Source organism: Pseudoalteromonas sp. NFXS39 (assembly GCF_040148775.1).
Lineage (GTDB): Bacteria > Pseudomonadota > Gammaproteobacteria > Enterobacterales > Alteromonadaceae > Pseudoalteromonas > Pseudoalteromonas apostichopi.
In genome coordinates, this window is sequence record NZ_JAGDEC010000003.1 from 171,441 (window position 1) to 229,111 (window position 57,671).

The window sequence follows — 57,671 nt, forward strand, 5'->3', positions numbered from 1 at the left end:
TATTCGCGTAACCTTTAAAGTTGATGCTGATGGCTTATTAAGTGTATCGGCAATGGAAAAATCAACTGGTGTACAAGCTGAAATTCAGGTGAAACCATCATTTGGTTTATCGGACGACCAAGTTGCAAACATGCTTAAAGAATCAATGACTAACGCTAAAGACGATATGCAAGCGCGGATGCTTAAAGAGCAACAAGTTGAAGCGTTACGTGTTGTTGAAGCGCTTGAAGCATCACTCGCAACCGACAGTGCATTACTTGATGAACAAGAATTAGGTGCGTTAAAAGCAGAAATTGCTAAACTTGTTGCCGTACGCGAAAGCGCAACAACACCTACAGAAATTAAAGCAGCGATTGAAGCTGTAGACAATGCAAGTAGCGAATTTGCTGCTCGCAGAATGGATGCATCAATCAAAAAAGCGCTGCAAGGGCAGTCAGTAGACGAAGTTTAACGAGGTAAGGTATGCCACAAATTATTTTTCTTCCACACGAAGAGTTATGCCCAGAAGGCGCTGCAATTGAAGCTCCTGCAGGTGAAACAGTATTAGATGTTGCGCTAAAAAATGGTATTAGCATTCCACATGCGTGTGAAAAATCATGCGCGTGTACAACATGCCACTTAATCATCCGTGAAGGTTTTGACTCTCTAGATGAAAGTGATGAGTTAGAAGACGACATGCTTGATAAAGCATGGGGTCTTGAGCCAGAGTCACGCCTTGGTTGCCAAGCAGTGATTAAAGATGAAGATTTAGTGGTTGAAATTCCAAAGTATAATCTCAATATCGTTAATGAAGAGCATTAATTTTTAACGGCTTTGATTTCGTAAAAACCGCTGTAGTTGCTTGGTCTCTACAGCGGTTTTTTGTTTTTAGAGCTGATAGCTGACAGCTTTTACTTGGAGGTTCTATGTCTGATTTGGTTTTTTCTGATTCATTTATCGACGGTGACTTTTACTCTACAAGCCAGCGTTTTAGTGTAGATAACCCTGCAACTGGACAAGCAATTACGCAGGTCTCTAATATTGATGAGGCTGGCGTTGAGCAAGCAATAAAAAGTGCTGACGAGGCATTTAGCAAGCTAAAGAAAACAACTGCCACAGAACGCAGTGAAACGTTACGCCGTTGGTATGAGTTAGTCATTGAGCACAAGCAACAGCTCGCTGAACTAATGACCAAAGAGCAGGGCAAACCATTAAAAGAGTCGTTAGGTGAAGTTGAATACGGTGCAGGCTTTATTAAATGGTTTAGTGAAGAAGCTAAGCGTAGTTACGGCGATAATATCCCTGCCACCGACAGCCAACATCGTTTATCAACCATAAAACAACCAATCGGTGTGGTTGCTGGGATCACACCTTGGAATTTTCCGATCGCGATGATCACACGTAAAGTGGCACCAGCATATGCGGCAGGTTGTAGTTTTGTGATTAAACCTTCTGAGCATACACCATTGTGCGCCATTGCCTTGGCATATCTTGCTGATAAGGCTGGATTTGTGAAAGGGGCGTTGAATGTTGTGGTCTCTGAAAATGCAAAAATGGTTGGCGAAATCATGACAGAATCTGAGCGAGTGCGTAAGTTTACCTTCACGGGGTCAACTGGTGTAGGTAAGCAGTTACTTTCGCAATGTGCCACAACTATTAAGCAAACTTCGATGGAGCTTGGTGGTAATGCGCCGTTTATTATTTTCGAAAATGCTGACTTAGATGAAGCTGTTGCTGGCCTCATGGCTGCAAAATTTAGAAACGCCGGCCAAACCTGTGTGGCTGCTAACCGAATTTTTGTGCAACGTTCAGTACTTGAAACGGTGCTTGAAAAACTTGCAGACAAAGTGGCTGAGTTAAAAGTTGGCAATGGCCTTGATGAAGGGGTGGATATTGGCCCACTAATTTATCCTAAGGCTAAAGAGAAAGTACAAACTCTCTTAGATGATGCAGTTAATAAAGGCGCGTCATTGATCGGCGATAACAGCGAACTTGAAGGCAGCTTTCAAGCACCGCTGATTTTAACGGATGTGACACCAGAGATGGATATCTATCATGATGAAGTATTTGGTCCAGTGGTAAGCATTATCGCTTTTGATGATGAAGAAGAAGTGTTGAAGTTAGCAAATGATGTGCCTTATGGTTTAGCTGCATATTTTTATAGTGAAAATATCAAACAAGTTTATCGCGTAAGTGAAGCACTCGAATACGGCATGATTGGTATTAACGAAGGTTTAATCTCAAATCCAGTAGCGCCATTTGGCGGTGTTAAACAGTCTGGCTTAGGCCGAGAGGGTGGCCATCAAGGGTTAGATGAGTACCTAGAAGAGAAGTATCTTTGTGTTAAGGTTTGAACCGTCAGCCGTCAGCCGTCAGCCGTCAGCCGTCAGCCGTCAGCCGTCAGACTGATAGCTGATAGCTGATAGCTGATAGCTGATAGCTGATAGCTGATAGCTGATAGCTGATAGCTGATAGCTGATAGCTGATAGCTGATAGCTGATAGCTGATAGCTGATAGCTGATAGCTGATAGCTAACTCCTCACCTATATTTTTCATAAAATGATAGCGCTGTCATTTTAGTTTTTATATGATAGGAACGAATTATTAACAAAAATGACAAATAGTACGCAGAAATACCGTACACTCAGGGCTTAAACGAGGAGAATGTAATGGGCTTTAAAAGGTCAGTATTCGCGGTAATGCTAGCAACTGCGCCTGTGATGGCAAATGCAGCGTTGACCCAATCGCAAGTTAATCACTTTGCTAAAAATACCGAGTTATTATTTTCGGTTGAAGATAACTTTCGTAATAAAGATGCGGGCTTTTTAGGGAAAATTACCCTCAATAATCGTTCTGATGTGCCATTACCTGCGGGTGAAAGCGACTGGCAACTTTATATTCACTCAGTGCGTAAAATTTCGACAGAGCATGTTGCTGGCCTTAATATCGAGCACGTTAATGGCGATTTACATCGCATTGTACCAACCAGTTCATTTAAAGGTTTAGCGGCTGGCGAGAGCTTAGAGCTGCCGTTTGATGCACAAGTGTGGATTGTCGCTTACAGTGACTTTATGCCACGCGCGTTTTTTGTTTCAGGTAAGAACAAACCCGCGGTATTCGCAAATACCGACACTGAAGACTTTAAACAGTTTGTAGCACCATTTACTCGCGAAAATCAGTTACGTCGTTACAATGAACCAAAAGATTTATCGGTTTTAGCAACAGCTAAGATTCGCTATGAACGTAATAGTGCTGATAAGTTTTCGGTCAGTAAAGACGATGCTTTAAAGCGCATTATTCCTAAACCACGTAAAGTCGATTTTAACCGTGGCAGCGCGACACTAAATAGTAATTGGCAAATTAGTTATCAAGGGCAACTTAAACACGAAGTCATGGTGTTTATGCAAGACTTGCAAGATGACTACGGCATTAGCCTTAAAGCACAACCTGACCATATTAATGTAGGCAAAGACAAAGTTATTCGCCTGAAAGTTGACCCTAAGCTCAATAATGCAAAAGCAGAAAGCTATACCCTTGAGATTGATGATGAAGTAATCACAATCGTGGGTAGTGATAACGCAGGTGTATTTTATGCGATGCAAAGTTTATTGAACCTGATCCCTGCAAACAGCCAAGGTAGTGCGAGTTTACCGCAGTTAGAGTTAGAAGATTCACCGCGCTATGGCTGGCGTGGCATGCATTATGATAACGGTCGTAACTATCATGGCAAAGAAGCCATGTTCAAGCTTGTTGAGCAAATGGCACGCTACAAAATGAATAAGCTGCATTGGCACTTTTCAGAAGATGAAGGTTGGCGACTTGAGATCCCTGGTTTACCTGAGCTCACTGACGTTGGCGGTTATCGCTGTTTTGATTTAGAAGAGCGCGAGTGCTTATTAACTCAGCTTGGTACTGGGCCATTTAAATCTGGCTCAGGTAATGGCTATCTGAAACGTGAAGAGTTTGTCGAGTTACTAAAGTTTGCCAAAGATCGCCATATTCAAATTATTCCTGAAGTTGAAGGCCCAGGCCATGCGCGTGCCTCAATCAAAGCGATGGAAGCACGCTATCACAACATGCTAGAGCAAGCTGAAAAAGCCGCTAAAAATAATATTAAAACTCGTTCAGCGAACAAAGAAGTTCAGCACATCGATATGGGACCAGCAACGCAATACTTGCTAACCGATCCTAAAGATACCTCTGTGTACATGACGGTACAAAACTACAAAGATAACTCAATGAATGTGTGTATGGACTCGACCTACGCATTTTTAGATAAAGTGACCTATGAGCTTCAGCAGATGTATCGCGAAGCAGGTGTTCAGTTAAAGAACCTGCACATTGGTGGTGACGAAGTAGGTGCTGGTTCGTGGATTGGCTCACCAATCTGTCAGGCGCTATTTGCAGATCCTAACAATGGTGTGTCTGGCCCCGCTGATTTAAAGCCTTACTTTACCCAGCGTGTTGCAACCTTACTTGAAAAGCGCGGTATTTCTCCGGGTATTTGGGAAGACGGCATCATGTATGATCGCGAAAATTCGTTTAAACGTGATGAGTTCCCTAATAAAACTTTTACCGTTAATACCTGGGATAATATTTGGGAGTGGGGTGTTGCAGATAGAGCATACCGCCTAGCCAATGCAGGTTACCAAGTGGTTCTATCACATGGTACGCACTTGTATTTTGACCACCCATATGAAGCAAGCCCAGAAGAACGAGGTTATTACTGGGCAACCCGTTACACAGATACTAAAAAAGCGTTTAATTATATGCCTGATGACGTGTATGCAAATGCTGATTACACGCGCACCCGTGAGCCAATCGTTAATTTAGAAGCTTTGGTTGGTCGTCCATTACCTAAACTTGAAAAGCCTGAGAACATTTTAGGTATGCAAGGTCAGGTATGGTCAGAAACGATTCGCACTGAAGATCAAGTATTGGCAATGATCTTTCCGCGTATTCTGTCAGTAGCAGAGCGCGCATGGCATAAAGCCGATTGGGAAGGTGAAAGTGTAGATACTAAAAAACAAGCAAAAGATTGGGCTGAATTCTCAAGTGCAGTAGGCTTAAAAGAGCTTGATAAATTAGCTAAAGACGGCATCAACCTGCATTTACCAGTACCGGGTGGTGTGATTGAAAATGGTAAGTTATATGCCAACAGTGCATTTGCTTATTTGAGCATTGAATACAGCTTAGATAACGGCCAAAGCTGGCAAACTTACGCTGAACCAGTCAAAGTTGATAGCAATGCAAAAGTTACGTTACGCACTCGCTTAAACGCACAGCAAGTCAGCCGCGTGACCGTTGTGGGTGAGTAATGCCTTCGTTTTGCGATAAATAAACATGACGCCTGCAGTAAACCGCAGGCGTCATTTTTTGTTTTAAACCACTTATATTCACAAAGAGGATAAGAGACGCTACGCTTAAGAGAAAGTAATGTTTGGTTTCCTCATTCTTTTCTCATTCATTACTCTTTGTGCAAAAAATTATTGAACCACAGAGTACATAGAGGCGCTGCGCGCTACGCAGAGAAACCAAGTGATCATAAAAAGCATTATTACTACTTCCTCATTTTTCTTCTCATTCACTTCTCTTTGTGAATAAATCTTCGCGCGAAATAAATTTCACGCCTACGGTATCTAAAAAATATGTCAGCGCTGTCATTTTTGTTGCAGTAGTGTTATAAATATTTAATATACCTTTTATATAATCATCTAAATGAGCAGCGCTATAGAATTGAACTGTGCTGTTACGGGAAATGTTATGTCTGAAATGAATAAACAAAGCAGTGTTGTGCCTATGGCAATTGTTGCCACGCTGTTTTTTATATTGGGTTTTGCTACGTGGTTAAATGGCTCATTGATGCCGTTTCTACAGCAAGTTTTACAGCTGTCACCTTTTCAGGCATCGCTGATTATTTTCTCATTTTATATTGCAGTGACCTTTACTGCCCTACCTTCAGCAATGATCATCAGAAAGGTCGGCTATAAAAATGGTATGGCACTGGGTATGGCAACTATGATGGTGGCAGGCTTGCTATTTATTCCTGCTGCAAAAACGCAGGTGTTTGCGCTATTTTTATTTGCGCAACTTGTTATGGGAGCTGGGCAGACATTGCTACAAACAGCAGTTAACCCGTATGTTGTAAGAATCGGCCCAGAAGAGTCAGCTGCAGCCAGAGTAAGTATTATGGGTATATTAAATAAAGGTGCTGGTGTTGTTGCGCCGATTGTATTTACCGCATTAATACTGAGTGATTTTAATGGTTTTGTCGGTAAAGAACTTAGCCAAACTGATATTGATGCCATGGCTAATGGCTTAATATACCCCTATTTAGGAATGGCACTTTTTATTGGTATACTTGGTTTTGCAGTAACGAAAATGCCACTGCCAGAACTTATTGATGATGCTGATGAACAAAAACCAGGGCAAGTAAAAGAAGCACTAGCGCATCCAAGCCTTGCTTTAGGTATTGTAGCATTATTCGTATATGTTGCTGTTGAAGTGATAGCAGGTGACACAATAGGCAGTTTTGCGTTGTCGTTAGGTGTTGAAAAATATAGCGTGATGACCTCGTACACCATGGGTTGTATGGTGTTAGGTTACTTTTTAGGGATTTTACTTATCCCACGAGTACTGTCGCAGCAAACAGCGCTGACTATCTCAGCAATATTGGGTTGTGTGTTAACGTTAGCGATAGTCACAGGTAGTAATGAATCTGTATTTATATCAACATTATTTGGCCTAAAATCGGTACTGCCTGATACCTTATTGCTCATTGCTGTGCTAGGCTTTGCTAATGCGATTGTTTGGCCAGCCGTTTGGCCGTTAGCACTATCTGGTTTAGGCAAACTTACAAGCGTAGGTTCTGGTCTGCTTGTTATGGGTATAGCCGGTGGCGCATTTGGCCCATTATTTTGGGGCCTTGCAAGTGGTGGTGTAAAAAGCGCTGAAGCGCAACAAATGGCTTACATTGTTATGTTGCCTTGTTATTTATTCATACTTTTCTATGCTGTGAAAGGCCACAAGATGAAAAGTTGGAAGTAATTATGAGCTTGAGGCTAGATGTAAAACCTAATGGCCTTGAGCTTTGAAAAGCATTTCTAGTAAATAGAAATAATCCCGTGTGTAATGCCACCGAAAGGTGGCATTTTTTTGTTTGGGATTTGAGAGATTAGGTTCTAGGCTTTCGCGCGAAATAAATTTCACGCCTACAATATCTCGCACCTCGTATTTCGCATTTCGTATATCGTAGGAACGGCTTTAGCCGTGAATAGGTCAAATCTGTTCGGCGTTAAAACGCCTCCTACCATGTAGGCACCAAGCTTGCTTGGCGCGTCTTCCATTCAATACCCAGGCGGCAAAACAATACGGTTCCAACAAACAAAACAATCTAGCTTACAGCCAACCGCTTAAAGCTATTACCCACAGACAATACAGTTCGGCTCAAAACTGACAGCTGAAAGCTGACGGCTTTTTGAATTGAAAGCAGGTGTTAAAGATAAATCTTGGAACTTAAAATAGAAAAATATATGGATTTACTAAGGGAGAGAAGTGGGGCGACTGATGGGGCTTGAACCCACGACAACCGGAATCACAATCCGGGGCTCTACCAACTGAGCTACAGCCGCCACTGAGATACACCTCGTTTGGTGTGGCGCGCATATTACATAATTAAGTTTAGCTTGTGAACCCCTAAAATGAAAAAAGTCGAAAAAACTTACTTGTCTCAGAAAATTCAGAAATAACCCTTTGGTCAGCTGGCATTCAGTTTCGCAGATTAGACTTGCGTTTTTTGTAATTGAGCAAATACTCATTTCTTAGTTTTGCGTGTAATTTAATGATTTTTTAACCAAAGATCATATATAATTTGCACAGCGTCATGCTACAAATGAACTTCAGGAGAGAACATGGATACAATAATGAACTGGATCAACGAGAATTCAGGTTTAATCATACATTACGCCGTTCAGGCGGTTCTAGCGCTAATCATTTTCTTCATCGGTGGTCGCATCGCTAAATTCTGCGAAGGCTTAACCGAAAAAGCATTTGATAAAAAGAAAGTCGATAAAGCTGTAGGTTCATTTGTTGCTAGCATTGTCTATGCAATTGTATTTGCTGCAACAATCTTAATGGCATTATCTCAACTTGGTATTGAGACAACATCGTTCATTGCTATTTTAGGTGCGGCAGGTCTAGCTGTAGGCTTAGCACTTCAAGGTTCACTTTCTAACTTTGCATCAGGCGTTTTAATCATCTTACTTCGTCCTTTCAAATCAGGTGACTATGTAGAAGCTGGTGGTAAAGCGGGTACAGTTAAGAAAATCGAAATTTTCTCTACAGAATTACGTACACCAGATAACAAAGTAATTATCATGCCTAACTCATCAATTATGGGCAGCCCAATTACTAACTTCTCTCGTGAATCAACTCGTCGTATCGATTTAGTTATCGGTGTTGGTTACGATGCAGATCTTAAAGAAGCGAAAGCAGTACTTAAATCAGTTTTAGATAAGGAAGAGCGCTTATTAAAAGACCCAGCATACACAGTAGCTGTATCTGAGCTTGCAGATTCAAGCGTAAACTTTGTCGTTCGCCCTTGGGTTAACTCAGCTGACTACTGGCCAACGTATTTCGACTTAATGGAAAACATTAAGATCGCATTAGATGATGCCAACATCACAATCCCATTCCCGCAAATGGATGTTCATTTGCACAAAGAAGACTAATAAGTCTAACGTACAAGTAGTAAAGGTTATTTTTTAATGAAATTAAAAGCTTTATCAGTTCTCGTTGCAGCAAGCGCTGCAACTAGCGCATTCGCAGCAGATGAAACCAAAACTTGGGATGTAACCAGTGAATTAGGTGCTATCGTAACAAGCGGTAACACTGAAACAACCACACTTAAAGGTGGTATCAAGGTTCTACATAACCTAGAAAACTGGAATAACGAGTACAAGTTAGACGGTCTTTATAAAGAAGATGAGATCGAAAACGACCAAGGCGTTAAAGAAACACAGCGCACTAACGAAAAGTACTCAATCTCTGCACAAGGTAACTACAAGTTAAACGAAAAGCATTCACACCTATTCATTTACGGTTCGCACGTATCTGATTACTTTGGTGCATACCGCAACGAATCTGTTATCTCAGCGGGTTACGGTTTACGCTTAATCGACCGCTCTGATATGTGGTTAAACGCTGAAATTGGTCCGGGTTATAAATACTTCCAATACCCTGATAACAGCACAGAAGTTGATGACAACGGTGAATCACTTGCTGGTGAGCGTGAAGGCGAAGTAATCGCTTTAGGTAAAGTTGACTACAACTGGCAGATTTCAGACAGCGCACGTTTTACTCAGTTAGTATCAGTTGAATATGGTGATACCAACACTAAAACACGTTCAGAGTCTGCAATCCTTGCTAAGATCAACGGCTCACTACAAATGAAAGTAGCATACAACATTACTCACAACTCAGATGTTGCGGATGATAAAGAAAACACAGATACAGAAACGTCACTAACGCTAGTGTATAGTTTCTAATGTTTTTCAGTTGAGAATGAATGGGTAAACTTGTTTACCCATTTTTTTTGTTTATAAAATGATGTAGTATGCCGCGGTTATCTTTATTTTCTTAGAAGGGAAACTTTGTGAAGTTTTTTAGACTTGTAATTGCGCTTTTTATCTCGCTTTTATTTATTACTGAAGCTCATTCAGTCACTCCAACTAAGCAACAAATCGAACAATTTAAAAAACTCCCCAAATCTCAACAAGAAGCACTTGCTAAGAAGTACGGCTTAGACCTCAGTATGTTAGTCTCGGCAGACCAAAACGAAAATCAATCTACGAATGAAGTCTCAGATACTGTAATGCCTAGAGGCATGTTTGACGATAACGAAGATAACAAAAAAATTACAGCAGAAGAGAAGTTCAAACCAGAAGAAGATGAGTTAAAACCATTTGGGTATGAGCTTTTTTCTGGCGAACCAACCACTTTTGCTCCGTCAGAAAGTGCACTTGTACCTGATAGTTACATTGTTGGGCCTGGTGATACTTTTACTATCAACTTGTTTGGTAAAGAAACGTCCGCAGAAGAGGTTATTATAGATCGCGAAGGTCGCTTAACTATTAGTAATCTTAAGCCGGTTACAGTTAGTGGCATGCAGTACAGTGATGTCGTGAGCTTAATAAAAGCGAAAGTTAAACAGGAAATCATTGGTACAGAGGCTTATGTATCAATGGGAAAAACGCGCTCAATCCGCATAATGGTTTTAGGTGAAGCTTATAAGCCTGGTGCATATACAGTTCCTTCTCTAGCTTCAATTACACATGCATTATTTGTGAGTGGTGGCGTGTCTGATATTGGCTCACTTAGAAATATACAATTAAAGCGTGCAGGAAAAACAGTAACAACTCTCGACTTATATAACCTATTGATAAAAGGTGATAGTAGTAACGATGTCATTTTAAAGCCGGGTGATGTTGTATTTATTCCACCAGTTGGTATGCGAGTGAGTGTTGAAGGTGAAGTACGTAGACCAGCCATTTTTGAGCTTAAAAAAAATGAATCTAGTCAAGATTTAATAGCTATGGCAGGTGGCTTTAATGCAGCTGCATATCCGCAGAAAACAGTTGTAGAACGCTACACAGGTAATAGTTCGAGAACCGTCCTGCAACTTAACTTATCTAAAAGAGATGCATATAAACCAAATGATGGAGATGTAATTCGCGTTCCATCTTCTAGTAAAGAATTAGACAATGCAGTGACTCTGCTTGGTGCTGTTGCTCATCCAGGTAACTACGCGTGGCATGAAGGAAAAACTGTCAGTCAGCTATTTGGTTCTCTAAAAGCAGATTTACTGCCAATTGCAGACTATGATTATTCATTAATTGTTCGCGAGACTAACTTACGTGGTGATATTGAGTTACATCAGTTTTCCCTCATAAATGCAGTAAGTGGTGAAGAAGACCTAGAGCTAAAGCCTCGCGATATTGTTGTTGTATTTAGTCGTTTCCAATCTTTAGAAAGTGAAGAAAATGCCCTCGCAGGCATGGCTTTGACTAAAGAGCAGTTAAAACAACAAGAAAAAATCAAGCTTTGGGATGAGTACGAAGAGCGAAAGTTTTATGAATTTATCGATCTTGGTTCAGCTTTGGATAAGGAACTAGCTGAGACACTCTCTAAAGAAAAAGAGCAAGAAGTTCTTTCTATCACAGAATTGCTCACAAGTAAGGAAGAATTAGAAGAGCATGAGTATGCTGTTTTTAGTAGAAAAAGGTTGCTTAAACCTATTTTGGCTAAACTGAACCAGCAAGCAAATTCTGATGACGGATTACAAATTATAGGTATTCGTGGTGAGGTATTTTACGAAGGTGTATATCCAAAACCTGTGAATGCATCAGTGAAAGGAGCGCTGCTAGCTGCTGGTGGCCTAAAAGAATCTGCCTATTTGAAGAGTGCTGAAATTACTCGCTTTGCAGGGAAATCTAATTTGGAACACATTAGTATTGATTTAGCTAGATTAGTTAATGATGAGTCAAGCTCATCATTTGAGTTACAAAGCAAAGATACAATTAATATTTACCCGATTCCAAATTGGCAGCAAGATAGAAAAATTAATATTGTTGGCGAAGTAAAATTCCCTGGTGTTTATAGTATTTCAAAAGGCGAAACGTTAGCCGAAGTAATTGAGCGAGCAGGCGGTTTTACTGAGTTTTCTTATCCTGAGGGGGCTATTTTTACGCGTGAGGAAACTCGAAAACAACAGCAGCAACAACTAAAGAAGTTATCTGAAGACTTACGCCGAGATATTGCTTCTAAAAGTTTTAACAACTCTATCACGGATGCGTCACTATCGTATCAAGATATGAATAATTTAATAAATGACTTAGCGAATGTTAGGGCCGTTGGTCGTTTGGTTATAGATCTACCATCAATTATGAATGGCCAGCGTCATTTAGAGGTAGAAGATCAAGATGTACTTTATATACCTTCAAAACGCTCAAGTGTAAGTGTTGTAGGTGAGGTTAACTTTTCAGGCTCACACCTTTATCAGGAAGAACTTAGCCTTAATGACTATTTAAGCCGCAGTGGTGGTTTAAAGCAACGTGCTGATGAAGACCGTATTTATATCATTAAGGCAAGTGGTTTAATTGAAGTGCCAAATGAAGGGTCTTGGTTTGCGGTTAATAATAATTCTCAGTTATCGCCAGGTGATACTATAGTAGTACCTTTAGATTCTGATTATATTGATAACCTGACTCTTTGGAGCACAGCAACACAAATAGTGTATCAAATGGGCGTAGCTGTAGCGGCTATTAGTTCATTATAACAATGAAGTATGTTTCTTAATTAAGGCTTCATAATGACCTTTGAATTCATAACATTGATGTTTGCATTTGTTTTTTCATACATCATAATTTTGGCGATTACGCCATTAGCTGTAAAATTTGGCTTAGTCGATAAACCATGCCTGCGTAAACAGCATACCGGCACCATCCCTTTAATTGGTGGATTGTCAATCTTTTTGGCTGTGGCAATTTCGATTATGGCATTTCACCCACTAACAGTGAAAATTGTAAGTTACTTAGCTTGTGCTGCGGTTATTGTAGTTTTGGGGGTTATAGATGATTACCGTCAATTAGGTGTAAAAATTAGGTTAGGCGTCCAAGTTCTAGTTGCTCTTGTGATGATCTATAGTAGTGAAATATACATTCATAATCTGGGCAATCTATTTTTAATGGGTGATATTGACCTTGGTTGGTTTGGTATAATATTTACAGTGATTAGTGTCATAGCTTGTATTAATGCCTTTAATATGATCGATGGCATTGACGGTTTAGCTGGCTCACTTAGTATTCTCACCTTATTATCTGTTTTTATTTTAATGCTGTTTAGTGGTAACTATGCTTTGGTTTATTTACCGCTTATTATTGTTGCGACCGTACTACCTTATTTAGCGTTTAATTTAGGTATTAAAGGCCATAGAAATAAGAAAATTTTTATGGGTGATGCGGGTTCTATGTTTATTGGTTTGAGTGTTATTTGGTTTTTAATGGTAGGCACTCAGACAACCGAATCAGCATTTAGACCTGTAACAGCGTTATGGATTATTGGTGTGCCTTTAATGGATATGATGGCAATAATAATTCGCCGTAAACGTAAGGGGCTATCCCCGTTTAGTGCTGACCGCGATCATTTGCACCATATCTTTATGCGGGTAGGATTTAGTCCTCGCAGGGCGTTGAGCTCAATATCGTTTTTTGCCATAATTTTGAGCGGTGTTGGTATTCTAGGGGAAGTTTTAAATGTTCCTGAATGGATAATGCTTGCCCTATTTTTGATTGTATTTGTGTTTTATTCTTTAGCACTACAACACTGTTGGAAAGTAGCAAGATTTCTAAGACGAAAAAAAATAGACGTCAAAAAATAACTAAATTTAAAGAGAGTTTTATGAAAAAAAATAATGGTTTTACGATGATGGAGCTACTTGTTGTTATTGTCATCTTAGGGCTTTTAATGTCACTGGTCGCGCCTAAGTTTTTTTCTAAGTTAAGTTCATCAGAGCGTAAAATAGCAGCAGCACAAATGTCATCATTTGAAACCGCTATTGATACTTATCGACTTGATTTAGGTAAATACCCAACAGAACTTTCTCAGTTACGTAAAAGTGATGATCCACGTTGGGATGGTCCTTATTTACCAAAAGATATCCCGTTAGATCCTTGGGGAAACCCTTATGTCTACAAGACCCCTGGTGAAAATGGCAATCCATATTCACTAAAATCATACGGTAGTGATGGTAAAGAGGGTGGTACCGACAACAACGCGGATATAATACATCAATAATGCAATTACATGATTTATTAATAGAAAAGTTTAGTGTTGACCCTCAAGATCTTACTCGGGCCTTAAATTATCAGGCAAAATATAGCGGAAGGTTAGAACAAGTACTTGTAAACATGGGGAGCTTGCCAGAAGATCAAGTTCCTTTGTTACTAAGTGAATATTTAGGTATCCCACTGTTTACTAGTGAACAATACGCTAACTTTTCTGCACTAGTCATCGATAAGCCTATGCTTGATATGTTTGTTGAGCAAAGCTGGTTACCAATAACTGACAATAAAGAGCACATTTCCTTTGCTTGTAAGGATCCACTTAACCAAGTAATGAATGATTGGTTAAGTAAAAATAATCAATCTTATTCTTTATTCATTGCGAATGAAGTTGATATTCAATTATTAGCAGCAAAGTACGAAGAGCCTTTAACAGATATCGATGATGATAGTCCTTTAGATGAGGAAGAACGCCTAAAAGAATTAGCTACAGAAGCCCCTACAGTAAACTTACTAAATTCACTAATTAGTAGAGCATTACGCCAAGGTGCATCAGACATGCACTTAGAGCCTTACCAAGGCCGCTACAGGGCGCGTTTTAGAATTGATGGTGTGTTGCATGAAGCTGAAACTATTTCGGCTCGTAAACAACTGCCAATAATTACGCGTTTGAAAATCTTGTCGGGAATGGATATCGCTGAAAAGCGCCGCCCGCAAGATGGCAAAATCGAAATGAAAATTGCCAATCAAGAGCTTGATATTCGTGTATCGTCATTACCATTAAATGATGGTGAATCAGTCGTTATGCGTTTTCTAAGAAAAGAGAACGTACGTTACGATATGTCCGTTTTGGGTTTATCAGATGACATTGATGAATTGATCCGCGAAGATATCAAAACAACAGCAGGGGTTGTGTTATTAACCGGCCCTACAGGTTCTGGTAAAACAACAACCTTATATACATTTTTGAACGCACTAAATAATGATGATGTAAAAATTATTACTTTAGAAGACCCGGTAGAATACCAATTACCAGGTATAAATCAGGTGCAAGTTAATAGTGATATAGGTTTTGACTTCTCAGCGGGCCTGCGCTCTATAGTTCGTCAAGATCCTGATGTAATTATGTTGGGTGAAATACGAGATAAAGAAACTGCTCAAATTGCATTACAGTCTGCATTAACTGGCCACTTAGTATTTAGTACTGTTCATACAAATGATGCTGCAAGTGCTTATACTCGATTACTTGACCTTGGTGTAGAAGAGTTCTTGCTCAATGCTGCACTGGTGTCGATAGTTGCACAGCGCTTAGCACGAAAAGTATGTAGCAATTGCAGTGAACCTGATCCAGATGCACAAAAGCTTATAGAAAAATATAACCTGAATCAGTTTGCTGAACGCTTTAGTATCGATACGATTAATTTAGTTCGAGGTAAAGGTTGTGAGCATTGTGCTCATACCGGGTATAAAGGCCGAATGGCCGTAACAGAGTATTTACGCTGTGATAATGAAATTAAAGCAATGCCAAAAGATGCTGATTTCATACCTAAAGCTAAAAATCATAATCACTCGCTTAATCGCCGAACCTTACTCGAGGATGGTTTACACAAAGCGGTACTAGGTCATACAACTATTGATGAAGTAATACGGGTCGCAGGTTAATGGCGCTTTTTAATTACAAAGCCTATGATTCATCTGGCGCAAAATCAGAGGGGCTTATTGAAGCAACCTCTGAGCAAGATGCAATTAACAAATTAAAAGTTCAAAAGTTACTGCCATTTGAAGTTAAAGAAGAGCAAAAAAGAGCAACGACCGGTGTGCTTTTTCAAAGCAAGGTATCCTTAGCCGACCTAGAATTTTTAACAGCAGAGTTAAGTTTGTTACTTGCAACTGGAGTTAGGATTGATCGTGGCCTAGACATTATTAGGCGAACAAAAGCTAAAGCTGCATTAGCACAAATGCTAGCTAACATTAGCAGTAGCATAAAGAAAGGGAGTAGCCTTTCTCAAGCACTCAGAGCTTATCCTGATGTATTCGATAACCTTTATTGTAACTTAATTGAATTAGGTGAAGCTTCAGGAAACTTAAGCGAAATATTTGCTGGTATCGCCAAAGATCTTAAGTTTAAACGTGAACTACAACGAAAAATTGTAGGTTCACTTACTTATCCATGCGTTATTTTATTTGTTTGTATTTTAAGTATTTTTTTCATATTTAATTTCATCATTCCAAAAATGGCTGATATGTTTGGTCAATTAAGCTCGCTTCCTTGGTATACCCAGCTTATGTTATCTATTAGTGAGTGGATGAATGACTATCAAGTGTTCTTGGCATTAGCAGTTATTGCTTCAGTCCCTGCCCTTATTTGGGCAAGTAAACGTAAAGGTTTTCAGCATTGGTGGCATAAAACAGCACTAAAATTACCTGTAATAGCGAATGCGAGCGCCACAGTTGAGCGCATACGTTTTAATAGTGGTTTAAGTTTGATGTTGAAAGCTGGTGTACCTATTGACCAAGCATTAGAACTGGCTGCGGGTAATATCAAAAACCATGTACTACATCACGAAATGACAATTGCGCGAAAAAAAGTAAAACGTGGTAGTCAATTGACCCCAGCATTACAGCAAACTTCTTTATATCCACCATTTTATATTTCACTGCTTGAAGTGGGGGAAGAGTCCGGTAATTTAGATATCGTATTCGATGAAATAGCAAATCGTTCACGACAAGATTTTGAAACCTGGACAGACAATATGACGTCGTTGATTGAACCATTAATGATTTTATTTATGGGTGGTTTCGTCGGTGGTATCGTCGTTATCATGTTGATGAGCATGATCTCTTTAAACGACGTAGGCTTCTAATGACGGGCGCAAATAATAAATTTGCACATGGCTTTACCTTGATCGAGTTAATCATTGTATTAAGTATTGTCTCCTTATTACTTTCAGTTGTAGCTCCAATCTCTGTTAAAGCTGTCGACAAAAGTGCAGCTAGAACAGAGCTACTTGAAACGCGCAACTGGATAAAAAGCATAGCTTTTCAATCATTTATAGAATCGAGGGCGTATCGACTTGAATTGAAAGATAATACGCTTAATTTGTACACTCTTGATGAACAAGAAATAATAAAAACCAAAAAGCTTGAGTCATTACGATTTGAAGCTCAGTGGGTTAACTTTAATAAAAACGGACTCACTTCTCCTAATGAAATTCAAGGTTATGTACGTGGTGAACCATTAATGATTAGTCTGCAACCAACACTAAGATGAAACAAAAAAAACAGATAGGCTTTACATTAATTGAGCTTCTCATAGCTACTATAATTCTTTTCTCTTCGCTTGCCGCGGTTTCACTAATTTACCGAGGGGCATTTATTGCAAGTGAGAAAGCAAGTAATCATGTTAATGTAGTCGCAAACCTCCCTGCATTAATATCGCGCATTCAACTGCAGATCCAAGCTGCATCTTCAGAACAATCACAACTATCAGAGCAAGGTAATGCTTGGGGGGGGGAATATCAATGGCAAGCCTCAGTAGTGCAAAGTAAAGTTATTATTAATGAAACTATGGCTCTAGAGTTTGCAGAAGAAATAGCAGATAAAAAGCAAATCCAGCTCTGGCGCATTTCTCTTATCATTAAACGTAACGGGATTGAGAAAAACTACATTTTAAATGAAGTGAGCTGGCATGATGCGTAAACAGCAAGGCTTTACATTAATTGAGTTATTGATTTCAGTGACATTGCTATCACTCATTATGTTCACTGGTAATTATGTCTATATGCAGCTTGCCTCTCGTTGGGATAAAGAATTAGGTAGCTTTGAGCGCGATATTGAGCAAGCAAAAGCAATTTACATTTTACAGAGCTTATTAGAAGGGGTTGAGCCATACCTAATAAAAAATAGTAAAGGCCAGCCAGAAATGTTTTTTGTTGGCGGTGAAGATAGCCTACTCATGATGACCAAAAATGGATATACAGATACCAAAAATCCAGAGCTTGTGAGATTAACCGCTGTGCAAAATAAGCTGGGCCGTTTTGACCTTGTCTACCAAGCAATTTCAAGTGCTGACATGTTGCTAATTAACTCAGAGCAGAACATAGAATTTACGAGTCAAAAAACGCTACTTAGCGACTTAGATAGAGTTACTTTTAGCTATTTTGGTTGGGAAAGTCTAGAGCAAAAAGCGTTGCAAGAGCCTGGCTCAACACCTACTTGGCAGGCTACATACTCTGGGTTAGAGCAACAACTAACTCCTCAGAAAATAAGGTTGACACTATTAAAAAATCAACAGCCAATGGACTTTTATTTTCAGTTAGATGAAGAGCCAAATCGTTGGTATGGTAATTACATACAAACGGGAGAGCTGTGATGAAACAGCGAGGTATTGCATTAGTACAAGTACTACTAATCGTTGCTGTAGTGTCTATTTTAGCTTTGTATTTTACTCAGTCAGCACGCCAACAAGTTAAAAATGCAACTATGATGATTGATAAAGCACAAGCTTTAGTTGAGCTTAACAATGCTGAGGCGAGCATATTATTTTCATTACTCACTGAAAAACTAACACCTATGGCTACTCCGCCCGTTAATAATCCTCTTATCACATCTTGGAATTTTCATGGGGAGCCTTTTAAAACAACAAATAATGTAGAAGTTCAGTTACAAGATCTTCGAGGCTTGTTAAATATCCACTACCCAGAAGAAACACGATTAAAGCGATTGTTGACCTACAGTGGCTTAAATGATTATGATGCCCAGCTTGCAGTGTTGCAGATCATGGCTTGGCAAAGCTTAGACACACATTCTGATTATATAAAAAATGATGTAATTGCACGAAATGCCGCAATTCATGATATCGAAGAACTAAGTCATTTAGGTTTGCAACCAGCACAATTGAAAGTACTTGCAAATAATACAACACAATATAAAAAAGGTGCGTTCAATCCGATGAATTCACCCGATACCCTGCTATACGCTTTATTGAGCGAAGATGTTGCAGAATATGTTATTATGCAACGCAGGGCTAACAGGTTAACAGTTAATGATTTTGTGCGTGCAACGGGCATATCTGAGAGTGGCGATATTATTTTATATCCATCCAATTTATTCAAAATAACGTTAACAGTTAAGGTTGGAGAAGCGGTAGTAACCAAAACAACTTACTATCATTTACAACCAACAAAAGATCCTGTGGTGAATAAACTAGCTGTAAAGGCTCGGTAGAGAACATAATGATTAATAATAATATTAAGTTATTGCTGAAAAAATGGCTGTGCAAAGTGGTTGCTTTTTATACCGATCAACCTTACCAGCTTGTACTAGATCAACATCAGCAATTTGCTTTAAAGCCAGCATCAATCAATGAAGAAACTAAATGGTTACTTATTGTTGGTCGCCAACATTACAATGAGCAATTATTTACTTATCCAATTGGCAATAAGAAAGAGCTAAAACAATTAATTGCAATAGATCTAAAAAATACAGAGCAACAAGGCATAACCCATACATTAGTAACGCAAATTGAAGCAGAGCAAAGCCAAGTAATGCAGTGGCGTTTTGCTGAGTATCTTCCTAAAGCCTGGATCACATTGCCTGAATCACTTCTTTTGAGCCAAACAGTGACAAATGGTGAAGTCATTTCTAATCAAGTTAAAACGGCTAGCTTCGTTACTAAACATCAAAACAATGTCTGTTCGTTGCTGGTTAGTAAACTAATAAATGACCCAGACCGCTTCACAAGTATGTTTGGTATTCCACTAAAAAAGGTTATCAGTATAGACACGGAGCAAGAGTATACAGCTCGTATAATTAAAGGTTTATATGCACTTCCAAAACAATATCTACAAACATTTTTTAGCTTACCAAACAATGTATTTAATAAACGCATTGCGCTACGTTACAGTGGTCTATTTGCTGGGTTATTTGTTACATACGCACTATTAACGAGCACTTACCTTTTTTACAAAACATATCAATTAGAGAGTCAACTCGAAATCAACAAGTCATCCGTTAATACTGCACTAAATACTTTGAATGCATACTTAACAAGTAGTGAGACACTCCAACAGCGTCAGCAATTATTACAGCAATTTTCAATTACTAGCCCCGTTTTTTTAGTTATAAGCGATTTATTTGAGAATACACAACTTAGCAGTATCAGTTGGCAAGAGGGGCGATTTGTTTTAAGAGGAAAAGCAAATAGAGCAACAGATGTGCTTGCTACCATAATGAAAGATAAGCGGGTCGAAGATGCTAGATTTGATTATCCATCACGCAAGGAGCGCGGTGGTGAAAGCTTTGTTATCAGCTTTATGTTAAACACACATGACGATCAGGTAACTTCATTTGCCTCTAATCAGGAGGGGAAATGAATAAACTTGAACCAAAGCAGCAAGTTGCCTTAGGAATTATAGGCGTATTACTTGTCTTGAAGTTTATCGTTGTGCCTTTAGTTGATTGGCAAGCAGAGCAGGTTAATTTGATTAGTAACTTGCAAAAGCGCGCCGCTAAATCACAAAGTGTGATCAAAAATCAAACAGCAATTGATGCTCAGCAACAGCAAATAACTCAGCAGCTTGAGCAAATTAATCGTTTATTTGTAGCACCTCAAAAAGATACAGAGTTTAAACTGGCCATGCAGCAACAAGTTGAACAGTTAATGGCAAAATATCAATTGCAAATAAATAACAGTAATTGGTTAGTAAGTTTAAAGGTTGCAGATAACACATTAATGCGCCATCAACTAACACTGAATATAAGCGGTAAGTTATTAAACTTTCAAAAGATATTAGTTGAACTTGAAACAAGCACCCCGATTATCCAAGTAAGCGACTTTAATATGCGTATTAAAGGACAAAGTGAGCAGGAGTTAGGGCAGGTTGATGGCACAATCGAATTAAGTTTTTACATGCAACAAGGAGAAGCGTAATGAATAAAACGTTACTAATCTCGGTAGTTGTAATTGCGTTAATTTTAGTAGCAGATTTCAATAGTCGTTTAAGCTTAAAATCAACTGAAAAAGATAGTGATTTTAGTCAGCAAAGTTTAGTTGAAGTTTCGCTTCCTTTACTTTCTGATAGTTCAAAACAAGGGTTAGAGAAAGTATATAAAAAATACACTCAGCCAGAGCAAAGCAGTAAAGTACAAGAAAAGGGCTTGTCAGCCGCTAAACAAGCCGAACAAAATGGCGAATTGGTTACTGTATTTGCAGATAATTATGAGCTTAGGTTAAAGGCCGTTATATTCACAATTAAGCCGTATGTGCTTATAGAGCAAAAAGATATCAATGATGGTAGTAGCCAGCTTGTCAAATATAATGACATGCAAACAGTGCATGGTTATAGCTTAAAAATACTGTCAAATACCGAGGTTGAGCTTAGCAAAGATCAACAAAACATTACTTTGACCATGTATAAACGTGGTTAATAAACAAATAGTTATAGTGTCTGGATAATTTATGAAACACAGTAAGGTTCTTTTTTTAGGCATAGTGACGATGAGTGTGCTAACAGGTTGCGCTAGAAGCAATGGTGGAATTACACCTACACCATCGTATTTAGAAAAAGTACAAACAAAAAAAGTCGCAGCAGGTGAAGTAGAAACCACCACAGGCGCTGAACAAGTAGCCCCTACAAATCAAGGTATTGTGTACGTTGAAGCGCTACAAAACGATAGCAGGCTAAAGTCAGAGCAAACGGACCTTGCGAGTAAGTTTAGTGATGTTGAACAAGTTAAGTTAACAGCAGATAGCCTATTAATTAAAGACTACTTACACTATGTTTTTGGTGAATTACTAAATGTTAATTATATTTTGGGTGAACAGCTAAATAATAGTAAAGCTCAAGTTACCTTAAATCTGCAAGATCCGCTCAGCAAACGTAAATTGTTTTCTCTTAGTGAGCAAATGCTGCAAGAACGTAATATTGTAATTCGCTTTCAAGACGGTATTTATTACATTCATCAGACTGAGGGGGGCATCGCTAATAATCTAGTTTACGGATATGGTGCAAACCCTGAAGATGTTCCAAACACTGCAAATGAAATAATACAACTAGCGCCTTTTAAAGCAGGAATGCAAACTCCGCTTGCTAATACAATTCGTCAGCTCACTAATGTAAATGCGCAACCTATGTTTGAACAACATGCCATTATGTTTAAGGGGAAGCGTAACGATATAGTGAAGGCGCTTGAGTTTATGCAGTTGGTTGATCAACCAGCATTTCGTAATCGATCAATTGGTATGTACAAATCAAGCTTTGTGCCGGTTGACCAATTAAGTAAATTATTACAAGACTTAATGAAACAAGAAGGGATCTCGGTCAGTATTAATGCCACAACCGAACAAGCCATATCTATTGTGCCTCTAGAGCGCATTAACACAATGGTCTTTTTTACAAATAATAAAGAGTTTTTAAAACGAGCAACTTTCTGGGCGAGTAAGCTAGATCAGCCAGCTGATGGTAATCAAGAGCAATACTTTGTTTTTGTGCCTGAATTTGCCAGAGCAGTCGATTTAGGCACGAGCCTACAAAACTTATTAGTAGGGAATTCAGCTGAACCACTAGGAAGTAGTACTTCAGCAAGTAGCCAGAACCAGCAAATTAAAAATAATCAACAATCGAATAAGCGACAAGCCCCAAGTAATATTTCTGTCCAAACTGAAGGTATGAAGATGGTAGTTGATGAGCGTTCAAACTCATTGATCTTCAAAACAACGGGTGATGCATATCGAAATTTATTACCTATGATTAAGCGCCTGGACATTATGCCAAAGCAAATAATGCTTGAAGTAATGATAGCAGAAGTAAGCTTAACTGATGAGTTTAAACAAGGTGTTGAGTTTGCATTGACAAATATGGGAGCGACGTCTGTTGGAGGGTTTAATTTACAATCGAATGGTACTGGACTGACTTATGCTCTAAGTGGAGCGACAGGAAGGTTAGCCGTTAATTTGTTGCAAACAAACAATTATGTCAATGTTCTATCACGACCAACATTGGCAGTAAGAGACGGCGTTGAGGCAACAATTAGCGTGGGTGATCGCATCCCTGTTGTTGGAGAAATAATTACAGATACCACAGTTGGTTCTCGCTCATCTGTCGACTACCTTGAAACAGGTATAGATTTAAAAGTTACCCCAACGGTTAATGCAAAAGGTGTGGTGGTTATGGAAATCGCCCAAGAAATAAGTAACCAAGCAGATGGGACTGGTGCCGAAGGTAACCCTATCGTTTTTGAACGAAGTCTACAAACAGAAGTTATAGCGGCTGATGGTCAAACCATTATGTTAGGTGGTTTGATTAGTGAAAATAGCACTTTGGGCGATAAAACTGTGCCATTCTTCTCAACCATTCCATTATTCGGAAAGCTTTTTGACAGTACTAACAACAATAAAACGAAGACAGAGTTAGTAGTGTTAGTTACTCCACGAATTATTGGTTCAACGGCTGAGTGGGAAAGTGTATATGAGCAATTCAAGCAGGGCTTAAATGAGCTCAAATTGCCTGAAACTACGAAAAATGCTGTACAGTAGTAAAATTTAATTGCTTATTTAAAAAATCAGTCCTTTTATGTGTGTTTTAACCTTTAGGGTGGCGCTTTGGTACGAATTAATTTTATGAGCTATTGTTAAGATAGTTTTGCAAATAAATTGACAGAATATGTATAGGTTAAAATGTATACAAATTGGGTATTGTAAACAATTGTAACGAAAGGCTTTTTTTTTTACTGAAAATTAGAGTGCGAATATAACCTTATGAAAATTAAGGTTTTTAAATAGTGTACATAGAATACATAAAACGGTAATATAATTAAGTTAGTGTAACGACTGTTAATTACTTGACAATAAACTAACATTCATTAGACTGAATCTGAATTCGACTAGTAGTCACTTAGGTGACGGCCTATGGTGCATGGTCATTCATACTAAAAAAAAAGGAACAATGAACGTTCCTGTTTCATGAAACTTTGGAGAATATATAATGTTCAAAAAATCATTACTAGCAGTTGCTCTAGGCGTTGCTGCATTTGGCGCAAACGCTGCGACTACTACAGCTACTCCTTCTGTTGTATCTTTAGAAGGTGCTGTTGGTCAAACAACTGTTGCTGTACCTCAGCTTACAATCAAATTAGCTGCAGAATACGCTGTAGGTGATACATTCACTATCACTTTAACTGGTGCTGAGTTCGATACTACATCTAACCCTGCTATCACTTTCTCTGGTTTTACTAACAACCCAACTGTTGGTCTGTTATCTAAAACTGCTACTACAGCTACTTTCCGTGTAACTGCAGTTCCTTCTCCAGTTGAAGTATTCAGCGGTAAGAGCTTCCTATTAAACGGTGCGCTTCTTAAAACTACTACAGTAACTGACGCTGCTGGCGACATCAAACTAACTTACGCTGCTAAAACTTCAACTGGTCTAGACCTAGACAACGTTGGTACAGCTACTTCAACTGTTGTAACTTCTAAAGCTCAACTTAGCTCTTCAGTTACTAAATCACTTAACGGTGTAATCGACGTTGAAAACGAGCGTAAGCAATTCACTGCTGGTAACGACACAATCACTACTGACGTACTAGAAGTAACTCCAGTAGTTGCTACTGCTGGTACTCATGACGCAGTTTACACTGGTGCTACTCACGTGATCAAAGGTGACTTCTCTTGGATGGACACTGACGGTACTACTGGTGTTAGCGCTACTGAACTAGCTGCTGCATTCAAAGCAACTGGTACTGCAGACACTTACACAAGCACAATCAACACAGCTGGTGATGCAATCACTGTAACTGTTGCTGACGCTGCTGGTAACACTGCAGAAGCTATGACAGCTACTTTCACTGTATTAGGTAAAGCAAACTCTAAAGCGCCTATCCTATCTACACAAAAGTTCACTGTTGATTCAACAATCAAGTACAACACAGCTGCTGGTACTGCTTCAACTAAAGCAATTGCTTCAGCTTCAGCTGGTTCTTGGACTCTAAATGGTTTCGATGAAAACATCGTATTCATGCCATTTGGTACTCAGTACGCACAGTCAATCAATGTTTCTAACACTGGTTCTGTTGCTGGTGCAATCACTGTAGATATCACAGCTGACGGCAAAACTTACACTAAAACACTTACAGCTACAGCTACTCCTAAAGCGACTACTAACATCTCTCAAGAAGTTAAAGCATTCGCTGCAGAAAGCGGTGTAACTGGTAACGCACACATCAAAGTAGTAGTTAACTCTCCAACTGCTGACATCGATGTAACTGGTGTTTACTACTCTAAATCTGACGCTGACCGTGTAAAAACTAAGTAATTAGTTTACATAGCCAGTTATGGTTTTAAAAAAGCGAGCCCTAGGCTCGCTTTTTTTATGTATAAAGTTTGCTAACGATTGCTCAATCAAAAATTCCTTTCTCCGCTAGCCCCTGTAATCGTTGTTTGCTACACTTCGACACTGTTTTTGTTTTGTGAGCATGATGAGTGAAGTATCCAATAGTAAAACCGTTTTTACCTTCAATCGACGCGTACAAAGCGCAAATTGATGGTATATTTGAGCGCTGCTGGTTAACAAATAATGGCCAGTGTTTACAAGAGTTTGAACGTCAATTAGCTAGCTATTTTGGTGTAAAGCATTTATTACTAGTTGCCAATGGTACACTTGCTTTACAAGTCGCTTTTGCTGCGCTAAATATCAAAGGGAAAGCAATAACAACACCATTCACATTTGCAGCAACTGCTAGCGCGTTAAAATTCGCTTGTGTAGAACCAGAATTCGTCGATATAGATCCAGAAACTTATAATTTAGATTTAAATAAAGCAACGGCTGAACAATTATCTGAGGCAAGTGCAATAGTCGGTGTTCATGTCTTTGGCAATCCATGTGATGTAGAGGTGATAGATAGAAAGGCAAAAGAATATGACTTAAAAGTTATATATGATGCTGCTCATGCTTTTGCGAGCAATATCAGCGGGAATACAGTGCTTGAACATGGAGATGTAGCAACGTTAAGCTTACATGCTACAAAGTTATTCCATAGTGTAGAAGGCGGTGCCATCATCTTTAAGCATGAGTCTGATTATTTAAAAGCTAAACAGTTAATAAACTTTGGCTTTAATTCTGACTTTTATCCTGAATTAGTGGGTATCAATGCCAAGATGAGCGAAATGCATGCCGCTATGGGATTATGCTTACTAGAGTATTTGCCTTTTATAACCCGAAAAAGGTGCGAACTAATAGGACATTATCAAAAGTGCTTATCGAGACCTCTCAATCAAGGTTTGTTGAGTTTTCAAACGTGGCACTCCAAAGGTAATAATAATGGTGCATATATGCCTGTAGTCCTTAAAAGTGAACAACAATTGTTACAAGTACAGGCTAAGTTGCTCGAACAAGGTATTCAAACAAGACGTTACTTTTATCCAAGCTTGTCTACAGTTCCTGCGTATGGAATGCAGGGCAGCACGCCACATGGTAATGAGTTAAGTTTACGAATTTTATGTTTACCTATGTTTACTGATTTGACATTAGAAGGCGTTGAACAGATTTGTAGTAGTTTAATTTCAGCACTTGAAAGCAGTTGTTAATATACACCCATTTAATAGGAAGCTAGATGGCAATTTATACGCGAGATGAATTACTCAGCCTGGGTCTTTCAAAACTCGGTGAGAACGTAAAAATATCAAAAAAAGCGTCTATTTACGGTGCTTCAAGAATCTCTATAGGCGACAACGTCCGTATCGATGATTTTTGTGTTCTTTCAGCAGGAGAGGGCGGTATTACACTAGGAAGTCATATTCATCTAGCTGTATACAGCTGCCTTATTGGCACTGGGCATATTCAATTAGACGATTTTTGTAATATTTCTTCAAGGGTTGCTATCTACTCAAGCAGTGATGATTATTCAGGGGCTTTTTTAACTAACCCGACTATTGATCGTGAGTTTACTAACGTTGAACATGCCCCTGTAACACTAGCTAAGCATGTAATTGTTGGAAGTGGCAGTGTTATTTTCCCAGGGGTTACGTTAGAGCAAGGCGTTGCTGTTGGTGCATTAACTATGGTGAATCGTTCTTTAGCTGCTTGGGGGATTTACGCAGGTCAGCCTGCAAAATATATTAAAGCGCGAGAAGATGGCTTACTTGCGCATGAAAAATCTTTCCTAGCAGCCTACCAAACTAAATAATCGATATGACAAAACGTATAATCCATATCTTTGCTGATACGCCGCATCACTATAAACCGATGCAACAATTTTTTGAACAACAATGTAGACCAGACGCTGAACAATTGTTTTGGGTTAAAACACCCGAATCGATTCCAAACTTTGTAAATTATAAGAATAATGCAGAGCTTTTTGCTTTGCTTGAGAGTACAGCTAAAGAAGACCAAATAGTATTTCACGGCTCTTTTGACATGCATGTTTGGAAAAAACTCTTGCTTAGTTCGGTTACAAAACGCTGTAGTTGTGTACTTTGGGGGGCTGAGCTCTATCGTCACACAAGGCCGAAGCGCACCATAAAAGAACGTGTCGTCCATGTTTTACATGCATTAGTGATTAACCGATATAAGCAAGTATTTGCTTTAAATAAAGGTGATGCAAAACTTGCTCAACGCGTATTATTTAAGCGAAATGTTAAAGTGCTGCCATATCCACTCATCGGGATGAAAGTTGAACAAGACCGCGAGCAATTAACTTCTGAAAAACCACTTAAAATACTCGTAGGTAATTCGGCATCAGCGAGTAATAACCATATTGACGCTTTAAACAAGCTTGCTCATTTGGCCAATGAAAATATCGAAATTATCATGCCACTTAATTATGGTGGTGAGCAAAGTTACATTGATGAAGTGGTTAAACATGCAACGACACTATTTGGTGATAAATTTATTGCTATCACTGAAATGCTTAACAAGCAAGACTACGATAAATTACTAAATGATGTGCATTTAACGGTGTTCGCTCAACATCGTCAACAAGGGTTATATGTTGCATATGCCATGTTATTAATGGGTAAACCCATGTTTTTGCTTTCAGACACATCTAGTTATAACTACTTAACTGAGCTTGGCTTTGAAATTTACAAAACTGATGAAGTAGCCAGCATGAGTTATTCAGAGCTAAATAATTTAATTAGCAAAGATAATAACCGTAACCCTGACTTGATGAACCAACATTTTACTGAGCAAGCATTAGCACCTAAATGGCGCAATATGTTAGAGCAGCTCCATGGATAAATTAGTATGAGTGTCGCACGTGATGCTGTATCTGGCGTATCTTGGACTGCCTCTGCCACACTTATTAAAGGTGGCCTTCAGTTAGCGCAGCTAGTTGTACTTGCTAGGTTCTTAACGCCAGCAGAGCTCGGTGTACTGGCAATTATACAGTTGGTGGTAGGGTTTGCCCAAATCTTTGGCGATGCAGGCATTTCAAACGCCTTGATATTCCATAAACAGTTAGAAAAATCACAACTCAACCAGTTATACCTAGTCAATGTAATTTTAGGTATCGTTATTTCTTTGCTAGTGCTTATGATGGCTGTGCCTACTGCGTCTTTCTTTAACATGCCACAACTGTCTTTGTTGTTATGTTATTTGTCTCCGGTATTTTTTATTCGCAGTTTAGGGCAGCAGCAGTTAGCCTTGTTACAGCAAAAAATGCACTTTAATAGTATTGCCAAAATTGAAGTATTCGCCAGTGTGGCAAGTTTTATAGCATTAATTATATTGTTAGCAGTTGATTTGAGATTAGAGTCAGTTGTGTTTTCTCAATTGCTGAATGCTCTGCTTTTAAGTACCTGCTTTTTAGTTGGCTTCCCTCTTTTAAGGCCTGGGTTTAGCAAGTTAAGTTTAAACAGCATTATCGCACCAATTAAGTATGGTCTATATCAAACAGGTGAGAGCTTCGTAAACTTTATAAGTGCCCAGCTTGATCAGTTGCTGATCGGTAAATTACTAGGGCCAGAAGTTCTTGGTATTTATGCTTACGTTAAAGCCCTTGTATTTAGACCTGCATTACAATTGATTAATCCAGTGGTAAATAAAGTGGCCTTCCCGCTTATTGTTAAACATAAAGAAACGCATAGCTTAGCTATTTTATATGGCATGGTGATTAGGCTACTTAGCTTAATCAATATACCTTTGTACTCTTTAGTTGCTCTATTCCCTGAGTTTATTTTAGGAATGGCTTATGGAAATGAGTGGCTGGAACATGCTGAGCTTCTTCGTTGGCTTGGCTTATATATGCTTATCATATCTATGATGAACCCTATCGGTGTGCTGTTGCGTGCTAGTGGTGAAGTAAAACGTGGTTTTTGGTGGAATATTGCTGTAACAATTGTGCGTCCCTTAGTTATCGTACTTTCAATTAATGAAGGTATTACGGTAATGGTGCAAGCGCTGGTTGCGTTACAGGTTTTATTATTTTTACTGCACTGGAAACTTCTTATTAAGCCTATTAGTGGTTTGTCTTTTTTCCAGTTTGCTGCCGCACTCGGGCCAGCATGCATAGCATTTTTTGCGATAGCAGCCTTGTTGTTACTACTTATACAGCCATTATTAATATTAGCTCCAGTATATTTGTTTGTGCTTATTTGTGTAGGTTACTTAATCGCAATTACACCGCAACTACTCAAGTTTTACAGTTTTATTCGAGGTTCTTAGTATGCCCGGTATGATCGGTTTTATTAGCCCAGACCAAGTAGCAGAAGATCATGATTGCTTTGCGAATGTAGCAGGCGATAAACATAGTTATTTTGTTTCGCAGCACTATCAGCACATGCTTAAAAATGTTGAGCATATAGCGTGCTACGAATATAGCGATGATCGTTTGCACGTCACTATTTGGGGCGATATCTTTTCAATCAATGGTAATGACTGTAAAACTGAAGATGCGCTACAGAATCTTTGCGAGCAGTACCTAATTGATAACCTACTTGAGTTTTGTCATGGCTTAAATGGTTACTTTGTTTTTTCGGTATATGATAAACAAACACAAGCACTTCATTTGGCAACAGATCGCTTCGGTATTAAACCACTTTACCTATGGGTTGAAGGTGATCGTATAAAAGGGTTTGCAAGTGAGCCAAAAGCCATACTACTGCACCCAGACTACACACAAGAGATCGATCAGTCGGCTTTAGATACCTATGTTGATGTAGGGCACATGCTTGGTGAGCAAACTTTATTTAAGAATATACGACGTGTGCCAGCGGCAACATTAGTCACTATTAATACCCAAGCAGAACACTATCAGCAGCAACTCTATTGGCAATGGTCAGAGATTAAACCACTAAATCACATCTCGTTTGATGAGGCTGTTGATAAATCTTATCAGCTTTTTGATGCTAGTATGGCTCGATGTATGAGTGTGGTAAAACAGCCTAAATTAGCGATCACGCTAAGCGGAGGCCTTGACTCTAGAGTTTTACTAGCAGGAGCCAAGCAGCATTATAAAGGCGAAATTAAAACATTTACCTTTGGTGAACCAAGCTGTGATGACGCCGTTATAGCCAAACAAGTGGCAGATTTCGCAGGGGTATCTAACCAGTTGGTTGCAATTGATCAAAGCAATTGGTTCTCTGGCAGAGAACGTGGTGTTTGGTTGACTGATGGCTTGAAGAATATTTTACACATGCATGCACTTAGCTCTGTAGAGTTGATTGCGCAAGAGTCTAATTATTTACTCAATGGTTATTTAGGTGATGTGACTTTTGGCGGGAGCTATTTATTCCCTGAGTCGCAAGCAACAATCTCAAAGCAGAAAAGAATTGCAACTCGCTACACTAAGCATGTTCAACATGCAAACATTGATCATGACTACTTTACACATGAAAATGATGATCCAGTGCTTATCTATAATCGCGGAGTACGCTTTATTGGCGCTGGAAGTGATTTATTGAGTCATCAGTTACATAACCTTAAACCGTTTATGGATAACGATTTGGTTGAGTTTCTTTATTCTCTACCGGACAGCTTTAGACGTAATGGTAAGTTATACCACGCAATGTTGTTACGTTATTATCCTGACTATTTTGCAGCGATCCCTTGGCAACAAACAGGAAAACCAATTTCATTGACCGAAAATCAAGTTGAGCCAAAGGTAAATCCAGTTAAGCAACAATTAGTAAAGCTAATAAAAGGTTCTCTGTTTGAAAGAGTGGCACGCAAGCTATATCGCTCAATTGCCCCTAAGCGACACTATGTAGCCTACGACACTTGGCTCAGAGAAACGCAATTTAAGCAGTATCTTACAGATATGTTATGTATGCCAAATAGCCGAGTCGCAACATTAATTGGCAATGACCAAGTTAATAAAATTCTATCCAAGTTCTTTGCAATGGACGACTCAATTCGCCCTGAAAAAATAGGCAGTTTATTAACGTTAGAATTGTATTTAGAACAGTTAGAAAGCGGCAAAAAATCGGCAGGTTATAGCAAATAGGCTGTATATTTGCGATAATTCGCCGCTGTTGAAAAGCTAATTAATTTAGTTAAAAAGGGTGTGGATGAAAACTATTATAGTAACAGGTGGTGCAGGGTTTATTGGAAGTGCCGTGGTACGTTTTTTAATAAACGAAACAGCGCATAAAGTTATAAACCTAGATAAGCTCACATATGCTGGAAATTTACAGTCACTTAAAAGCGTAGAAAATAACGAACGTTATACCTTCATTCAAGGTGACATTTGTGATCGTGCAACTGTCGACTCACTTTTCCAATCATATCAGCCTGATATTATAATGCACCTAGCTGCAGAATCGCATGTTGATCGCTCAATTGATGGGCCTGGCCAATTTATTCAAACAAATATTGTTGGTACATATACCCTACTTGACGCAGCACGAGGTTATTGGGCAAGCTTAGATACCAATAAGCAACAAACCTTTAGATTTCACCATATTTCGACAGATGAAGTTTATGGTGATTTACCTCATCCAGATGATGTAGAAAATAGCTCAAGTTTGCCTTTATTTACAGAGCAAACATCGTATGCGCCTAGTAGCCCTTATTCTGCCAGTAAAGCAAGCTCTGATCATTTAGTGAGAGCGTGGCACCGCACTTATGGTTTACCTGTCGTTGTTACCAACTGCTCGAATAACTATGGCCCGTTTCATTTTCCTGAAAAGCTGATCCCACTAGTCATTTTAAATGCGTTAGAAGGCAAGGCATTACCTATTTACGGTGATGGGTCACAAATTAGAGATTGGCTATTTGTTGAAGATCACGCGCGTGCTTTATACACCGTTGCGAGTGAAGGTAAAGTAGGTGAAACATACAACATTGGTGGACATAACGAAAAAACAAACCTTGAAGTAGTAAAAACTATTTGTAGTTTGTTAGATGAGTTAGCACCAAGTAAAGATTTAGCAGAAGGGTATGCTTCACTAATTACCTATGTTACAGACCGTCCTGGCCATGACCGTCGTTATGCAATCGATGCAGCTAAAATTGCTGACCAACTAAATTGGACACCTCAAGAAACGTTTGAGTCTGGTATTCGAAAAACAGTGCAATGGTATTTAGACAATCTAGATTGGTGCCAAAATGTTCAGGATGGCTCATATCAACGTGAGCGACTAGGTGCAGCCGAAGAATAATTGCTAGCTTTTGCAGCCTAAATTGGACGTTTCGATAAAGAAAGTTGAGTGTAAAGTAAGCATACCTAAGCGCTCAGAACTGACCATTAAATGAAGTATGGAAATGAGTAATTCACAAATGAACAATGACAATTCATCATTACGCAAAACAAAAGGCATCATACTTGCCGGTGGTAGTGGTTCACGCTTACACCCGATAACTCAAGGTGTTTCTAAGCAAATATTACCGATTTACGATAAACCGATGATTTACTATCCATTATCGGTGCTAATGCTTGCTGAAATTAAAGATATACTCATCATTACTACACCTCAAGATCAAGCGCAGTTTAAAACTCTATTAGGTGATGGCAGCCGTTTTGGTATCAATTTGAGCTACGAGGTACAGCCAAAACCTGAAGGCCTAGCACAAGCTTTCATTATTGGTGAAGAATTTATTGGCGACGATAACGTTTGCCTTATTTTGGGTGATAATATTTTTTATGGTTCTAACTTTTCACCAAAGTTAAAAGCCCATGCAAAACTTGACCAAGAAGCATATGTTTTTGCATATCAAGTAAACGACCCTGAAAGGTTTGGGGTTGTTGAAGTAGATGAAAACTTTAATGGTATTTCAATTGAAGAAAAACCGTTAGAGCCCAAATCTAACTATGCAGTAACAGGATTGTATTTTTACGATAACTCAGTTATTGAAAAAGCCAAAAAGGTCACTCCTTCAGCTCGTGGCGAGTTAGAAATTACAGCAATTAACCAAGCATATTTAGACGAAAACCGCCTTAAAGTTGAAGTGCTAGGGCGAGGCTTTGCATGGCTAGACACAGGCACGCACGATAGCCTGATGGAAGCGTCGCTCTTTGTACAAACAGTTGAAAAGCGCCAAGGCTTCAAAATAGCCTGTCTGCAAGAAATTGCTTATAAGCAGGGGTGGATCACAAAAGAGTCTTTAATAGAGCAAGGGCAAGCTTTAAGTAAAACAAGTTATGGTCAGTATTTATTAAAATTGGCAGCAGGGAAAGCGCAATGACAGGCACTGTAAATCAGAACGTAAGTTCACAAAAGCCCTTTGATCTGATTGAGCTTTGGTTAGTACTTTGGAACAAAAAGTGGTTAATCATATTTTTATCAATCGTTTTTAGTGCAGCAATTTTAGCCTACTCGTTAACCTTGCCAAATATGTATAAGTCGACGGTACTGTTAGCGCCGCAAAAGCAGCAAGAAAGTGGCGCCTTAGCATCACTTGGGCAGTTGGGTAGCTTAGCAAGTGTTGCAGGTATCAATTTAGGTGGTGCTGGTGACGACACTGCTGTGTATTTAGAGATCATCAAATCAAAAGACTTTCTATATAAATTTATTGAGCAAAATAACGTAAAAGTGAATTTATTCGCTGTAAAAGAATGGAATAGAGATTCTCAGCAGCTGGTAATCGATCCTGCGCTTTATAGCGACGGAAAATGGAAAGTAGACGAAGAGACAAAAGAAAGTCTAGAACCTTCAATGTTCGAAACATACGAGAGACTACTTAAAAAGCTTTCTGTACAACAAGACAAAGTAAATGGTTTAGTTAAAATTTCATTTGAGCATATCGACCCTCGCATTTCTAAGCAGTATGTAGAAAATATCGTTGCATTGATTAACAAATCGGTTAGAGAGCGTGAAATAGCTGAGAAAAAAGAAAGCATAAAGTACTTAAATGAACAGCTATCAAAAACCAACGTAGCCGAAATGCAAAACGTATTCTACACAATTGTAGAAGAGCAAACCAAAGCAATGTTACTTGCCGAGGTTCGTAAGGATTTTGCGTTCAAGATTATTGAAAGCCCTATCATTGAAGAACGAAAGTCATCTCCTAACAGAGCGGTTATTTGTATTCTTGGAGCAATTTTTTCAGGGTTCTTTGTTTGTGTAAGCATCTTATTGCTACATTTTGTTCGTATTAATAATCGTCAGCACAAAGGTGATTAAGCCAAAGTGATAAGGTTATAACTTGAACGCTGACGACTCTCTCGGCTTTGCTGAACAACAGCAAGTAGTAAATACCAAGCTATTAATCACTGGCTGCCTGTTGCTTGCAGGCTGGTTATTTTTGCCATTTTTAGCTTGGGTTGCAGGCGTATTTATTTACGCCTTTGCAGTACAAAAAACCAAGCTTGATAGTGCAATCGTCTTTTTTGTTGTGTTCTCGTTATCTGTGCTGATCGCTTCGCGTCATATAGGCTATCTTTGGGGGGGAGCAGATGATATGCCCTCTTACTTAATGGCTTATGAGCGTTATAGCAGCTTTTCTAGTATGTTACCCACCTCATTACTGTATGCAAAGCATGCAGATTTCTTGTTTGCTTTATATAGCTGGGTTGTAGCGAGCCTAACTAATAATCACTCATTCCTTTACTACTTTACAACGCTAGCGGTTACCTACCTGTTAATTTGGAAATTTTGTAAGTTAGTTGATAATCCTAGCCCACTGCTGTGCTTTTTAATGATTGTATTTTTTTATAAGTTCTTTCAAAGTCAGTGGCACTTGATCAGAGCGTGTATGGCTGTGCCAATTTTACTCTATGGAATTTGGTACTCACAAACGAATAAGAAACATGGCATAGCCATTTTTTTCTTAGGAAGTTTAATGCACTTTTCAACAAGCTTTTTACTACTCCCTTTGCTTATTTTTAGTAAGCATTTAAATCGACGTTGGAACATTGAACAATTAATCTTGTTGATCTTAGGGTTTGTTTTTGCAGCAATTTTTGGGGTGTTAGCAATTAAAGGGGTAGGTTCTGTTATTAATCATTACATGATTAATAAAATTTTAACGCGTTTAGTTTTTGAACCTAGTTTTTCAAAACTACCTTCTTTGTTGTTTTTTATTTTCGTCACGATTATCGCATTACCTGGCTATATAAAAACAACAAGCCCAACGTATATTCGATTATTTAATATGATGAGCTTTTTGACATTGCTCAGCTTTATTGCGCTGTTTTTTATAGGTGATGAGTTACATCGCATTTTATTGCCGTTGTATCTTTTGTATGCCCCTTTAATGTTGTTAGCATTTCAGTACATAACACCCAAAATAATAACAGGCACCTTTTTATTTTTAGTTATCGCTTTTCATATGGCCGCATTTTCTTATGTGCTCCTGATTAATGAAAGTAACTTTTTTTATCAAGATGAAATACATAGACATCCGATAGAAAACAAAGGGTTAGATTACTTCTTAACCTTTAAGCACTATAGCGAAACAGATATTACTTATTACGATGGTTATCGAAATAAGTAAGCGCGATATATTACCTAGGCTTTTAAAATGAATAAATTAATTACTGTCATCATACCAACGTACAAACGTGCGCATGCATTACCTAAAGCAATCGCAAGTGTACAGGCTCAAAGCTATGAGAACTGGGAAATAGTGATTGTTGATGATAATGATCCTAGTAGCAATGCGCGTGCTCAAACCGAAGCTGTAATGGAACAATATGCTGATGAACAGCGAATTAAATATATTCGCCATAGTGCGAACAAAGGAGCTTGCCAAGCGCGCAATACCGGTGTTGATTTTGCGCAAGGCGAATATGTAGCATTTTTAGATGATGATGATCTGTGGCTACAAACTAAACTTGAACAACAAATTGACGCATTAGAGAAAAGCAATGCAGCTATTTGTTATTCCGATATGTATTTGGAGTATCAAGGTTGGAAAAAGTACTTTGGCTGCCTTGGAGCCAATAACTTATACGAATCGTTACTAAATCAAGGTTATGGTATTTGCACATCAGTCTTATTAATTGCAACGGATGCTATCCGCGATGTTGAAGGCTTTGATAACAGTCTACCAAGCATGCAAGACTATGATTTACTACTACGTTTATCAAAAAAATACCCTGCAATTCACTTAGCCGAAGCACTTATTACGTACCAACTTGCTGATGATGGTATTTCATGTAACCCGGTATCAAAAGCGAATGGTCATCGTGCAATTATAGATAAATACGAGGCAGAGTATCTTCACCTTGGCTTAAATACTGGCTTATCAAGACAGTTCGAAAGTTTGGCAGACTTTGAGTTACGTAGCGGTAACCGAATGATGGCAATAAAAAAATACATCCATGCTTTAAAGTTAAAGTTATTAAACCCACGCGTAATAGTCAAATTACTGGTTGGGGCGGTGTTTGGTAAAAAGCCTCTTGAAGCCTACCTACAACGACGTCAACAACGTACGTCTGTTAATACAAATGCAGCGTCATAAGGATAAATAAAATGCGTGGCATGTATTTAAATTGCGATCCAAAGTCATTACCGGCTTCTTTTGCTGCAATGTCCGACAATAGCAAGCTATATAAATTTCCTGAAAATATAGCCCAAGGTTATTTGATTTACGATACCAATGCTTGGTCGACTGCGCCGATAGAGATATATCAAGAGCAAGTATTTATTGCTTCAGGTTGGTTTATCTATAAACAAAAGTTAAACCCGCTTGATTTACTTGCTAAAGACATTGTTGAACACGGACCAAGCGTATTAAACGATATTTTGGCAGGTGTATTTGTCATTTATTGGAAAAATGGTGAGCAAACTACTTTGCTAACGGATGCACTAGGTTTATCAACTCACTATATCGATAGACTAGCGAGTGAACTTCGTATTGCGCCAAGTGTTAAAGCACTTCTTACTGACAAGCATACATTAAATAATGATATGCAAAGCATTCTTGGTAAAAAGCAGCATTTGTTTGGTAATTTCACGCTTTATAATGAAATTGAGCGCCTACAACCTGGTGCGGCAATTACTTCTGGAACAGAGCAGAGTTACTTTACATTTTATGACGGCAAAGCAATAGAAGACCTTGGAGAGTATGTAAATACATTAACTGAATTCTGGCCTTATGATACTCGCATTTTGCCTTTAAGTAGTGGCCTTGATTCTCGTTATTTATTAGCGAATGGCACTTATAAATATGGTTTTACTTACGGACCCGAAGGTTCGCCAGAGCGCAAAATAGCAGGGCATTACCAGCAAGACTTTGAACACTACCATGCTTTTGATTTTAATGAGCAGCCACTTCATGAACAAGAGCAAGCAATTTTGGACGAAATGGCGTTTGCCACATTAAAGCCTATTAATCGCTTGTATACCAATTATCACTACATTGCAAAGCACTATAACCAAGCCTCTACTTTTTATGACGGTTACTTGGGTGATTTATTTCAGCGCGGCACCTACATTAACTTTAAGGGAAAGCGAGGTGAGCTATTAAAGTTAGTGCCATTTGTTTATCGTTTTATCAACTTTAGCGCACATAAGTTACTTCGGTTACGCTATAAAGAACTGACTAACGGCGAATTTGAGATACTGTGGCAAGATTATAAAGTTAAAACTGCTAACTTAGCATTAAATGATTATCAAAAAGTGACTTACTATGAGTTTGTGTATGGTAGAGGTGGTCGCTATACCGTATTTGGTAGCAATGTATTAGCCGCACAATTTTTTACAATAGTCTCACCATTTGCCTCTCGAATAGTATTTGACTCATTTATTCAACAAGACTATTCACGAGCGGTGTCTTATCGTAATTTAAAGAAAATATGGTCAAAAACAGCTTCAAAGTATAAGAGTCAGGTTGTAGAGTCGGGTTATTCCCCACAGACACCAGCAGCTTTTATACCTTTTATACAGCTAACATACCGATTAATGTTTCACTTTATACCGTCGCGTGCCAACTATGGCGTTAAGCTCAAGCGTATGGAGAAACAAAAGAAGTGAGCGATTTTCGTGTATTACTCTTATCGAACATGGGGCCAAGTAAAAACAAGCCAAATTCAGGGCGGTTTGTTTATAACCAATATGTGAGCTTAAAAAAGCAGGGTAATTGCCATGTTGACTTTTATTATTTAGATCAAGAAGAAAAGTCGGGTATTGCTAAGTTATTGCGTTATCCTTTGTTCTTTTTACGTTTTGTACTTAGCTATATTTTTTCATTTAAAAAGTACGATATCATTCATGTTCATTTTTATTTTCCGAATGTTTTATTAGCTATTGCTTATAAGCTTTTTCGAAATTGGCGAGCAAAAATCGTTGTTACCTTCCATGGTAGCGATATTTATTTGTATCCAACACCTGGGCCTGTTTATCGGTATAGCTCAGGTTTTGTTGATAAGTTTATTTTTGTGAGTGAAAAATTAAAGCAGCGATTTTTTAAGCCTGTTTCTGCAAGTGTGCTAAGTGCGGGTGTGAATGACCTATTTTATGAGCCACAGACAACCGCAATAAAGCATTTCGATTTTGTTTTTGTAGGGAATTTAAATAAAAACAAAGGCATTGATAGGCTCGAAGCAATTTTAGAAAATTTTCAGCGTAAGTTAACGGTAGCGATAGTAGGGTCAGGCGATAGTTCGTTTATAGAGCGTCTCGCTAAAAACGAGAACGTGAGCATTCGTTATTTTGATTACTGCAGTGCACAACAGCTGGTTACAATTTATAACGAAAGTTACATGTTGATTAATTTATCATATAATGAATCATTTGGTTTGGTAATGGCGGAAGCTATGGCGTGTGGGTTACCTGTAATCGCAACGCAGACCGACGGTAGCACCGCGCAAGTACTAAATGGCGAAAATGGCTTTTTAATTCCAAATGACGAAAACGTATGTGTTAACGCAACGTCTGCAATAGAGCAAGTTTTGGACTTATCAGAACAAGACTATTTAACAATGCGCCTCTGTGCAATAAACTCTGCCGCACCATACCAGTTATCCTCTGTAACAGAGGAAGTTTTAAAGATATACGCTAAATTGAGAGTTGATAATGAATAGTGTAAATGTAGGTGGGATTGACGTATTAGCCTACCAATCAATTGATGAACTTATTGATACTTCAATTTTAGTACCTGAGGGCGTAAAGCCAGGTGTTGCAGTTGCAATAAACCCTGAAAAGGTAATGGCAGCGAATATTGATCAACAGGTTATGAGCACATTGCAACAAGCTACTTTGAGATACCCAGACGGTATTGGTGTGTCTTATGTAATGTCAAAGCGATTAAAACAGCCTGTGGCGCGCATTCCTGGTTGTGAGCTTTGGGAGCGTTTAATGTTACGTTCTGCAGAGAATAATGTGCCAGTATTTTTATTAGGCGCAAAAGAATCTGTGGTGCTTGAAGCTTATAGCAAATTGCTAGCGCAAGGCGTAAATGTTGTTGGTTATCGAAACGGTTATTTTTCTGCTAGCGAAGAGCAGCAAGTTATTGAAGAAATAGCCAGCTCAGGAGCAAAGCTTGTAAGTGTTGCTCTAGGGTCGCCTCGTCAAGAGTTATTTATTTTTGAGTGTCAGAAGTCGTGCCCAACTACCTTTTTTATGGGAGTAGGTGGCACTTATGACGTGTTTACCGAAAATGTAAAACGAGCACCTGCCGCTTTTAGAGCCGTAAACTTAGAGTGGCTCTACAGATTATTAAGCCAGCCAACAAGGATATTGAGGCAAAGTAACTTAATTAAGTATTTTTATTACTACCTTACAAAAAAAGTTTAAAGTTGCCCAGGGCTGGGTTTTTACAAAAGTTAATTTAAATTAGGGGTTTAAATGTTATTTAAAACTGTATCAGTCGTTGGGCTTGGCTATATAGGCTTACCAACTGCAGCTGTTATTGCATCACGCGGAATTAATGTTATTGGGGTTGATGTAAGCCAACATGCTGTAGATACAATTAATGCAGGGAATGTGCATATTGTTGAACCAGACCTTGATATGGTGGTACGCAGCGCAGTTAAAGCCGGTAATTTAAAGGCAGTAACAAAACCAGAAAAAGCAGAAGCATTTATGGTGGCTGTTCCAACCCCTTTTAAAGAAGACTACCAAGCAGATTTGAGCTACATAGAAGCTGCAGCAAAAGCAATAGCGCCAGTACTCGAAAAAGGCAATTTAGTTATTTTAGAGTCAACTTCACCTGTTGGGGCAACAGAAGAGCTTGCAAACTGGTTAGCCGAAGCACGCCCAGACCTAACTTTTCCACAAACCGCTGGTAACGAAGCTGATATAAACATTGCACATTGCCCTGAGCGTGTATTGCCAGGTCACGTTTTGCGTGAACTTGTAGAGAATGATCGCGTTATAGGCGGTATGTCGGAAGAGTGCTCGAAAAAAGCAGTTGCCTTGTATAAAACCTTTGTTGTGGGTGAATGTTTACTAACAAACGCCAGAACAGCAGAGATGGCAAAGCTAACAGAAAACTCATTTCGCGATGTAAATATTGCGTTTGCAAACGAGCTATCAATGATATGCGATAAGTTAGATATTAATGTTTGGGAGCTTATAAAACTTGCAAATCGTCACCCGCGAGTAAACATTTTAAACCCAGGCCCTGGTGTGGGTGGTCACTGCATTGCTGTTGATCCATGGTTTATTGTTAGTTCTGCGCCAGAAACTGCAAAACTAATACGTCAGGCTCGTGAAGTTAACGACGCAAAGCCTCATTATGTTTTAAAGCAAATAACTGATGCAGCTGATCAATTTAAAAAGCCAGTGATAGCGTGTTTAGGCATTGCATTTAAAGCTGATATTGATGATTTACGCGAGAGCCCTGCACTCGATATTACCAAAATGCTAGCACAAAACAATGAAGCAGAAGTGCTAGTTGTTGAACCAAATATCAACGAGCTACCAGAAGCTCTAGCAGCGTTAGGCGTTAAATTGGTTTCAATTGAAGAAGCGCTTGAGCGAAGTAATACACTAGCAGTGTTGGTTGATCATAAAGAATTTAAGGCCATACCTGCAGAGCAAGTAGCCAGAAAAGTGGTTGTTGATAGCCGCGGAATTTTTTAACTCAATAAGTAGATTTAGTAAGCCTGCCATTTTTGGCAGGCTTTTGTGTTTAGGATAATAGATGAAAGTTTTAACCGTATTTGGTACCCGCCCCGAAGCAATTAAAATGGCGCCGTTAGTTCTTGCGCTTGAAAACGATGCAAGAATTGAAGCTAAAGTGTGTGTAACAGCACAGCACCGAGAAATGCTTGACCAAGTACTGGATCTTTTTCAAATAACGCCAGATTATGACTTAAACATAATGAAAGCAGGGCAAGATTTATACGATATTACGAGTAAGATCTTACTTGGCTTACGTGATGTGCTTGATGAGTTTAAACCTGACTGGGTGCTTGTTCATGGCGATACAACCACGACATTTGCAGCATCAATGGCCGCGTTTTACAAGCAAATTAAAGTAGGTCATGTAGAAGCAGGTTTACGCACAGGTAATTTGTATAGCCCATGGCCAGAAGAAGCAAATCGTACCTTAACAGGTGTACTAACAGCTAAACATTTTGCCCCTACGCAAGCGTCTGCCGATAACTTATTACGTGAACACGTATCAAAAAACGCTATTTTTGTAACGGGTAACACGGTAATAGATGCATTACTGCAAGTTAAAAATAACGTACTGCCAAAAGTAGATGTGCAACAACAATTAACCGAAAAATTTGCAGATATTCTTGATAAACCTTATGTACTTATTACAGGTCATCGTCGCGAAAGCTTTGGTGGTGGGTTTGAGCGAATTTGCCAATCAATTTCGTCGCTGGCCTCAAAATACCCTGATTATAATTTTGTGTACCCTGTGCATTTAAACCCAAATGTACAAGAGCCAGTTAAGCGTTTGCTTGCAGATAAAAGCAATGTAAAACTTATCGACCCACAAGACTACTTGCCATTTGTGTTTTTGATGAACCAAGCATATTTAATTTTAACAGACTCAGGTGGCGTACAAGAAGAAGCGCCAAGTTTAGGCAAACCAGTGTTAGTAATGCGTGATACTACAGAACGCCCAGAAGCGGTAGCTGCAGGTACCGTTAAGTTAGTAGGCACAGACACCGATAAAATTATAAACGCGGTGAGTGAGCTAATTGATAATAAAGAAACATATACACAAATGAGCTTTGCACATAACCCATACGGTGATGGAAAAGCGTGCGAACGTATCATTGAGGGTTTATTTACCAGTTAAATATTTTTTAGCTGGTCTAAAGGCGAACAGAACAGCAATTATCAGTGAAATTAGAGCTGCTTGTTAGCATAACTACTTAGCTAACAAGCAGTTTTGTTATGGGTTATATTAAAACCGCTTTTAGAAACAAAACCAAGCTTGAAATATAGCGAGCCGCCTGTATAATGCCCCTACTTAAGGATGTTCCAATGTAAATGGATAGTAATGCAAAGTTGCTAATTTACGAATAAACAAGTCATAAAAGTCTTCGACTTTAATTACTCCTAAAAAGAACTCCATATAAATTGTAAACCTCATACTGCTAATGCGTTCTAATCGCCACTTTAGTGGTCAGGTTTATGTATAAAAATAGCTATGTTTAGCCTTGATTCAAGGCCTTGTTAACTTGCGTATAACAAGCCGTCATGCTTTAATTGATCAGCTTTAAAATAAGTAAGTGTAAACTTATATAATAATCTTTTAGGAAGAAGAATGGCGTTCAAATTTAAACTCCTTGCAGCATCTTTATCTCTCCTCTCTGTAAGTGCATGTACAATCATACCAGGTAGTCATTACGAAGGTATAAACTCAGGGTCTCAAGTAGAAAACTTAGAAAAAGATCTAGAAAAAGTAAACATTCAAGTTATTGATTCCTCTTTGATTAATATTCAAAAGCGTGAAACCAAAAAAGTTAATACCAGTAATACGCAAGGTATTGATACATCTGATTACCAATATCGTTTAGGGGTAGGTGACGTTCTAACAATTGGTGTATGGGATCATCCAGAATTAACCATTCCTGCGGCTGTACAACGTACGGCAGAGTTTGATGGTTTTCGTGTAGCAGAAGATGGCACAATCACTTATGCCTATGCTCCTAAAATACCAGCAGCAGGGCGCACTGTTGCCGAAGTGCGCGAAGACCTTGTAAAGCGCTTAAGCCGAGTAATCGAAAACCCACAAGTTGATATAAAAATAGTTGGTTTTAGAAGTCAAAAAACTTATGTAACAGGCGAAGTAGAAAACCCTGGTGTATACCCAATTACAGAAATTCCGCTCACAATTATAGACGTTTTAAACAACGCGGGTGGTATTACAGAGCGCGCCGATTGGCGTGAAGTAACCTACACCTCGGGTAATAAAACAGAAATAATTCGCCTTGATGACTTTTATAGTTATGGTGATATTTCGCAAAACCGGTTATTAAAACATGGTGATATTGTGCATGTTAGCCGTAACGACAAACACCAAGTATATGTATTGGGCGATGTAATTAAAGCTGGCACCGTAGATATTGACCGCTATGGCTTAAACCTAGCACAAGCATTAAGCGACACGGGCGGTATTAGAGAAGCAACCGCCGATGCAAACGGCATTTTTGTACTGCGTAAACGCGACTTAGCCAAAGATGGTGTAATTGCAGATGTGTACCAATTACATGCTAAAAATGTAGCTGCACTGGTTTTAGCAGAGCAATTTGAACTTAAACCGCACGATATTGTATATGTAACCGCTGCACCTCTTGCACGCTGGAACCGCGTAATCAGTTTATTGCTACCATCTATTTCTACGGTTGACTCAATTAACGATGTAGCCAATACAAACTAAGGATAAGTATGTTTGACTCAGTATTAGTAGTGTGTGCTGGCAACATTTGCCGAAGCCCAACTGCAGAGTATGTACTTAAAAGTAAGTTACAAAACAAAGGGATTACTGTTACTTCAGCTGGTTTAACTGCATTAGAAGGTAAACCAGCCGATGCTACTGCTCAGCAAATTGCTGAGCAGCATGGCATTAACATGGCAGAGCACCGTGGCCAACAAATTAATTCAGCATTAGTACAGAACAACAGCGTTATTTTAGTAATGGAACAACGTCATCTAACTGACTTATGCACGCGTTACCCTCAAGCAAGAGGTAAAACGTTTTTGTTAGGCAAATGGTTAAACGACGCCGAGATCCCCGACCCATATCGTCAAAGCTTAGAAGCATTTACCCATGTTTATGAGCTAATAGACAGCGCATGTAGCGCTTGGCAAAAGTATTTATAAGGAAACTGCATTAATGAATGCTCAGCCTTCAACGCTAAATAAAAGTAACCGACCAACACAAATTAGCCAGCAAGAGTCGCAAGAGATAGACCTAATGGCGCTATTGGGTGCTTTACTCGACCGTAAATTATTTATTATGGCCATTACCGGTGTGTTTATGATGCTGGGTGTTATTTATGCTTTGTATGCAGCACCTGTTTACCAAGCTACCGCCATGATACAGGTAGAAGACAACAGCGCCACGGTACCGGGCTTTGATGACATGAGCGGCATGTTCGAAAGTACCTCGGCAGCAGTAACCGAAATAGAGCTATTAAAATCGCGCTCTGTTATTGGCGAGGCAGTCGATAAACTAAACCTAGATACGGTAGTTAAACCTAAATTGTTCCCATTAATTGGTAACCGTGCCTACAGAAGCTTTAAACCAAGCTCACCAGGTGAACTAGCTGAGCCGAGCTTTGGCGCAAGCTCGTATGCTTGGGGTGGCGAAAGCATTGACGTATTTAGGTTTGATGTACCTAGCTTTAATATTGGTTCTGAGTTTGTTGTTGTCGCCCAGCAAAATAACCAATTAGAATTGTTAAACGAAGAGGGCGAAACAGTATTAACAGGCCCTGTTGGGCAAGAGCTTACTAACGGTGTTATTGAGCTAACGGTACGTAGTTTAAATGCACGCCCGGGTACCGAGTTTATAATTACCAAACGTGACCGCTTAAATACCATTTTAGACTTACAAACAGCTATAGGTGCCAGCGAAAAAGGTAAAGACTCAGGTATTATTGATTTAACTTTACAAGATACTGATTTTAAATACGCCGAGAAAGTACTTGAGCAGGTGGCGGGTATATACGTACGCCGCAATGTAGAGCGCAACAGTGCAGAGGCACAAAAGTCACTTGAGTTTTTAGAAATACAATTACCTGAGGTTAAAAAACAGCTTGAGTATGCCGAAAAGCGCTTTAACGATTACCAAATTAAGCAGAAATCAGTAAATATTACGCTAGAAACACAAGGTGTACTTGATCAAATTGTACAGCTAGAAACTAAATTACAAGAACTAGAATTGCAACGCTTGGAGCTTAGTCGTAAATTTAAAAAAGGCCACCCTGCTTACCAAGGTATACTTGAGCAAATTAAAGCTGTAAAAAAACAAAAAGACGACTTAACTGGCGAAGTAACTAACTTACCATCTACCCAGCAAGAGTTGTTACGCTTAACGCGGGATGTAGAGGTAAGCAACCAGATATACACTATGTTACTTGCTAAAACTCAAGAGCTCGATATTGTGCGTGCAGGTACCGTAGGTAATGTTCGTATTATTGACCACGCTGAGGTAAATACATCAAAACCGGTTAAACCTAAAAAAGCGCTAATAGTGGTTATGGCGACTATGCTTGGTGGCATGCTTGCAGTTGCAATTGTGTTAGTGCAAAAAGCACTGCATAAAGGGATTGAAGACCCAAGCGAAATAGAAGCTATGGGTTTACCTGTTTATGCAAGCGTACCGTATTCTGACCATCAGGATAAGTTGGTATCGTTTGGTAAATTAAAAAATAAAAAAGCGACCCAGGCAAATACGATATTAGCGGTTGAAAACCCTGCTGACTTAGCAATTGAAGCACTACGTAGCCTACGTACTAGCTTACACTTTGCGATGATGGAGGCAAAAAACAACGTTATTGCGATATCTGGCCCAAGCCCAGGTGTGGGTAAGTCATTTATATCGGTTAACTTAGCAACCGTATTAGCGCAAAGCGATAAAAAGGTGCTAATAATCGATGCAGATATGCGTAAAGGTTACTTACAAAAAGCCTTTAACGAAAAATGGGAAAACGGCTTAAGTGATTTTTTATCGGGCCGATTAGAGCTTAAAAATGTAATTAAACAAACCACAGTGGCAAACTTACATTTAATTACTCGCGGTCAAGTACCACCAAACCCATCTGAGCTATTAATGCATGAGCGCTTCTCAAAATTAGTAGACACCATTAAAGAGCATTACGACTTAATAATTATAGATACGCCACCTATTTTAGCAGTAACAGACCCTGCAATAGTGAGTGCCCATGCAGGTAGCACTTTACTAGTAACTCGCTTTGGGCAAAACCATGTACGTGAGCTTGAACTTACGCGTAACCGTTTTGAACAAAATGGTATAGATGTAAAAGGCGTGGTATTTAACGGCGTACTTAAAAAAGCCAGCAATGCATATGGGTATTATGGGTATTACAACTATGAATATAAATAGGGATAGAAGTAGTTCTTAATTGGTTGCTTTTTAGATAGCGTGGAATAATTAATTACAAAAAAATGGTTACATTCGGTTGGCTCAAAATGAAAAACGTGTCTCAGTAGAGTATTTAGTACCAAGACATTTTTTAAATTCAGAGAGTAAGGCTGGGTAATGTAGCCTTTACATGGAAAATATAAAGTATAAAAAGGCTTTTATTGTGAAAATTTTAGTAACCGGCGGCGCTGGTTTTATTGGTAGTGCGGTTATTCGACATATCCTTGCAAACACTCAAGATCATGTAATTAACGTTGATGCGCTAACTTATGCTGGTAATCTGAAGTCTCTTAGTATTATTCAAGAGTCCGAACGTTATTTTTTTGAACATGTGAATGTATGTGACCGCTCGGAATTAGAGCGAGTATTTAATACTCATAAACCAGATTTAGTAATGCATTTAGCAGCTGAGTCTCATGTTGATCGCTCAATTACTGGCCCTACTGAATTTATTCAAACAAACATCGTAGGAACTTACACTTTGCTTGAGGTTGCTAGAAAATATTGGAGTCAACTGGGTACTGATAAGCAAGCATCATTCAGATTTCACCATATTTCAACAGATGAGGTGTATGGAGATTTGCCACATCCTGATGAAGTTGTGGATGGAGAATTGCCATTATTTACTGAACAAACATCGTATGAGCCTAGCAGTCCCTATTCAGCAAGTAAGGCATCAAGTGATCACTTAGTACGTGCTTGGTTACGTACATATGGTTTACCAACGATCGTGACCAATTGTTCAAATAACTATGGACCTTACCATTTCCCTGAAAAGTTGATCCCTTTAGTCATTTTGAATGCTCTAGATGGTAAAGAATTACCAATATATGGTAAAGGTGATCAGATCCGTGATTGGTTATATGTTGAAGATCATGCCCGTGCACTTTATAAAGTTGTTACTAAAGGTGTCGTCGGTGAAACATACAATATTGGTGGTCACAACGAAAAGCAAAACATTGAAGTAATAAAAACTATTTGTAGCATTTTAGATGAATTGGTACCTAAACAGGCTAAATACTCAGAGCAAATTACTTTTGTATCTGACAGACCAGGTCATGATAGAAGGTATGCAATTGATTCTAGTAAAATGCAAGCTGAATTAGATTGGGTTCCTGAAGAAACATTTGAAACAGGCTTACGTAAGACAGTTCAGTGGTACTTAGAAAACCGTGAATGGTGTGAGGATGTGCAAAGTGGTTCATATCAGCGAGAGCGTTTAGGCGAAATAAAAGGTAAATAGTAATATGAAAGGAATTATATTAGCCGGTGGATCTGGCACGCGATTGTATCCACTTACACGTGGAGTTTCTAAGCAGTTACTGCCAGTTTATGATAAACCAATGATTTATTATCCACTTTCGACGCTTATGTTAGCGGGAATTCGAGAGGTATTAATAATTACAACTCCTGAAGATAACGATAGCTTTAAACGCTTATTGGGTAATGGCTCTGATTTTGGTATCAGTCTTACCTATGCCGTGCAGCCTTCTCCAGATGGGCTGGCACAAGCATTTCTCATCGGTGAAGAATTTATTGGTAATGATTCTGTTTGCTTGGTTTTAGGCGACAACATTTTTTACGGCCAATCATTTAGCAAAACATTAAAAAATGCGGCAGAGCGTGAATCAGGCGCAACGGTATTTGGTTATCAAGTTAAGGATCCTGAAAGATTCGGTGTTGTTGATTTTGATGAAAATATGAAGGCAATCTCAATTGAAGAGAAGCCAAAGCATCCTAAATCAAATTATGCCGTTACGGGACTCTATTTTTACGATAATCGAGTAGTTGAGTTTGCTAAACAGGTAACTCCATCAGAAAGGGGCGAATTAGAAATTACCTCTTTGAATGATATGTATTTGAAAGATGGATCACTCAATGTAGAGCTTTTAGGTCGCGGTTTTGCTTGGTTAGATACAGGTACGCATGAAAGCCTACATGAAGCATCTTCATTTGTAGAAACAATTGAGCATGTTCAAGGTTTAAAAGTGGCTTGTTTAGAAGAGATTGCCCTAAGAAATGGGTGGCTATCAAAAGAAAAGGTACTTGAGATGGCTAAACCTATGTTGAAAAATGAATATGGGCAATACCTTCAACAACTTGCATCTGAGAAATAAAAATGAAGATATTGATTACCGGTAAAAATGGTCAAGTTGGTCAATGTTTAAAATTAGCATTGCAGGCATTCCCAAATGTCGATGTGCTAGCATATGGCCGCGAAGAATTAGATATTACAAATAACCATGCCGTTCAGGAAGTCGTAAGTCGCTATAAGCCTAATGTTATTATCAATGCAGCTGCTTATACCGCTGTAGATAAAGCTGAATCGGAGCAAAGCTTAGCGTTTGATATTAATGCTACTGGTCCAAAAAACCTTGCTATGGCGGCAAATGATATAGGTTCAAGTATTATCCATATATCAACTGACTATGTATTTGCGGGTAATCATGTTGACGAATACAAAGAAGCAGAAGAAACTTCTCCAAAAAGTGTGTATGGTCAAAGCAAGCTTGCTGGTGAAGTCGCTGTAGCAGAAGCATGCGAAAGGCATGTTATTATCAGAACTTCTTGGGTGTTTTCAGAGTTTGGTAATAATTTTGTCAAAACGATGCTTCGCTTGGCTAAATCAAATAATTCCCTAAATATTGTAGGTGATCAATTCGGTGGGCCAACCTATGCGGGCGATATTGCGAGTGCGATACTTCAGATTGCCTTTTCGCTTTACAACGGCAATGATGCTTACGGTATTTATCATTTTTCAGGTTACCCGACGGTCAACTGGGCTGATTTTGCACAGGCTATTTTCCAGCAGGCACATACTAAAGGGCTTTTTGAATCGGCTGTTGTGGTTAATTCTATATCAACAGAACAGTACCCAACGCCTGCTAGCAGACCAAAAAATTCACGTTTAAATTGCGATAAAATTTACAGTGAATTTAATGTTTCCGCAAGCAATTGGCAGGCAGCTCTTAAGAACATAAGCAAATACCAAAAAGAAATCGAACAATGAAAATAATTGATACGTTAATTCCGGATGTAAAAATATTAGAGCCAAAGGTTTTTGGTGATGACCGAGGTTTTTTCATGGAAACATTCCGTGATACCTGGTTCAGAGAAAACGTGGCAGATGTTAACTTTGTTCAAGATAATCACTCAAAATCTAAACAGGGTATTTTGCGTGGTTTACATTATCAGACAGAGAACACACAAGGTAAATTGGTTCGAGTTACATCTGGTGAGGTTTTTGATGTAGCTGTAGATGTTCGCAAAAATTCCCCAACTTTCGGACAGTGGGTTGGGGAATATTTATCTGCAGAAAACAAACGTCAGTTATGGATACCAGCTGGTTTTGCACATGGTTTTTATGTAACTAGTGAATCAGCTGAGTTTGTATATAAGTGTACAGACTATTATAACCCTCATGCCGAGATATCGATTGCTTGGGATGATTCTGATTTAGACATTCACTGGCCCTTAAAAGGGGCTTCTTTAATGCTATCCCAAAAAGATCGCGAGGGCCTAAACTTCAGGTCGATTCGTTTAGAAAATGAAATGTAGGGTCTTGAGTTGAATAAGCTAAAGATTATATCAATATCACAAAGTATTATAATTAAACTAGTGATGAATTTTGGCTTGTTCTTCTTATTAGCTAAACAACTTGAATTAGGTGAATTTGTAAATGTATCTTTTTGCTTGTCATTGGCTTCACTTTTATTAGTTTTATCGGAGTTTGGACAAAGAAATAGTATTCTTGTTTCTAGTGAAATGACAGTTCAAGCGAGTTTGTCGAAAGCAATGAAGATATTTGTAGTTAATTCATTGGCTTCATTTCTAGTTTACCTAATAATAGTTGGTGTTGATTTAAACGGAAGTTATTTTACTGCTATATTGATTTTCTTTTATAGCTTTGTTTTGAGCTTTAGTGAATTGTTAGCTATTTGTGCAAGAGTTACCAGTAAACACAAGTTTGAACTAAAGTTCAGCTATTTAAGTTTTCTTGCAACCGCTTTGGTGCTTGTTTTTTCTTTTGTGTTCGAGCAAGGTGTTTTTACAATACTCTATATTATAATATTTAGAGTTATGTTGTTATTTGCTTTAATTAAAAGTATAGGCCTAGCTTTGAAGATGGAAAGTACTTCCTATTTTTCATTAATTAGAAAAGAGTTTACATTTGCAATAGACTCGGTGGCGTCATCAATGTATGGACCCTTAGAGCTAACAATATCGAAAGTATTTTTATCACCATTACAATATGCAACTTTCCAAGTGTGTCAAAAATTTTGTCAGGCTTCATTTGTGTTAATTCAATCTCTTAGTAATGTATATATACCTATAATATCGAAGGAACAGAAACTTAATTGGGTGTATGTGTTTGTTTCGATCTCTCTTGGTGGTACTTGCTCAATAATTCTGTATTTTGGAATGGAGTTTTTTTTGGGACTAATATTAGATAATGTTGATGATTACAAAATTATTCCATTTTATATTTCATTATATGTTTTTTTACGTTATGTTGCGGCTGCTTTAGGTAGTCACTTATTGGCATTTGGATATAAAGGATTGAGAGTTTTTGTAAGTATAACTCTGATTTTTAATTACTTGATTGCTATAGCTTATTTTAATCCAAGCAGCTCTAATGACGCTTTTGTCATATCGTCTGTAATATTTTCAATCTCAGTTGTATTGTACTTTTTAGTGATGGTGTATCGTGGATTTAATATACAAAATAAGAAGGTTTATTGAAAGAAAGAATGACTTAGAGTCACTTGTGAAGAGGGAGTATTTCAAAGATAAATATAATATTGATATAGGGCTTTATAGTTATGGTTGTTTCGATATAAAAAGAATACCTAATAATACAAAGATTGGTCGTTACTGCTCATTTTCTAATAGCTGTTACATATTAAATGGAAACCATGGGCTTCAATATATTTCACTACACCCATATTTATACAACACATCGCTTGGTATTGTCTCGGAAGAGAAAATACAGAGGACTGAATTAGTCGTAGAGGATGATGTGTGGGTTGGACATAACGTAATAATCACTCCATCAGTCGAGTTTATAGGTCGTGGTGCTGTTATAGCTGCTGGTGCTGTAGTTACAAAAAATGTCGAAGCATATTCGATAGTTGGGGGGAACCCAGCAAAACTTATTAGATACCGATTTAATGCAGAGACTATAGAAAAAATAGAATCTACAAAATGGTGGACAATGGACAAAAATAAATTTTCTAGCATAATTATATCAGGCATGGCATATGAACCAGAAAAAATTTCAACGTAGTATCGAAGTGGCTTTGCTGTGGCATAGCTTAGACTCTGACAATTTGGGAGTTGGGGCTTTAGCTATTGGGCATATATACTTAATTAGTAGTGTTGCGAAAGAAGCGGGTTATGAAGTTAAGTTTACAACCGTTGGGACACCTAATTCAGATGGAAAAAACGCAAGGGTTGAAGTTGAGCGTATAGTGGGCCATAAAATAGAGCATGTTGTATATTCTCCAAGAAAGATTATTTCAAGTATAAAGAAACTTAAACTTGATAAACTAGGGTTGTTTAATAAGTTTGATGTCGTTTTTGATATTGGGGAGGGTGATAGTTTTACTGATATTTATGGAACATCAAGGTTTTTAAGGTTGTTTTTTTCAAAGCTCCATGTGCTTGTAAATAAAAGACCTCTTATAATAGCTCCCCAAACTATAGGGCCTTTTAAAAAAAGAAAAAGCAGCTTAATGGCTAAATTTATCTTAAAAAATGCAAGTAAAGTATTTATTAGAGATATAAAATCAAGAGATGTTTTTCAGAGTTTACTTCCTAATTCTAAGTCTATTCAAGTAATTGATGTTGCGTTTGCAATGCCATTTACAAAAAATATTGAGATTGCCTCACAAACAGTAGGTATTAATGTATCTGGGCTATTGTTTAATGGAGGTTACACTGGTGGCAACCAATTTGGTCTGAAAGATGATTATCCTGAGTTTATTGAGGAACTGATTCGTTATTTTGTTGAAGAAACTGCTTATAATGTCGAGTTGGTATCCCATGTAATATCAGATGAGCAAGCTCTTGAAGATGATTATAGAGCCTGCGTTCATTTAGCTAAGATGTTCAATGATGTAAAAGTAGCTCCTAAATTTAATAATCCAATCGAAGCAAAATCTTATATTTCAGGCTACTCACTATTTCTTGGCTCGCGGATGCACGCAACTATTGCAGCTTTTTCAACTAGCGTTCCAGTAATCCCTTTAGCATATAGTAGAAAGTTTGACGGTTTGTTTAGAACATTAGGCTATGAACATAGTTTAGATTTAAAAGAGCTAACGAAAGAATCTTTAATGTCGGAAATAAAAGACAAAATTTCAAAAAATGAAAGTTTGGCATTGGACTTAAATCTTGCAATTAAAACAGCTAATAATTATCTGAATGAATACAAAAGAGGTTTACTGGAGGTATTGGAGCTTTCTTATGAAAACAATAAGTGAGGTGATTAGTTCTGGTATGTGTATTGGATGTGGAGCTTGTAATATTTATTCAAAATTCAATGCAATGCAGTATGACAGTGACGGGTTCTTAATACCGCAAGACATCCATACAACGAATATAGCTGACTTTTGTCCTGGTATTGAAACTAAACCTTTAAAAGGTAATTTTACTCATAACTTATGGGGAAATGTTGAGTGCTCACTAACAGGTTTCTCTAAAAGTGATGAGGTTAGACACAAAGGTTCTTCAGGAGGAGTATTAACTCAGCTCGCAATATACTTATTAGAGACAGGAAAAGTGAGTGGGGTTCTTCATGTTGGTGTTTCAGACAGTGATGGTGTAACAAACAAAACATACATTAGTAATGATGCAAAAAGTGTTATAGCTAGGGCTGGTAGTCGGTATTCGCCATCATCTGTTTTGAGTTCTCTTAAAAATTTAATCGATGCGGATGGCACTTATCTAGTTATTGGAAGACCATGTGATATTAGCGCTATCCGAGCTATGATGGAAAAGGATAGGCGACTTGCGGATAAAGTTTATATGTTAGCATCCTTTTTCTGTGCTGGAACACCGAGCCAAAATGCAACACAAGATCTTATCGCAATGTTCACTCTTAACCCTGATGAAGTTAGCCATATTTCGTATCGTGGCAAAGGGTGGCCAGGTAAGACAGAAATAAAAACGCAAGATTCTACTTACCAATTAGACTATGAAGAATCGTGGGGTAATGTATTAAATAAAAAGCTTCATACTCGTTGTAAAATTTGTGCTGATGGTGTGGGTCAATCTGCTGATATCGTTTGTGCGGATGCTTGGGAAAGTGACGAAAGGGGGTATCCTCTTTTTAATGAAAGTAAGGGGAGAAGCTTAATACTTGCTCGAAGCACGTTTGGAAAAGCGGTTCTGAATCAAATGATAAGCGCGGAAGTTCTGGATGTAAAAGACTATTGCTTAGATAATTTAGAGAAAATACAACCATATCAAGTTAACAGAAAACGTAACATATTTGCTAGAACTTTAGCATTTAAAGTGTTAGGGAAGTATGTAGTAAAACAAGGTGGTTATAGCATTTATAGGAATGCGTATGAGAATGGTTTTTATAAAACATGCTCAAATTTCTATGGGATGTTTAAGCGTTTAATAGGCAAAGCTAAAGGTATATGAATGTGAGTTATGTACTTACGGTAATATTTTTAATTCAAATTCAATTTCTCAACATGGCTATTCCAGGAAGGTTTAGTCATGTTGTTATTACATTGTTTGTATTTATTCTTATTTTCATATTTAAAAAAAAATTAAACTTTTCGGAAAGAAAGCTTTTAATAATTTCGGTGCTTGTTCTTTTATATGGTTTTATAGTTTCTGCAGTAGGCTTTTTAAGCTACTCAGTTTCTAAAACTAACCTTTTTTATTTGTCTGACTCTGTTGTGGCGCTAATATATTTAACTATTTTTATTGTTACTCCCGCTATAATTTATTTTCAATTCAGTAGTTTAAATGTTGAAAGATTTTGTTATTTAATTCTTTTTTTACACAGTGTCACTTTAATTTCCGCGATACTGCAAGTTTTAAACTTGTTTCCAAATGAAACTATTCTTAATGCTAATGATGTATATGTTTATGGAAGAATTTCTATTTTAGATAAAGAACCCTCCGTAGCTAGTTATAGGCTTTTTTTTCTTTTGTGGTTAGTTTTTTTTATTAAGCAGTCTTTTTATTCATCTAGTTTTAAATTTTATAGTTTGTATTCTTTTGTTTATATGATTTTGCTGGTTTTTTCTATTGTCAGCGTGAAATCTAAACTTGTTGTACTACTCATACCTATAATATTAGTGGTAGCTACATTTCATTACTTTTTTTCTAAAAGAAAAATTAGTTTCAAAAAGTTGTTGCTCTTTGTTTTTATTTTTTCATTCTTTTTATATTTTGTAACTGAAAGTGACTACTTTAACTATGCTGTACAGTATACATTTGTTCATTCAGATGGTTCTTTCTCTACTCGTGCATTAGTTGCAATTGAAAGTGTGAGGATGCTTTTATTTAATCCGTTTGGTGTGGGTATGAGTTATCCTCTTTATCTTCAGGAGTATATAGAAAACTCTAGCTTGCTTAGCTATTTTTATAACAGCGAAATTAAATCCTACGTTGATACCAGTACTTACAGTACGCTTATTTCTCCAAAAAGCTTTTTGTTGACTTCTTTACTGATTTTGGGATTTCCATTTGTTTTTTTAGTCATTTTAATAGTTAGAAACATTGTTAAGCTTTCCATTAATACAAACTGTTTTTTTATTAATTTAGCTTTTATGTGGTTTTCTATATTTTATATGGTGGTTTCTGATTTTAATATTCAACCGCTATTATATTTCTCAATTTATATGGTTATAATTAAAAGTTATGAAAGAAAAAACTATTGTTAAAAGAAAGATCTTCATATCCCTGGTTAATTACAAAGCTGTGGATTTGACAATTAATTGTATAGAGTCAATTTGTAATTCATTGCAGAGCTGTAATGTTTTTGTAAGTGTAAATATTTATTGTTGTGATGTTAGCGAGGATGAAAGTAAGACATTTAAAGAGACGAATTTAAGATTGCACAAGTTAGGATTTAAAGCATTGTGCGGCGATGAGTTCATGTATCAAAAAAATGGCCGTAGTGTTTTTTTTAATCATCATAGAAAACCTAATTTGGGGTTTGGGTATGGTAATAATAGGAATTTTGAAAAAATAAAAGCCGAAGCTTCTGAAAACGATATCATATGGATTTTGAATAATGACACATTGATAGGTGTCCACTCTCTCTCTGAAATAGAAGCTGCTTTTAAGCTAGATGATAGTGTGATTTACGGATGTACTTTAATTAAGGAAAGTACAGGTAAAATTCAATGTTTAGGTGGTACTAATGAAATTACTTGGCGTAGTCAAGGTAGTCTAATTGCTGAAAATGAGGCGATTGAGAGTGTTTTAGATAGCTACTCTGATATTAATGGATATGTAAATGGGGCTTCTATGCTTATGACATACGATACTCTATCTCAAGTCAAAGGGTTTGATGAGTCTTATTTTATGTGGTGTGAGGAAGTTGATTTTTGTCTCCGTGCTAAGTCTTTAAATATATTATTCAAAAATATTTGTAAAGCACATATTGTACACAGGGTTGGAGGTAGCTCTGAGGGTAATAATATAAAATATTTTCTTGGAAGAAGTAGTGATAGAAATACATTGCCGAGGTTTATAATTAGATATTATTATAATTATAGAAATAGGATTTATCTAACACGGAAGTTTTTTCCTAATAAGCTAATTTTCTCTTTAATGTACCTTGCAAGTGATGCGGTAACTAAATCTGTTGGTGTTATGTTGTATGATGATAAAAAATTAATGCGCTTATTTCTACTCCTGAAAGCATTTAATGATGGGGTGAGGAATAAACTAGGAAAAACTATTGAACCCCAGGATTACAATGAGTAATAATATTTTTTTTGAGTTAAATAGCTACCATGATGAAGTTTTATATGGACTTGTTGGAGAGTTAGGAGGCGAAGGGGATTGTGTGATAGTAAACCCAAATTTAACACAATCAGATTTAATCGAAGATTTAAAGTCGACTTATGATGTGAGGTTATCAAAAAGCTTTCTCCATGTATTGTCAATTTTAATAAAAAATAGACGGTCATCTAAAAATGCTATATTTAACACGCTTGAGACTCCCAAGGCATTGTTTTATTACGTTTGTTGCTTTTTTTTGGGGTATAATCTTAGTTTTGTTTCGCATAATTTCGACACATTTTTAGATTTTGGTGGAACCGTGAAATTAAAGAAAAAGATATTTAGAAATATATTTGGTAACTTTATTATTAAAAGTAGCTATAAAATCTATGTTTTATCACCAGGGGTTAAGGCCTGGCTTTTAAATGATGAGTATATTTCTAGAGGTTGCTTGGTAGGTAAGTTGGAGCTGCTTTCCTGTAAAAATCTTTTAAATTTTATAGCGGATGGTTTGGATTTTGAAAGGAAAGAACAAAATTATTATGTTGTAGTTGGAAGTGTTGATTACTCAAAAAGGAATTATGAATCAATAATTGATTTTGTAAAAGGTAAAAGTGTCAAAGTGCGTATTCTTGGTGATATAAATCGTTTAAATGGTATTGAATTTATAGAAGAAGTACGTGCATTAGGAATAGAAGATAAGTTTGTATTTCATGACGGGCGTTTAAGTTATAAAGATATGCTAACACAGGCCTTTTACTCGAAAGGAATTTTAATGTCTACTAATAGAGGCGAATACGGTAAAGTGAAGGTATCAGCTAGTGAAGTGTTTTCTCTGGGACTTAACATTGAGTGTGTAGAGGTTTAAATGAAAATACTATATATAGCTTATGAAAATGTTTTTTCTACAGGTATTCTTCAAGCGCAAGTTATAACTCAGTTTGAATTTATAAACAGGAAATACAATGTAAGTTACGATTTA

Annotated in this window: 52 protein-coding genes and 1 tRNA gene (2 of these 53 cut by a window edge); 51 read left to right on the plus strand and 2 right to left on the minus strand. The window is 38.0% G+C overall.

Annotation, left to right across the window (positions count from 1 at the left end; all coding sequences use genetic code 11):
- The 3 genes from hscA to J3455_RS06995 form a co-directional block, all read left to right on the plus strand.
- Positions 1-451, plus strand: partial view of a Fe-S protein assembly chaperone HscA gene (gene hscA, locus J3455_RS06985; protein WP_349561408.1) — the 3' end only. It extends 1,412 nt beyond the left edge of the window; 451 of the gene's 1,863 nt are visible here — the last part of the coding sequence; the start codon falls outside the window, past its left edge; it ends in the stop codon at positions 449-451.
- A gap of 11 nt (positions 452-462) precedes the next feature.
- Positions 463-801: an ISC system 2Fe-2S type ferredoxin gene (gene fdx / locus J3455_RS06990; RefSeq protein WP_130050444.1), complete on the plus strand. Its 339-nt coding sequence runs from the start codon at positions 463-465 to the stop codon at positions 799-801.
- Between the two features lie 104 nt (positions 802-905).
- On the plus strand, positions 906-2,333 hold the full coding sequence (locus J3455_RS06995) for an NAD-dependent succinate-semialdehyde dehydrogenase (RefSeq protein WP_349561410.1): 1,428 nt from the start codon (positions 906-908) through the stop codon (positions 2,331-2,333).
- Positions 2,334-2,379: 46 nt separating this feature from the next.
- Here J3455_RS06995 and J3455_RS07000 read toward each other — a convergent pair whose 3' ends face one another.
- Complete coding sequence (locus J3455_RS07000) at positions 2,380-2,535, minus strand: hypothetical protein (RefSeq protein WP_349561411.1); 156 nt, start codon at positions 2,533-2,535, stop codon at positions 2,380-2,382.
- A 113-nt stretch (positions 2,536-2,648) separates the two neighbouring features.
- On the opposite strand from J3455_RS07000, the gene J3455_RS07005 reads away from it, so the two are divergent.
- Positions 2,649-5,297, plus strand: coding sequence for a beta-N-acetylhexosaminidase (locus J3455_RS07005; RefSeq protein WP_349561412.1), 2,649 nt, complete (start codon positions 2,649-2,651; stop codon positions 5,295-5,297).
- 445 nt (positions 5,298-5,742) lie between these two features.
- A complete protein-coding gene (nagP, locus tag J3455_RS07010) occupies positions 5,743-7,026 on the plus strand; it encodes an N-acetylglucosamine MFS transporter NagP (RefSeq protein WP_349561413.1) in 1,284 nt (427 codons plus the stop codon).
- 508 nt (positions 7,027-7,534) lie between these two features.
- Here nagP and J3455_RS07015 read toward each other — a convergent pair.
- Positions 7,535-7,610, minus strand: a tRNA-His gene (locus J3455_RS07015).
- 279 nt (positions 7,611-7,889) lie between these two features.
- Here J3455_RS07015 and J3455_RS07020 point away from each other — a divergent pair.
- The 46 genes from J3455_RS07020 to J3455_RS07245 all read left to right on the plus strand — a co-directional run.
- Entirely contained in the window at positions 7,890-8,708 is an 819-nt protein-coding gene (locus J3455_RS07020; RefSeq protein ID WP_054563554.1) for a mechanosensitive ion channel family protein, read from the plus strand.
- Positions 8,709-8,744: 36 nt separating this feature from the next.
- A complete protein-coding gene (locus J3455_RS07025) occupies positions 8,745-9,524 on the plus strand; it encodes a DUF481 domain-containing protein (protein ID WP_130050448.1) in 780 nt (259 codons plus the stop codon).
- A 107-nt stretch (positions 9,525-9,631) separates the two neighbouring features.
- Positions 9,632-12,313, plus strand: coding sequence for an SLBB domain-containing protein (locus J3455_RS07030; protein WP_178926292.1), 2,682 nt, complete (start codon positions 9,632-9,634; stop codon positions 12,311-12,313).
- 33 nt (positions 12,314-12,346) lie between these two features.
- The gene (gene wecA / locus J3455_RS07035; RefSeq protein ID WP_349561414.1) at positions 12,347-13,414 is read left to right on the plus strand and encodes a UDP-N-acetylglucosamine--undecaprenyl-phosphate N-acetylglucosaminephosphotransferase; all 1,068 of its coding nucleotides are present in this window, start codon (positions 12,347-12,349) and stop codon (positions 13,412-13,414) included.
- A 20-nt stretch (positions 13,415-13,434) separates the two neighbouring features.
- Positions 13,435-13,830, plus strand: a complete 396-nt coding sequence (gspG, locus tag J3455_RS07040) for a type II secretion system major pseudopilin GspG (RefSeq protein WP_130050451.1) — start codon at positions 13,435-13,437, stop codon at positions 13,828-13,830.
- The gene (locus J3455_RS07045) at positions 13,830-15,479 is read left to right on the plus strand and encodes a GspE/PulE family protein (protein ID WP_130050452.1); all 1,650 of its coding nucleotides are present in this window, start codon (positions 13,830-13,832) and stop codon (positions 15,477-15,479) included. Before gspG ends, J3455_RS07045 begins: the two co-directional genes overlap by 1 nt.
- On the plus strand, positions 15,479-16,681 hold the full coding sequence (locus J3455_RS07050; RefSeq protein ID WP_130050453.1) for a type II secretion system F family protein: 1,203 nt from the start codon (positions 15,479-15,481) through the stop codon (positions 16,679-16,681). The genes J3455_RS07045 and J3455_RS07050 overlap by 1 nt, the downstream gene beginning before the upstream one ends.
- A complete protein-coding gene (locus J3455_RS07055; protein ID WP_349561415.1) occupies positions 16,681-17,088 on the plus strand; it encodes a type IV pilin protein in 408 nt (135 codons plus the stop codon). The genes J3455_RS07050 and J3455_RS07055 overlap by 1 nt, the downstream gene beginning before the upstream one ends.
- Positions 17,085-17,516, plus strand: coding sequence for a PulJ/GspJ family protein (locus J3455_RS07060; protein ID WP_349561416.1), 432 nt, complete (start codon positions 17,085-17,087; stop codon positions 17,514-17,516). The genes J3455_RS07055 and J3455_RS07060 overlap by 4 nt, the downstream gene beginning before the upstream one ends.
- Positions 17,506-18,189 (plus strand): PulJ/GspJ family protein, encoded by a 684-nt coding sequence (locus J3455_RS07065; protein ID WP_297331495.1) that lies wholly within the window; start codon positions 17,506-17,508, stop codon positions 18,187-18,189. Before J3455_RS07060 ends, J3455_RS07065 begins: the two co-directional genes overlap by 11 nt.
- Positions 18,186-19,043: a type II secretion system protein GspK gene (locus J3455_RS07070; protein ID WP_130050457.1), complete on the plus strand. Its 858-nt coding sequence runs from the start codon at positions 18,186-18,188 to the stop codon at positions 19,041-19,043. The genes J3455_RS07065 and J3455_RS07070 overlap by 4 nt, the downstream gene beginning before the upstream one ends.
- 8 nt (positions 19,044-19,051) lie before the next feature.
- Positions 19,052-20,191: a hypothetical protein gene (locus J3455_RS07075; RefSeq protein ID WP_168990000.1), complete on the plus strand. Its 1,140-nt coding sequence runs from the start codon at positions 19,052-19,054 to the stop codon at positions 20,189-20,191.
- Positions 20,188-20,748 carry a GspMb/PilO family protein gene (locus tag J3455_RS07080; RefSeq protein WP_130050458.1) on the plus strand — a complete coding sequence of 187 codons (561 nt, stop codon included), beginning with the start codon at positions 20,188-20,190 and terminating at the stop codon, positions 20,746-20,748. The genes J3455_RS07075 and J3455_RS07080 overlap by 4 nt, the downstream gene beginning before the upstream one ends.
- Complete coding sequence (locus J3455_RS07085; protein ID WP_130050459.1) at positions 20,748-21,245, plus strand: hypothetical protein; 498 nt, start codon at positions 20,748-20,750, stop codon at positions 21,243-21,245. Before J3455_RS07080 ends, J3455_RS07085 begins: the two co-directional genes overlap by 1 nt.
- Before the next feature lie 31 nt (positions 21,246-21,276).
- A complete protein-coding gene (locus tag J3455_RS07090) occupies positions 21,277-23,352 on the plus strand; it encodes a secretin GspD/PilQ domain-containing protein (protein WP_297331498.1) in 2,076 nt (691 codons plus the stop codon).
- Positions 23,353-23,800: 448 nt separating this feature from the next.
- A complete protein-coding gene (locus J3455_RS07095; protein WP_130050461.1) occupies positions 23,801-25,126 on the plus strand; it encodes a Slr4 family S-layer protein in 1,326 nt (441 codons plus the stop codon).
- A 167-nt stretch (positions 25,127-25,293) separates the two neighbouring features.
- Entirely contained in the window at positions 25,294-26,397 is a 1,104-nt protein-coding gene (locus tag J3455_RS07100; RefSeq protein ID WP_130050462.1) for a DegT/DnrJ/EryC1/StrS family aminotransferase, read from the plus strand.
- Positions 26,398-26,423: 26 nt separating this feature from the next.
- Positions 26,424-26,996, plus strand: coding sequence for an acyltransferase (locus tag J3455_RS07105; RefSeq protein WP_130050463.1), 573 nt, complete (start codon positions 26,424-26,426; stop codon positions 26,994-26,996).
- A gap of 5 nt (positions 26,997-27,001) precedes the next feature.
- A complete protein-coding gene (locus J3455_RS07110) occupies positions 27,002-28,048 on the plus strand; it encodes a TDP-N-acetylfucosamine:lipid II N-acetylfucosaminyltransferase family protein (RefSeq protein WP_239976746.1) in 1,047 nt (348 codons plus the stop codon).
- 6 nt (positions 28,049-28,054) lie between these two features.
- Positions 28,055-29,473: an MOP flippase family protein gene (locus J3455_RS07115; RefSeq protein WP_178926278.1), complete on the plus strand. Its 1,419-nt coding sequence runs from the start codon at positions 28,055-28,057 to the stop codon at positions 29,471-29,473.
- A 1-nt stretch (position 29,474) separates the two neighbouring features.
- The gene (locus J3455_RS07120; protein WP_349561418.1) at positions 29,475-31,253 is read left to right on the plus strand and encodes an asparagine synthetase B family protein; all 1,779 of its coding nucleotides are present in this window, start codon (positions 29,475-29,477) and stop codon (positions 31,251-31,253) included.
- Positions 31,254-31,317: 64 nt separating this feature from the next.
- Positions 31,318-32,409, plus strand: coding sequence for a dTDP-glucose 4,6-dehydratase (gene rfbB / locus J3455_RS07125; protein WP_130050467.1), 1,092 nt, complete (start codon positions 31,318-31,320; stop codon positions 32,407-32,409).
- A 103-nt stretch (positions 32,410-32,512) separates the two neighbouring features.
- On the plus strand, positions 32,513-33,433 hold the full coding sequence (gene rfbA / locus J3455_RS07130; protein WP_240701300.1) for a glucose-1-phosphate thymidylyltransferase RfbA: 921 nt from the start codon (positions 32,513-32,515) through the stop codon (positions 33,431-33,433).
- Positions 33,430-34,371, plus strand: coding sequence for a Wzz/FepE/Etk N-terminal domain-containing protein (locus tag J3455_RS07135; RefSeq protein WP_130050468.1), 942 nt, complete (start codon positions 33,430-33,432; stop codon positions 34,369-34,371). The genes rfbA (J3455_RS07130) and J3455_RS07135 overlap by 4 nt, the downstream gene beginning before the upstream one ends.
- 22 nt (positions 34,372-34,393) lie before the next feature.
- A complete protein-coding gene (locus J3455_RS07140) occupies positions 34,394-35,683 on the plus strand; it encodes an EpsG family protein (RefSeq protein ID WP_130050469.1) in 1,290 nt (429 codons plus the stop codon).
- A 27-nt stretch (positions 35,684-35,710) separates the two neighbouring features.
- Positions 35,711-36,652 carry a glycosyltransferase family 2 protein gene (locus J3455_RS07145; RefSeq protein ID WP_130050470.1) on the plus strand — a complete coding sequence of 314 codons (942 nt, stop codon included), beginning with the start codon at positions 35,711-35,713 and terminating at the stop codon, positions 36,650-36,652.
- A gap of 11 nt (positions 36,653-36,663) precedes the next feature.
- Positions 36,664-38,166 (plus strand): hypothetical protein, encoded by a 1,503-nt coding sequence (locus J3455_RS07150; RefSeq protein WP_349561420.1) that lies wholly within the window; start codon positions 36,664-36,666, stop codon positions 38,164-38,166.
- Positions 38,163-39,215: a glycosyltransferase family 4 protein gene (locus tag J3455_RS07155; protein ID WP_130050472.1), complete on the plus strand. Its 1,053-nt coding sequence runs from the start codon at positions 38,163-38,165 to the stop codon at positions 39,213-39,215. Before J3455_RS07150 ends, J3455_RS07155 begins: the two co-directional genes overlap by 4 nt.
- Positions 39,208-39,927, plus strand: coding sequence for a WecB/TagA/CpsF family glycosyltransferase (locus J3455_RS07160; protein WP_130050473.1), 720 nt, complete (start codon positions 39,208-39,210; stop codon positions 39,925-39,927). Before J3455_RS07155 ends, J3455_RS07160 begins: the two co-directional genes overlap by 8 nt.
- 51 nt (positions 39,928-39,978) lie before the next feature.
- Complete coding sequence (wecC, locus tag J3455_RS07165) at positions 39,979-41,217, plus strand: UDP-N-acetyl-D-mannosamine dehydrogenase (RefSeq protein WP_130050474.1); 1,239 nt, start codon at positions 39,979-39,981, stop codon at positions 41,215-41,217.
- A gap of 61 nt (positions 41,218-41,278) precedes the next feature.
- On the plus strand, positions 41,279-42,394 hold the full coding sequence (gene wecB / locus J3455_RS07170) for a non-hydrolyzing UDP-N-acetylglucosamine 2-epimerase (protein ID WP_130050475.1): 1,116 nt from the start codon (positions 41,279-41,281) through the stop codon (positions 42,392-42,394).
- Between the two features lie 471 nt (positions 42,395-42,865).
- Positions 42,866-43,981, plus strand: coding sequence for a polysaccharide export protein (locus J3455_RS07175; protein WP_130050476.1), 1,116 nt, complete (start codon positions 42,866-42,868; stop codon positions 43,979-43,981).
- 8 nt (positions 43,982-43,989) lie between these two features.
- Entirely contained in the window at positions 43,990-44,424 is a 435-nt protein-coding gene (locus J3455_RS07180; RefSeq protein ID WP_130050477.1) for a low molecular weight protein-tyrosine-phosphatase, read from the plus strand.
- A 13-nt stretch (positions 44,425-44,437) separates the two neighbouring features.
- On the plus strand, positions 44,438-46,672 hold the full coding sequence (locus J3455_RS07185) for a polysaccharide biosynthesis tyrosine autokinase (RefSeq protein WP_130050478.1): 2,235 nt from the start codon (positions 44,438-44,440) through the stop codon (positions 46,670-46,672).
- Positions 46,673-46,874: 202 nt separating this feature from the next.
- Complete coding sequence (gene rfbB / locus J3455_RS07190) at positions 46,875-47,954, plus strand: dTDP-glucose 4,6-dehydratase (RefSeq protein WP_349561421.1); 1,080 nt, start codon at positions 46,875-46,877, stop codon at positions 47,952-47,954.
- Between the two features lie 4 nt (positions 47,955-47,958).
- Positions 47,959-48,828 carry a glucose-1-phosphate thymidylyltransferase RfbA gene (rfbA, locus tag J3455_RS07195; RefSeq protein ID WP_130050480.1) on the plus strand — a complete coding sequence of 290 codons (870 nt, stop codon included), beginning with the start codon at positions 47,959-47,961 and terminating at the stop codon, positions 48,826-48,828.
- 2 nt (positions 48,829-48,830) lie between these two features.
- Positions 48,831-49,721, plus strand: a complete 891-nt coding sequence (rfbD, locus tag J3455_RS07200; protein ID WP_130050481.1) for a dTDP-4-dehydrorhamnose reductase — start codon at positions 48,831-48,833, stop codon at positions 49,719-49,721.
- The gene (gene rfbC / locus J3455_RS07205) at positions 49,718-50,269 is read left to right on the plus strand and encodes a dTDP-4-dehydrorhamnose 3,5-epimerase (protein WP_130050482.1); all 552 of its coding nucleotides are present in this window, start codon (positions 49,718-49,720) and stop codon (positions 50,267-50,269) included. The genes rfbD and rfbC overlap by 4 nt, the downstream gene beginning before the upstream one ends.
- Before the next feature lie 9 nt (positions 50,270-50,278).
- On the plus strand, positions 50,279-51,454 hold the full coding sequence (locus tag J3455_RS07210; RefSeq protein WP_349561422.1) for a hypothetical protein: 1,176 nt from the start codon (positions 50,279-50,281) through the stop codon (positions 51,452-51,454).
- Positions 51,420-51,998 carry a CatB-related O-acetyltransferase gene (locus J3455_RS07215; RefSeq protein ID WP_168990001.1) on the plus strand — a complete coding sequence of 193 codons (579 nt, stop codon included), beginning with the start codon at positions 51,420-51,422 and terminating at the stop codon, positions 51,996-51,998. Before J3455_RS07210 ends, J3455_RS07215 begins: the two co-directional genes overlap by 35 nt.
- Positions 51,973-53,196: a polysaccharide pyruvyl transferase family protein gene (locus J3455_RS07220; RefSeq protein ID WP_130050485.1), complete on the plus strand. Its 1,224-nt coding sequence runs from the start codon at positions 51,973-51,975 to the stop codon at positions 53,194-53,196. Before J3455_RS07215 ends, J3455_RS07220 begins: the two co-directional genes overlap by 26 nt.
- Positions 53,180-54,364, plus strand: coding sequence for a Coenzyme F420 hydrogenase/dehydrogenase, beta subunit C-terminal domain (locus J3455_RS07225; RefSeq protein ID WP_349561423.1), 1,185 nt, complete (start codon positions 53,180-53,182; stop codon positions 54,362-54,364). Before J3455_RS07220 ends, J3455_RS07225 begins: the two co-directional genes overlap by 17 nt.
- A 2-nt stretch (positions 54,365-54,366) precedes the next feature.
- Complete coding sequence (locus tag J3455_RS07230; RefSeq protein WP_349561424.1) at positions 54,367-55,620, plus strand: hypothetical protein; 1,254 nt, start codon at positions 54,367-54,369, stop codon at positions 55,618-55,620.
- Positions 55,598-56,671, plus strand: a complete 1,074-nt coding sequence (locus J3455_RS07235) for a glycosyltransferase family 2 protein (RefSeq protein ID WP_349561425.1) — start codon at positions 55,598-55,600, stop codon at positions 56,669-56,671. Before J3455_RS07230 ends, J3455_RS07235 begins: the two co-directional genes overlap by 23 nt.
- A complete protein-coding gene (locus tag J3455_RS07240; protein ID WP_130050489.1) occupies positions 56,664-57,557 on the plus strand; it encodes a hypothetical protein in 894 nt (297 codons plus the stop codon). Before J3455_RS07235 ends, J3455_RS07240 begins: the two co-directional genes overlap by 8 nt.
- Positions 57,558-57,671, plus strand: the beginning of a protein-coding gene (locus tag J3455_RS07245) for a glycosyltransferase family protein (protein WP_130050490.1). 1,083 nt of this gene lie beyond the right edge of the window; the window shows 114 of its 1,197 coding nt (coding positions 1-114); its start codon is at positions 57,558-57,560; its stop codon lies beyond the right edge, outside the window. It abuts the gene before it with no gap.

Bases quoted from the DNA above. Each gene is read 5' to 3' on its own strand.
- fdx (WP_130050444.1), top strand. From the start codon at position 463: ATGCCACAAATTATTTTTCTTCCACACGAAGAGTTATGCCCAGAAGGC.
- J3455_RS06995 (WP_349561410.1), top strand. From the start codon at position 906: ATGTCTGATTTGGTTTTTTCTGATTCATTTATCGACGGTGACTTTTAC.
- J3455_RS07000 (WP_349561411.1), bottom strand. From the start codon at position 2,535: ATGAAAAATATAGGTGAGGAGTTAGCTATCAGCTATCAGCTATCAGCT.
- J3455_RS07005 (WP_349561412.1), top strand. From the start codon at position 2,649: ATGGGCTTTAAAAGGTCAGTATTCGCGGTAATGCTAGCAACTGCGCCT.
- nagP (WP_349561413.1), top strand. From the start codon at position 5,743: ATGTCTGAAATGAATAAACAAAGCAGTGTTGTGCCTATGGCAATTGTT.
- J3455_RS07020 (WP_054563554.1), top strand. From the start codon at position 7,890: ATGGATACAATAATGAACTGGATCAACGAGAATTCAGGTTTAATCATA.
- J3455_RS07025 (WP_130050448.1), top strand. From the start codon at position 8,745: ATGAAATTAAAAGCTTTATCAGTTCTCGTTGCAGCAAGCGCTGCAACT.
- wecA (WP_349561414.1), top strand. From the start codon at position 12,347: ATGACCTTTGAATTCATAACATTGATGTTTGCATTTGTTTTTTCATAC.
- gspG (WP_130050451.1), top strand. From the start codon at position 13,435: ATGAAAAAAAATAATGGTTTTACGATGATGGAGCTACTTGTTGTTATT.
- J3455_RS07045 (WP_130050452.1), top strand. From the start codon at position 13,830: ATGCAATTACATGATTTATTAATAGAAAAGTTTAGTGTTGACCCTCAA.
- J3455_RS07050 (WP_130050453.1), top strand. From the start codon at position 15,479: ATGGCGCTTTTTAATTACAAAGCCTATGATTCATCTGGCGCAAAATCA.
- J3455_RS07055 (WP_349561415.1), top strand. From the start codon at position 16,681: ATGACGGGCGCAAATAATAAATTTGCACATGGCTTTACCTTGATCGAG.
- J3455_RS07060 (WP_349561416.1), top strand. From the start codon at position 17,085: ATGAAACAAAAAAAACAGATAGGCTTTACATTAATTGAGCTTCTCATA.
- J3455_RS07065 (WP_297331495.1), top strand. From the start codon at position 17,506: ATGATGCGTAAACAGCAAGGCTTTACATTAATTGAGTTATTGATTTCA.
- J3455_RS07075 (WP_168990000.1), top strand. From the start codon at position 19,052: ATGATTAATAATAATATTAAGTTATTGCTGAAAAAATGGCTGTGCAAA.
- J3455_RS07080 (WP_130050458.1), top strand. From the start codon at position 20,188: ATGAATAAACTTGAACCAAAGCAGCAAGTTGCCTTAGGAATTATAGGC.
- J3455_RS07085 (WP_130050459.1), top strand. From the start codon at position 20,748: ATGAATAAAACGTTACTAATCTCGGTAGTTGTAATTGCGTTAATTTTA.
- J3455_RS07090 (WP_297331498.1), top strand. From the start codon at position 21,277: ATGAAACACAGTAAGGTTCTTTTTTTAGGCATAGTGACGATGAGTGTG.
- J3455_RS07095 (WP_130050461.1), top strand. From the start codon at position 23,801: ATGTTCAAAAAATCATTACTAGCAGTTGCTCTAGGCGTTGCTGCATTT.
- J3455_RS07105 (WP_130050463.1), top strand. From the start codon at position 26,424: ATGGCAATTTATACGCGAGATGAATTACTCAGCCTGGGTCTTTCAAAA.
- J3455_RS07110 (WP_239976746.1), top strand. From the start codon at position 27,002: ATGACAAAACGTATAATCCATATCTTTGCTGATACGCCGCATCACTAT.
- J3455_RS07115 (WP_178926278.1), top strand. From the start codon at position 28,055: ATGAGTGTCGCACGTGATGCTGTATCTGGCGTATCTTGGACTGCCTCT.
- J3455_RS07120 (WP_349561418.1), top strand. From the start codon at position 29,475: ATGCCCGGTATGATCGGTTTTATTAGCCCAGACCAAGTAGCAGAAGAT.
- rfbB (WP_130050467.1), top strand. From the start codon at position 31,318: ATGAAAACTATTATAGTAACAGGTGGTGCAGGGTTTATTGGAAGTGCC.
- rfbA (WP_240701300.1), top strand. From the start codon at position 32,513: ATGAGTAATTCACAAATGAACAATGACAATTCATCATTACGCAAAACA.
- J3455_RS07135 (WP_130050468.1), top strand. From the start codon at position 33,430: ATGACAGGCACTGTAAATCAGAACGTAAGTTCACAAAAGCCCTTTGAT.
- J3455_RS07145 (WP_130050470.1), top strand. From the start codon at position 35,711: ATGAATAAATTAATTACTGTCATCATACCAACGTACAAACGTGCGCAT.
- J3455_RS07150 (WP_349561420.1), top strand. From the start codon at position 36,664: ATGCGTGGCATGTATTTAAATTGCGATCCAAAGTCATTACCGGCTTCT.
- J3455_RS07160 (WP_130050473.1), top strand. From the start codon at position 39,208: ATGAATAGTGTAAATGTAGGTGGGATTGACGTATTAGCCTACCAATCA.
- wecC (WP_130050474.1), top strand. From the start codon at position 39,979: ATGTTATTTAAAACTGTATCAGTCGTTGGGCTTGGCTATATAGGCTTA.
- wecB (WP_130050475.1), top strand. From the start codon at position 41,279: ATGAAAGTTTTAACCGTATTTGGTACCCGCCCCGAAGCAATTAAAATG.
- J3455_RS07175 (WP_130050476.1), top strand. From the start codon at position 42,866: ATGGCGTTCAAATTTAAACTCCTTGCAGCATCTTTATCTCTCCTCTCT.
- J3455_RS07180 (WP_130050477.1), top strand. From the start codon at position 43,990: ATGTTTGACTCAGTATTAGTAGTGTGTGCTGGCAACATTTGCCGAAGC.
- J3455_RS07185 (WP_130050478.1), top strand. From the start codon at position 44,438: ATGAATGCTCAGCCTTCAACGCTAAATAAAAGTAACCGACCAACACAA.
- rfbA (WP_130050480.1), top strand. From the start codon at position 47,959: ATGAAAGGAATTATATTAGCCGGTGGATCTGGCACGCGATTGTATCCA.
- rfbD (WP_130050481.1), top strand. From the start codon at position 48,831: ATGAAGATATTGATTACCGGTAAAAATGGTCAAGTTGGTCAATGTTTA.
- rfbC (WP_130050482.1), top strand. From the start codon at position 49,718: ATGAAAATAATTGATACGTTAATTCCGGATGTAAAAATATTAGAGCCA.
- J3455_RS07220 (WP_130050485.1), top strand. From the start codon at position 51,973: ATGAACCAGAAAAAATTTCAACGTAGTATCGAAGTGGCTTTGCTGTGG.
- J3455_RS07225 (WP_349561423.1), top strand. From the start codon at position 53,180: ATGAAAACAATAAGTGAGGTGATTAGTTCTGGTATGTGTATTGGATGT.
- J3455_RS07235 (WP_349561425.1), top strand. From the start codon at position 55,598: ATGAAAGAAAAAACTATTGTTAAAAGAAAGATCTTCATATCCCTGGTT.
- J3455_RS07240 (WP_130050489.1), top strand. From the start codon at position 56,664: ATGAGTAATAATATTTTTTTTGAGTTAAATAGCTACCATGATGAAGTT.